We start from the raw sequence: 57077 nt of genomic DNA, 5'->3' as shown, positions 1-57077 counted from the left end.
ACGCCGGCGGGCCGCAGATCCCGCAGCAGCGCGCGGTCGCGGTCATCGAGGACGCTGGTCGGCCGCAGGCCAAGGAAGAAATGGTCACCGACCGTTGAAAGCAGGGAATCGTTCATCCGCCGGGCCGCCACAGTGGTTTGGTTGATTGAGATGGAGCTGGACGCAACGCGAATACTCAGCCCCTGCGCGAGCAGTCGAACCGCCCGCTTCGTCATCTCAATATTCCAAATTTCCTCAACGGAATCAATATTCAAATCAAACGTCACGGGCAGCTGCGCCGGCAAGGTCAGCGTTGATCGCCATGCCGGCGCGATATTCTCACGCCACAGCCAGCACCGGCTGCTTCGGCTGCCGTCCAATCATCAGCGACAGCACGGCAGCAATGATGCCGGTGACGCCCGCGATCATGAAGGCCTGCAGATAGTCGCCCTGCGACGAGCGCATGAAGCCGGCGAAGAAGGCGGCGCAGGCCGCCCCTAACTGATGGCCGGCGACCACCCAGCCGAAGATCAGCGGCGCATTCTTGTCGCCGAACGCCTCGTTGGCGATGCGCACGGTCGGGGGCACGGTTGCGATCCAGTCGAGGCCGTAGAACACCGCGAACACCGACAGGCTGACAAAGGAGAAATCCGAGTAGGGCAGGTAGATCAGCGACAGCCCGCGCAGGCCGTAATAGAAGAACAGCAGCTTGCGCGGATCGAAGCGGTCGGTGAGCCAGCCCGACAGCGTGGTGCCGAACAGGTCGAAGAACCCCATCAGCGCCAGCAGGCTCGCGGCCTGAACCTCGAAGATGCCGTGATCGCCGCAGAACGCGATCAGATGGGTGCCGACGAGGCCGTTGGTGGTGAAGCCGCAGATGAAGAAGGTCGCGAACAGGAACCAGAAGGTCGGCACCTTGGCGGCGCGTACGAGGTTGCTGATCGCGGCGACGAACGGGTTGCCCTGCGCCGGGCTTGCGGGCTGGTCCTCATGCGGGCTGCCATAGGAGCGCAGGCCGATCGCGGCCGGCCGTTCCGGCACCAGAACATACACCAGCGGAATCAGCGCCGCGCAGCATGCGGCGACCGTCAGCACCACCGGCTGCCAGCCGTCCCATTCGACCAGCGCTGCGAGGCCCGGCATGAAGATGAGCGTGCCGGTCGCCGTGCTCGCGGTCAAAAGTCCCATGACCAGGCCGCGATTGGTGGTGAACCAGCGGTTGACGATGGTGGCGCCGAGCACGTTGGCGACCGCGCCCGAGCCGATGCCGGACAGCAGTCCCCAGGTCAGGAACAATTGCCACGGCGCCGTCATGAAATAGCTCAGAGCCGTCGAGGCCGACATCAGCGCCAGCGCGCCCAGCACCGTGCGGCGGATGCCGAAGCGCTGCATCACGGCCGCGGCGAACGGACCCGCGAGGCCATAGAGGAAGATGCCGATTGCGGCCGACGACGAGACCACGCTGACGTCCCAGCCAAAGGCCTTCTGCAGCGGCAGCATCAGCACGCCGGGCGTGGCGCGCAGGCCGGCGGAGGCCAGCAGCGCCAGGAAGATCACGGCAACGACCACGAAGGCGTAGTTTGGGCCGAACGGCCTTTTGGAGATGGCGGAGGATTGAACGGAAGCTGGGGGCATGTTACTTACCGGTACGTATTGCGATGCGGTACTAATACGTACCGGTCAGTAACATTGTCAAGCCCAAACCCACACCCCAAGCTCATGTCGAAGGTCGGACGAAGCCAGATGCCGAAGAAAGCCGAAAAGCCCGTAGCGGCACCCCTCCGCGCCGCCGACCGGATTCGCGCCTCCGCCAGCGAGCTGTTCTACCGCGAGGGCATCCGCGCCGTCGGCGTCGACGAGGTGGTGGACCGGGCCGGCGTCACCAAGCCGAGCCTCTATCGCAGCTTCGCCTCCAAGGACGATCTCGCCGCCGCCTATTTGCGCGACTACGATCTGAGCTTCTGGGAGAATTTTGAACGCCCCGACGGCAAGACCTACAGCAACGCCCGCGATCATGTGCTCGCCTATATCAGCCAGCTCTCGTCGCGCGCCGTCGCCAAAGGCTATCGCGGCTGCGGGCTGAGCAACGCCGCAGTGGAATATCCCTCGCGCGACAATCCCGCGCGCAAGGTTGCCGAAGCGCACAAGAAGGTCTTCCGCAAACGCCTGCGCGAGCTCGCAGCCCACATGGGCGCGCGCCAGCCGAACGTGCTTGGCGATGCGCTCTTGCTGCTGATCGAAGGCATCTATGTCACCGGCCAGCAATCGGAAGACGGCCCGGCGCAGTCGGCGCTTGCGGCGGCGAAGCTGGTGATCGATGCGAGCGTGAAGACGGGGTGAGGTGGCGGTCGCTGCCTACGAAACCACGCGCCCGCAGCTCAGCCGGATAGAGCATCGGACGACGAATCCAAAGGTCGGACGTTCGAATCGTGCAGGGCGCGCCACTCATCATCAGGCATTCACGCGCTCTTCGGCCGAAACGCGACGATAGATCCGGTTGGCTCTTCCTGGTGGATCGCCGCCTCGACGGCCTTCGCAAGCGCGGCCTGGTCGAAGGGCTTTGATAGACGCGGCAGGCTGGATCGCGTGTCGCTGGGAAGGTCCACGTATCCCGAGCTGAGGAGGATGACCGTCCCGGGGCGCTCCGCAGCGACCGCGCTTGCAAGCTGCAGTCCGGTCATGCCCGGCATGGCATAGTCGGTCACGACCAGGTCGATAGTACGCGTGCGGCGGAGCAAATCCAGCGCCTCCTCGCCCGAGCGCGCCGCGAGCACCGTGTGCCCGAGATCCTCCAGCATCACGGCCGTGTTCTCGAGCACCAGGAGGTCGTCGTCGACGACCAGCACGGCGAGCTGCCGGCTGGCCCGAGGCACGGGTGCCGGAGCCTCCGCGCGCAAGTCCGGCACCGCCATCTCTTCGGCTATCGGCAGCCAGATGTCGGCTGTCGTGCCCTCGCCAGGACGGCTCTTCAAGACGAGCCTGCCGCCAGACTGCTCGGCAAGGCCGTGGACCATTGACAGACCGAGCCCGGTGCCTTTGCCGACGCCCTTGGTCGTGAAGAACGGCTCCTGAGCGTGCTTGAGAGTCTCATCGTCCATGCCGCAGCCCGTGTCGCTCACGGAGAGCGCAACATAGCCGCGCGTCGCAAGGCCGCCATCGTCCCGCTCCTCGCGAGCGGCAATGGTGATCAGGCCACCGTCCGGCATCGCATCACGCGCGTTGACCGCCAGGTTGAGGACAGCCAGCTCGAGCTGGTTCGCGTCGACCTTTACCTTCGGCAGGTCCATCGGGAACAGCGTCTCGACACGAATTCCGGCCTCGAATTTCAACAGCGACGCCATGCCGTGCACGAGGTCGCGGACATCGACGACCGCCGGCCTGAGATCCTGCTTACGCGCGAAAGCAAGCATGCGCTGGGTCAGGGAGGCGCCCCGCTGCGCGCCTTGCATCGCGTTGTCCACCAGGCGCTGGATCTTCGGATCGCCCGACGGCAGGCGCTTCTTCAAAAGCTCGAGGCTGCCGAGAACGGCCGCGAGCAGGTTGTTGAAATCGTGGGCCACGCCGCCGGTCAGCTGGCCGATGGTCTCCATCTTCTGCGACATCATCAAGGCTTCGCGCGCTCGATCCAGTGCTTCCTGCGCCCGCCTCCTTTCGCTGACGTCGCGCACGATATTGGCAAAGCCGGCGATTGCGCCGCTTTCGTTCCGCACCGCGACGATCGTTGCCTCCGCCCAGAAGCGGCTGCTGTCCTTGCGCACACGCCAGCCTTCGATTGCGGACTTCCCCTCCCGCTCGGCTTCAACGAGCGCGCGTGCGGGCGCCCCGGTCGCACAGTCGTCCTCGGTATGAAAGATCGTGTAGCTCGTTCCGACGATGTCATCGCGATAGCCCATCAGCCGGCGCGCGCCGAGATTCCAGTTGCCGACGCGCCCATCCGGATCGAGCATGAAGATCGCATGGTCGGCGATACCCTCCACGAGCAGCCGAAAGCGTTCTTCGCTGCGCCTCAGTACGTCGGCCTCGCGTTGGGCGCGCTCCGCGGATGCCCTGTCATAGACGGCGGCGGCGATCCCGATGCTCAGGATCACAATGGTGATGCCGGCGAGCAGGAACCCGAGCGGCGCCTGACCGACGCCGAGATGTCCTGCCTGCCCTGCCATCGGGATCATCGGCAGGAACATGGCGCCTTCCATCGCGGCGTAGTGCATGCCGGAGATCGCAAGGCCCATCACCAATCCCGCGAACAGCCGTTGGACTGCGCTGGTGTTGCGAAAGGCGAGCCAGAGCGCCACGACCGAGGCGCTGATCGCGATCACGATCGAGAGCACGACCCACAGGAGATCGTATGCCATCAAGGCCGCCATTCGCATTGCGGCCATGCCGGTATAATGCATACCGGCGATACCAAGGCCCATCGCGAAGCCCGATGCGAGAAGTGCCTGCGGGCGTCGTCCGACAACGGCGAAGGCGGCAGCGGCGACGACAATAGGAATGACAAGCGAGAGGAGGGTCAGGAATGGATCGTATGAGACCTCTATTCCGGGCAGGTTGAAGGCCAGCATGCCGACAAAATGCATCGACCAGATGCCGCCGCCCATGGCAATCGCGGCGGCTACGAGCCAGGATCGGCGAGCCGACCCCGAAGCAGCTCGCATCCGGGTCGCCAGGTCCAGCGCGGTATAGGAAGCGAGGGCCGCGATCAAAATCGAAAGCGCGACCAGAACGGGATCGTGAAAAGTCGTATGGTGATGCATTTCGGCTGACGCTAGCCGAACTTGCATTCGCGTTCGCGGTCCCGCAAATTGTCCTCCCCCGACGACGCCGAAATCATCCTCGGCACCAGGATCGTTCCCGCCAGACATGACCGCGCCGATGATGGCTGCGATATCCGCACGCTTCGTCAGTCGAGAATCAGTTGAGAAGACTACCGGCCGGCAGCCTGCACCGTAAAGATGGAACAAGTCGGCTGGTTCCCGCACGAGGTGCATGACGGGCGGCCACCCGTCACACGCGGAATGACAGTGCCACGGCAAGCCGGGAACTTGCGCTCAGTCTGCCTGATCTGACCAAGGCAATGCGTCGCGCGCCTCACCGCCACCCAAGCGCGGGAGCGACATGCGTCAAGATCGCCTCGATCGCATGCGCGCAATAGTCGACCCCGAGCTGGTTCGGGATCGTCAGCAGCAGCGTATCGGCCTCGGCAATGGCTTCGTCCTGCCGCAACTGCTCGATCAGCACGTCGGGTTCGGCGGCATAAGAGCGGCCGAAGATCGCGCGCGTCCGCGGATCGATGAAGCCGATCTGGTCCTCGCCGCCGCGCTCGCCGCCGAAATAGGTGCGGTCGCGATCGTCCATCAGCGCAAAAATGCTGCGGCTGACGGAGACGCGCGGCTCGCGGCTGTGGCCGGCTTCCTTCCACGCCGCGCGATAGCTGCGGATCTGCGCGGCCTGCTGCACGTGAAACGGCTCGCCGGTTTCATCGTTCTTGAGCGTCGAGCTCTGCAGATTCATGCCGAGCTTCGCGGCCCACACTGCCGTGGCGTTCGAGCCCGCGCCCCACCAGATCCGTTCGCGCAGGCCTTCCGAATGCGGCTCGAGCCGCAGCAATCCCGGCGGATTGGGAAACATCGGCTGCGGATTGGGTTTTGCAAAACCCTCGCCGCGCAGGATATCGAGAAAGACCTCCGCGTGGCGCCGGCCCATGTCGGCGTCGCTCGCGCCCTCGGCCGGCTGGTAGCCGAAATAGCGCCAGCCGTCGATCACCTGCTCGGGCGAGCCGCGGCTGATGCCGAGCTGAAGCCGTCCGCCGGCGATGAGATCGGCGGAGCCCGCATCCTCCACCATGTAGAGCGGGTTCTCGTAGCGCATGTCGATCACGGCCGTGCCGATCTCGATCTTGCTCGTCCTCGCGCCGACGGCGGCGAGCAGCGGAAACGGCGAGGCGAGCTGCCGCGCGAAATGATGCACGCGGTAATACGCGCCGTCCAGGCCGAGCTGTTCGGCCGCCACCGCAAGCTCGATGGATTGAAGCAGCGTGTCCGCTGCCGAGCGCGTCTGCGATTGGGGCGAGGGTGTCCAGTGTCCGAAGGACAGGAAGCCGAGTTTTTTCATGGGCGTCATTTAACGATGACAGGGACGGCGTCAACCGCCGGCGCGGGCGGTGGGGTATGCGATGGGCCGGTGCAACCGCCGCATTCCAGTCCGGAAGGATGGCGATGCCGAGATGCTGAATCGTCGCCTCCAGCATCGCATCGGCATCGTCGACCTTACGCCGCTGGTGTTCTTTTCCAGCGGGTATCATCCCGGGCCGGGGGGTGCCGATGGAGCGGTGAGGGCAGGGCTATCGCATATAGGAGAGCCTCCCCTGCGGCCATCCTTCGAGACGCCCGCCGTTGGCGGGCCCTCAGGATGAGGACCCGTATGCGGTAGCAGTTTCAACGGGCACCGATGCCGCTTAGCCTCATCCTGAGGAGACCGCGAAGCGGTCGTCTCGAAGGACGAGGCGCGCACTCAGGTCGTGCAAAATGCCATATGCGATTGCCCTGTCGGTGATGCCTGCACGCCTCAGGCGTAGGCCACCCAGCCGCGGAACGTGAAGCCGGTATAGAACAGCGTCGGGTCGGAGAAGCCGGCATTGCGCAAGATCATCTCGTCCTGCTCTGGCGCAAGAATGCTCAACTGCCCGTCAACTGCCTTTCGGGCGGCGGCCGCCTTCTCGGGTTCGACTCCGGATGCGGCGAGAAAGGCGGAATATCGCGAAAGCCACAGCGGCCGCTCATTGTCGTCGCCGGGGATGCTGAAATGGGCCGCGACGAATGGCGCGCCAGGCTTGAGGCGGCGGCGGATTTCGGACGCTATTCGCAGCCGTTCGCCGACATCGACGAAATGCAGGGTCAGCAGGCAAGTCGCGCCATCGAACGGCCCAGCTGGCGCATCGTCGATATAGCCTTGATGCAGATGCGCGCGCGACGCGAGCGGGCCCAGCGTCTGCTTCGCGAGATCCAGCATCGCAGCGGACGGGTCCACGCCATCAAAGGTCCAGCGCGGCTGCGCTTGCGCAAAAGCATTCAGCTCCAGGCCGCCGCCAGCACCAAGAACGAGCATCCGCGCATCTTTATGCGCACGCTCGGCCAGAAGGATCGCCGCCATGGACAGCATGGAATTGTATCCGGGAACGAACCGCGGCGGTCCTTCCGTATATTTCGCCACCATTTGCGGATCGGAGAACGCGTTTTGAATGTCGGTCATGACGTTGTCCTGCTGCATTGAGTTCATCACGCGTGATGCGCGCTCATGCTGTGAAGCTTTCGGGACCCGAGACGCTTGCGCAGGTCGTCGCTCAGCATGGCCAGTGTCACCTCGCCAAAACGCGACAGCAGCAGCGCCTCTGCATCGTCAAATGCCTGATCGAGGGCGGCATTGACGGCCTGCTCGATGAGGCAGCCGGGCGCCTCCGTCCGGTTGCCCATGGCGAGAAGCGAGGGACTGCCGAGCGCGATGTAGACATCGCGCAGCGTCACCTTCGAAAACTCGCAAGCGAGCGTCCAGCCGCCGCCGTGGCCCTTCTCGGAGCGGACATAACCGAGGTCCCGCAGCCCCGCCATGATGCGGCGGATCACCACCGGATTGGTGTCCATGGCCTTCGCCAGCGTCTCGGACGTGAAGGGGCCAGGCTGCTGCGCCATGTGCAGCAGGACGTGGAGTACGCCGGATAGACGGCTGTCGCATTTCATGTAACTTTGTATGTTACATGATGGAGGCGAGGTCAAGCGATTGCGGTGCCTGTACGTGGGTCACTAGATCTCGGCGGCGGTCGCGTCGCGCATACGCGGATTGATCGACAGTGCGAGAGCTTGCTAAGGCCGATGATGTCATCGAATAGCACGCCCCACTCGTTGCGGCGTGTTTGTCCGCCTCTGGCGCATCGCCGCATAGCCGCGGCCGGCTTCCAGGTCTCAACAAAGCCGCGACTCGGTCAGATTAAAGCGGCCTGCGCGGAGAACCGCGATGGGACGGAAGCCACTCTCGGTCAGGAGCCGATAATATTCCCTTTCGGTCCGTTCCCGTCCACCTGGACCGCGTAGCATGTTTAAATCGCTCATCGCGCACGACCTGCCCGCGTCATCGGTACCGGGCAATTCGGGCATCGCACGTTCGACTAATAGCAGTCTGCCTTTTTGGGGAAGCGCTTTGCGGCAGTTTCCCAAAATGATGCGGCTGCGCTCATCATCCCAGTCGTGAATAATGCTTTTCAAGATGATCGCATCGGCCACTGCAGGCACCGCGTGAAAGAAATCGCCTGCAACAAAGTCGACGCGGTCGGAGATTCCGAGGTGCCCGAAGTGCTGGTTGGCGGCGTCGGCGCACCTCGGTAGATCGAAAACCGTTCCTCTGATGGTTGAATATGCCCTCGCCACCGCGCCCATGAGTTGCCCGGAGCCGCCTCCGACATCCATCAAGTGGGAGATCGTGCCAAGGTCGTAGGCCTGCAGTAGATCGTGCGTGACCAGCCGTGTCAGGTCCGTCATGGCTTCATTGAATACCCGCACATGCTCTGGCGAGCGCGCCATCAGGTCGAAATTGTCGTCGACGTCCTGAAGTTGGGAAGCCGTCTTGCCCGACATGATCGAATCCAGAAGACCATCCCACCTCCTGGTCAGCATGGAGCCTTCAAAAATGACCCAGTTCTTGAATGATCGTCCCGCAGCACCGTCGAGTCCCGCCCCCAGCTCGGTTAGCAAGTAGCGGCCTTCACCGACGCGAGAGCAGATGCCGACGGTCGAGAGAGCGACGAGCAAGCGGGCAAGTGCGTCCCGATCCGTGTGGGTTCGGCTCGCAAGTTCGTCGACCGTTCGCGGTCCGTCGCGCAGCAACTCGGCGAGCCCCAGCCGGGCAGCGACATAGATCACTGCCGTCACGCGGTGCGATTGAACAAGATCCAACAACTTTTCGCGGGGATCGGTGGTCATGTGCCGCTCTAGCCTTCGATCGGGAATCCTGACGCCTTGACGATCGGTCCCCAGCGTTCGAACTCGGCGCGCTGGATATGTTCAAGTTCGTCCGATGTCGTTCCTGTTGGCTCGCACCCCATGGCATGAATCTTTGCGCGCATTTCGGGATCGCTCCCGATTGCAATGATCTCCTTTCCCAGGCGCTCAACGAACTGACGCGAGGAATGGGCAGGCGCATAGAATGCGAACCACCCGGCCGCGTCGATATCGATCCCGCTCTGCTTCAGAGTTGCGGTCTGGGGCAGGAAGGAAGATCGCGCAGCGGCTGCGGTGGCGATGATGCGTATGCCACCGCCCCCATGTTGCTCCAGGAGTTCGGAAAGAAACGCCATATACATCGGGACCCGGCCGGCCAGCACATCCGGGAGGGCAGCAGGCGTACCCCTATAGGGCGTGTGGCGCAGGTTTAGGCCTGTGATCCGGCCAAACTCGCCGCAGATGAAATGAGGTGCTGTACCTGCTCCCGGCGAGCCGTACACAGCCTGTTCGGGATTGGCCTTCATCCAGTCGATGAGTTCGTGCACCGAATGGATGGGCAGCTTCCCGCTGACCGCCAGAGCCAGATCGACCGTCATCACCTGCGAAAGTGGCACAAAGTCGCGCTCTGCATCATATCCCAGGCTCCTGAAGAGATGCGGCTGAAGCGTGAATTGCGAAGCGGAAGCAAACAGCACTGCCTCCTCTCCCGGTGCTGCATTCTTGACCGCCTGAGCGCCGATACGCCCGCCAGCGCCAGCAAGGTTCTCCACAATCGCCACCTTGCCGAGCCTGGTCTGAAGCTGCTCGGCAAACAGCCGCGCGATCGAATCTCCCGACCCACCAGGCGCGAATGGAAACACGATCTTCAGCGGCTGGTCGGCAGCAATAACGGGTAGCGGAAGAGCCAGAGCCGAAAACCCGGCCAGTATGGCGCGACGCGAGTAAAGCTGCATGGCGTTCTCCATGTGCTTGGGACAGCAATGCGATAATCCGGCCGGCTTTCCATCTCGCTATTCTGAAGCAACAACGCTATAACCCGAAATTGCATTTTCCTATCGGGCTATAACGTGAGGTGAATGCCCATGCAGTGGCACGACCGCATCGGCCGACGCCTACGCCTCAAGGATCTGCATACGCTGCAGACCGTCGCAGAGGTCGGCAGCATGGCCAAGGCGTCTCGCCGTCTCGGGTTGTCGCAGCCGGCGATCTCCAAAGCTATCACCGATATGGAGCATTCCGTCGGAGCTGCGCTGCTGGATCGCACTTCGCGCGGAGTTGAACTCACTGAGTGCGGTCGCCTTCTTGTCGATCGCACGCGCGTCGTTTTCGACGAAATAAAGCTAGGTGTTACCGACATTGTGCAAAGGTCAGATCCGGCGCAAGGGCTCGTTGCGATCGGTACGACCGAGCCGGTCACCGCCATCGTTACAGAAATTATCGGACATCTCGTCCGCAGATATCCAGGCATCAGGTATCATATCACGATAGGTGATCGGGATGCGCTGGAGCATGCTCTGCGTCAGAGAATGCTTGATCTGGCCATAACGCGCTGGGCGCCGTTGCCGGTCGCCGATGATTTGTCCGCGGAGGTGCTGTTTAGATCCTCCCTTGCGGTGATGGCGGAGCGACGGCATCCGCTCCTGCGATCGAGGAAGAAGTTGAAGCTCGCAGAACTTATGCAAGAGCAGTGGACGCTCTCGCCGCCCGATTCTTTTTTGGGGCGTACCGGCGTCGAGCTATTTCGGCGACATAACCTGCCGCTTCCGCCAACGACCGTCACCACGATTTCAATCTACATGCGGTTGAATCTGTTGGCGAGCAGCCGGTTTATAACCCTATTGCCCATGCAGATACTCAGAATGCGATCGAGTAGCGCATGGCTGCGCGCGCTGAACGTCGATCTTGGCGATACTTCCGCCCCGATAGCCTCAATCACCTTGAAGGGACGACGGGCCGGAAGTGCTGTCAAATTATTCCAAGAGGCCAGCCGGGAGGTCTGTAAGGCGCTGGTTGGAGTGAGCTGATTGGTCCGAGCGGCCTGTTCATAAGCGGACCTGATGAGTTTATGAGTACGCGTTTATGAGTAGGCGCCCTCGTAGGCAGATGCCTGTCGAGCTGTCGCGTGAGGGAGCGCTTGCCACACGCGCCGATCATGCCATCTTGCGCCTGTTTTGCCCGACGGGTCAAGCGCTTTTCTGTTTTTCGGAAATATCGCGCTCAAACAACAAGCTCAGACGCTATGACGGCTCATCCCGATCGCGTTGCGCTTTAAGCCTTTGATTTCGCTATCCCGGGCTACTGTGCATGGGGTTGTTTTCGACTTTTGCAGGGGTGCAAGTCACAACGAGCCTGCTCGCGTCCCCGCTACTTCATCACCCGCAGCCCCTTTGTCGTGAACCGCTGCGTCTTGTCACCCGGACGCACCGGCCGCCTCGTGCCGGCGGCCTTGCCGGTGCCCGGAGGCTGGTGCGCAGGCACGAGCTGGTGGGGCTGCGAGCCGATCAGGTCGGCGCGGCCCATCTCCTTCAGCGCCTCGCGCAGCACCGGCCAGTTGTCGGGGTCGTGGTAGCGCAGGAAGGCCTTGTGCAGGCGGCGCTGGCGTAGGCCCTTGATCGCCTCGACCTTGTCGCTGCCGCCGTGGCGCACGCCGCGCAGCGGATTGACGCCGGTGTGATACATCGCCGTCGCCGTCGCCATCGACGAGGGCAGGAAGGTCTGCACCTGGTCGGCGCGATAGCGGTTCTTCTTGAGCCAGAGCGCGAGGTTCATCATGTCCTCGTCGGTCGTGCCCGGATGCGCCGCGATGAAATAGGGGATCAGGTAATATTTCTTGCCGGCCTGCTCGGCCGCCGCGTCGAACATCCGCTTGAACTTGTCGTAGGCGCCGATGCCCGGCTTCATCATCTTGTCGAGCGGGCCGCGCTCGGTATGTTCGGGCGCGATCTTCAGGTAGCCGCCGACGTGATGGGTGACGAGCTCCTTGATGTATTCGGGGCTCTCGACCGCGAGGTCGTAGCGCACGCCCGAGGCGACCATCACCTTCTTGATGCTCTTGGTCTCGCGCACCTTGCGATAGAGCCGGATCAGGTCGTCGTGCGACGTGTTGAGGTTCGGGCAGATCTCGGGGAAGACGCAGGACGGCCGCCGGCACGCCGCCTCGACCTTCGGATCCTTGCACGCCATCCGGTACATGTTGGCGGTGGGGCCGCCGATGTCGGAGATCACGCCGGTGAAGCCCGGCGTCTTGTCGCGGATCTTCTCGATCTCGCGCAGGATAGAACCCTCGGAGCGGTTCTGGATGATGCGGCCCTCGTGCTCGGTGATCGAGCAGAAGGTGCAGCCGCCGAAGCAGCCGCGCATGATCGTCACCGAGAACTTGATCATGTCCCAGGCGGGGATCTTGGCTTCGCCATAGGAGGGATGCGGCGCGCGCGCATAGGGCAGGTCGTAGACCGCGTCCATCTCCTCTGAGGTCAGCGGGATCGGCGGCGGATTGAGCCAGAGGTCGCGGTCGCCGTGGCGCTGCACCAGCGGCCGCGCATTGCCGGGATTGCTCTCACGATGCAGTACGCGTGAGGCGCGCGCATAGGCTTCCTTGTCCTGCTCGACCTGCTCCAGCGCCGGCAGCCGGATCACGGTCGCGCCCTTCTGGCGCGTGGCACCCTCGTCGGCGGAATCGAGATCGTCGGCGTGCAGCTCGGCATAGTCTTCGGGCACGCGACGGAACAGCGCGACGCCCCTGATGTCGTCGAGCTCGCGCGGTGCTTCGCCGGCAGCAAGCCGCTGCGCCACCTCGACGACGGCGCGCTCGGCATTGCCGTAGAGCAGCAGGTCGGCCTTGGCGTCGGCCAGCACCGAGCGGCGCACCTTGTCCGACCAGTAATCGTAGTGCGCGATCCGGCGCAGCGAGGCCTCGATGCCGCCGAGCACGACCGGCACGTCCTTGAACGCCTCGCGGCAGCGCTGGGCGTAGACGATGGTGCAGCGGTCCGGCCGCCTGCCGCCTTCGCCGCCGGCCGTATAGGCATCGTCGCTGCGGATGCGGCGGTCCGCGGTGTAGCGGTTCACCATGGAATCCATGTTGCCGCCGGTGACGCCGAAGAACACCTTTGGCTTGCCGAGTGCCTTGAACGGCTCGGCCGATTGCCAGTCCGGCTGCGCGATGATGCCGACGCGAAAGCCTTGCGCCTCCAGCAGCCGGCCGATGATGGCCATGCCAAAGCTCGGATGGTCGACATAGGCATCGCCCGTCACCAGCACGATGTCGCAGGCATCCCAGCCGAGCGCATCCATCTCGGCGCGGCTCATGGGGAGGAACGGCGCCGGCTTGCGCGGGCGCGCCTGCGCCATCAGGGGCTTTTCGGCGGTGATGGTTTGGATGTCCATGGCGCACAGGCATAGGGCTCCAGGGCCGCGAATACAACCGACGGGCACGTGAAAGGTTAAGGTTCCGGGAACCATCTGCCTTCGCGAACATTGTGATGGGGTTTGCGGCGAGCCCGGCTCGCGCGCGCTCGGTCCAGGATCCCGGATGACCACGATATTCGCCTCGGGCGGTGGGGGAGCTGTGAATACAGTCATAGAGAATTTGCTGTCGCGGAAGCAGAAGCTTGTGGAACAGCTCGAGCAGGCGCAGTCGGTCGAGGACCGCGACAAGATTGAGCACCAGCTCGAACAGATCAACACCGCGCTGGATTTTCTGGACAGACCGGAATCGGGAGACGCGCGGTAGGACCGCTCAGTCCACCTTCAGCGCTTTTGCATAGACCACGCCAGAATTGGTGATGTGCGTCGTCATCGCCGCTTCGAAAGAGGCGTGCTCGCCGCGTGCGAACAGGTCGAGCAGCTTGCGATGCTCGTCGAAGGAGGAGCGGGTGCGCACGTCGATCGGCGAGGTCAGGTTGGTGCGGAGCGCGGCGACGCGGCTAGATGCGAGCTGGTAGGATTCGGCGAGGTACCGGTTGCCGCAATGCGCGAACAGGCCCTCGTGAAAGCTGGCGTCGGCGCGGCCATAGGCGATGTTGTCCTTGGCCTCGACCGCCGGCTCCATCGCCGCGATCGCATCGCTCATGGTCGCGATCGCACCATCGCGGTCGTGGCGAAAGGCGAGCTCGGCGGCCCTGGGTTCGAGCGCGATGCGGAAAGTGCAGAGTGCGGCAATGTCCGCCGCGCTCGGCGTGAACACAAAACTGCCGACCTGCGGCCGGATCACCACGAGCCCCTGCGCCTGCAGCTGGCCCATCGCCTCGCGCACCGGCGTGCGGCTGACGCCGAAGGAATTTGCCACCATCTCCTCGGAGATGGCGGCACCGAGCGCAAACTCGCCGTCGATGATCGCCTGCCGCAGCCGCAGCATCACCCGCTGCGACAGCGATTTCGGCGCATCGAGCTTCAGCGCGCGCATGGATGCTCTCAGATGACCTTGCCGGGGTTGAGCAGATGATCGGGATCGAGCGCGGCCTTCAACGTCCGCATCAAGGCGATCTCGCCCTCGCTGCGGGCATGCCCAAGCCACTTCTTCTTGAGCGTGCCGATGCCGTGCTCGGCGGAGACGCTGCCGCTCATGTCGCGCACGAGACCATAGATGATCGTGTCCATCTCTTCCTTGGGCTGCTGCTCGACCGGAAGGCCCGCGACCCAGGAGACGAGGTGCAGATTGCCGTCGCCGATATGACCGTAATAGACGCTCTCGCAGCCTTTGATGCCGGTGGCCAAGGCCGCCTTGCAGCGCGTGGCGAACTCGTCCATCCGCGCCACCGCAAGGCCGATGTCGTAGGAGATGTGCGGACCCAGCACCTGGCCGAATTCGGCGCAGATGTCGCGCACGCGCCAGAACGCCTGCGTCTGCGCCAGCGATTGCGCCACGGCGGCATCGACGAGCAGCCCGCGCTCCATCAGCTCTTCGAGCCAGGCCTGGAAGCGTGGCGCATCGACGCTCTCGTCGGTGCCCTGCGCTTCGACCAGCACATAGAGACCCTGGCCGGCGGCGACCGGCGGCTTGACGTCGGCGCGCGTCGTGATCACGTCCCAATAGTCCGGCCACATCACCTCGAACGCCGACAGCAGCGGGCCGAGCCCGCTGCGTGCGGCATCGAGCAGCGCGATCACCGCGGCATAGTCCTTCAATGCGCAGAGCGCGGCCATCGTCGAGCGCGGTTTTGGAAACAGCCGCAGCACAACGCGGGTGATGATCCCGAGCGTGCCTTCCGAGCCGATGAAGAGATGCTTCAGATCGTAGCCGGCATTGTTCTTCATCAGCTTGTTGAGGCTGGTGATGATGGTGCCGTCGGGCAGTACCACCTCGAGACCGAGCACCAGCTCGCGCGTCATGCCGTAGCGGATCACGCGGTTGCCGCCGGCATTGGTCGCGAGATTGCCGCCGATCGCACAGGAGCCGCGCGAGCCGAGATCGAGCGGAAAGAAGAAGCCGGCCTCGTCGGCTGCCTTCTGGATCGTCTCCAGCGGCGTGCCCGATTTCACCGTCATCGTCATCGAGGCGCGATCGATCTCCTCGATGCCGGTCATGCGCTCCAGCGAGATCGCGACCCAGCCCGCTTCGGGTGCGGCGCCGCGGCAGAGCCCGGTCAAGCCGCCCTGCGGCACGAAGGGCAGGCGTGCCTGCCGGCAGGTCATGATCGCATCGGCAACGCCCTGCGCATCGAGCGGCCGGATCACTGCGAGCGGCGTCTGCGGCAGGCTCGCGCTCCAGTCGTTGCAATTGCGCGCGGGCACGTCGCTTCCGGTCAGCACGGCTGCGGCACCGAGCTTGTTACGCAACGCGGCGAGCGATGGCTCGGGATATCCCGCGGGGGTCACCATGTTCATGCGAGACCTCCTCTGGATTTGGCTGCGCCTCACGCGCGCCGCGACGGCGGAAAGGATTTGCGCCTATCTTGTATGTAAGGTACAAGATAAAAAGTAAAGCAAAAACAAGGCTCGGTAGGCTCTCTGAGATCATTGGAGATCAGGGGCTTATTCGGGAGCCGCAACAATGGGTGGTGCTATGACGGAGGCAATTCGCGGGTTCTGGGTGGCGTCGGCGACGCCGCTCGCGACGGACGGCAGCGTGGACTCCGCCAAGCTTGCCGCCCATGCCAAAAAACTCTTCGGCAAGGGCGTCGACGGCGTCGTGCTGTTCGGCACCACCGGCGAGGGCACCTCGTTCAATGTTGCCGAACGCATAGCGACCATCGAAGCCGTGCTCAAGGCCGGCGTGCCGGCGGAACGCATCGGCATCGGCGGCGGCTTCCCCGCCATCGGCGACAGCATCGCGCTGACGCGCGCCGTGCTCGGACTTGGTCTGCGCCACGTGCTGTATCTGCCGCCTTACTTCGATCGCAGCGTCACGCCCGAAGGCATCGAGGATGCGTTCGCGGCGATCTTCGATGGTGTCGCCGACGATCGCCTGCGTGCCTATCTCTATCATATTCCGCAGGTCTCAGGCGTCGCGATCCCGACGACGGTCGCGGCGAATTTGCGCAAGCGTTACGGCAAGGTGGTCGCCGGCTTGAAGGACTCCAGCGGCGACTTCAAGCAGTTCCAGGCATTCCGCGCTGCTGCGCCGGAGCTCGCCATCACGGTCGGCAACGAAACCGACATCGCGCGTGCGATCGCCGGCGGCGGCGCCGGCACCATCTGCGGCATGGCCAACATCGCGCCGGAGCTGGTGAAGGCGATGTTCGACGGCAAGAATGTCGAAGCCCGCATGCAGGCCGCGGTCGATATCGTGGTGAAATCGCCATCCTTCCTCACGACGCTGAAGGCCATTCTCGCCGCACAGACCGGCGACGCCGGCTGGTTGCGCGTGCGTCCGCCGCTGCGTGCGCTGTCGGACGGCGCCGCGCTCAAGGCGAAGCTGGACGAACTGACCAGCCCCGCGCTCACGTAGCTGCAAAAACCGCACGGCCGATCCATAACATCCGCAGCTTGTGGTCACGCCGCCACGCGGCGCTTGGTTTGTACATGCGCCCTTGTTGCTGCTTGCGGAGCGACGCCGATCAGGCTGTCCGGGTCGCACGCCGCATCATAAGCGCGCCGGCGGGCGCTGTTTCGCCATCGCTCACGACTTTGCAGACGTAGATGTTTTGCTCGCGGCTCCAGTCGCAACGCTCGAGCTCGCCGTTTGGCCCTGAAACATAGATTGGCGAGCTGGGGAGCGCCGCCTTGGCCGTCAGACTCTGGCGGCGGCTCGCTACTTTCTTTGCTTTTTTGACCTTTCGCGCCGTCGTTGCCTTTTTTCCCCGTCCTTGCCTTCTTTGCACGCTTTTTGGCCTTTGCCATTGCCTGTTCCTCGATGGTGCGACGTCATTGATGTCCGATTGCTATCGGCCTTTCAGATTGGTTGAGACCGCAAGCCCGACCTGCTTAGCGAAGTGCGCTTCGAGTGCTGGCAGCGCCAATTTCTGACCGCCGTTGGGCCCGAACGTAATCGTCAGATCATGCGTGCGATCGCGACTTGCCGAGAGGAGTGCTCCATTCTGGTTGATCGTCGCCTGGACGAGCGTCCAGGCTGGCGTCAGGTCGCCCGCGGTCGATATGACGAATTTGACCTCGTGAGAAATCGCATTTCGCTCGAGCGGCCCACCGGGATCGCTGGGGGGCGAGATGTCCTGCGTCGCGACCGGTCCGACCTGCGCCTGTAGCCACTCCCTGAGCTTCAGATCACTTCGAACCAAAGGAGAGGGCGAGTTGCCCATCTGCACGCCGGTCTGGCAATACTTGCGATAGTAGAGGTCATGGATGGTATAGAAAAAGTTCAGCGTGTCGGTCCTAGTCGTGTCGGCCGAGACTGTCGCTCCTCCAGCAAGCGTGAATATCGAATTTGCGGGTGTGGGCGGCAGCCAGACCGCGTTTGGATTGAGGGACGACTTTTCTTCGATGGTCAGCGTGAGGCTGACCTGGACGCCCCAGGTCTCCAGCCACTCCGCATATCGCTTTCCGTGATTCAAACGGGCGAGTTCAAGATCGCGATTGATTACAAACTTGACGGCATTCGCAATTTCGCAGTGCACGCTGGTGACAATCGACTGGACCATGAGCTGTCCGTCGATCGGCGCAGCTGGAAATTCCTGCAAATCGGGCACTCTCAAGCCGCACCCGCCAAGAAATGCGCCAAGCAAAACCGCGGCTGTGACCCGGATGCCCATGGTCCGATCCCCCCGTTGAAGCGCTCTCCGGAAAACTCGCGCGATCCGGATGAGCTCCGCAACCAAAGGTAGCTGTGCCGTTGCCGAAAGTTCCTGCGCTGTTGCGCCCAAGCAACGTCTCGATCGATGTGACGGCTTGGGGCGCATCGCGATGCCAGGATGGCTTGCATCTTGTGGCCGCGCGTTTCGCCCAGTCGCGGTAACCGGCGACCGACGCCGGCGTGGTTGGGCGGCAAGCCGATTCGCGGGCGAGTTCGCCATCGCCTGAGATCGCACGAGGGCGCGACACGTTGTCGCGAATTCGCGATCTGCGTGTCGTGCGCCCTGCGATGGCAAGCGATGATTGCCGCACGGCGAGCAACAAAGCTTAGAACGCTTCAACACTAGAGCGATTCAAGTCGCTGCCAGGTTCTCTTCATTCGCCGCGGCTGGTAGATGCGCCAACTTCAATGCTGTGACTTGGAAGTGAATCGAAAGTGCGTGCTCCTGTGGATGGCCCTCGCGTCAGTGGTCATCGAAATCGCGCCGGCAACAGCCGCGCCAGCCTTCTCATCGGAACGGCCGTGCTGCTCGCCGGATATCCCTTCGACATCACCAATGCGCAGGCGCAAACGGCGCTGCCGCCGGTGAATGTGGATGCACCGACGCAGCGGCCGAAGCAGGCACGCGCTTCGGAGCAGTCGCAACGACGCACACAGGCAGTCGCGCGCCGTAGCCCGACCGCCGGTCCGCCCGCGGCGCCGACGCCGTCCGAACGTGCGGCGACTGAAGCCGCCGCGCAACAAGCCGCAAAGCTCGGCTATCGCGCGATGCCGAGCGCGAGCACGCTGCGCTCGGGCGCATCACCGCTCGACACCTCCCAATCCGTCAACGTCGTGCCCGCGCAGGTCATCAAGGACCAGCTGCCGCGCAATATCGACGATGCGCTGGTCAACATCAGCGGCATCACCCAGACCAACACGCTTGCCGGTACCCAGGACGCGGTGATCCGCCGCGGCTTCGGCGATAATCGCGACGGTTCGATCATGCGCAACGGCATGCCGCTGGTGCAGGGCCGCAGCCTGAACGCCGCAGTCGACAGCGTGGAGGTGCTGAAGGGACCGGCCTCGCTGCTCTACGGCATCATGGATCCCGGCGGTATCGTCAACACGATCAGCAAGCGCCCAGAGCTCTATCAGCACGGTTCGGTCACGCTGCTCGGCTCGACCTACGCGAACAACCGCAACGGCGCCGACGGCACACTCGACGTCACCGGTCCGATCGGCGATGGCGGTCTCGCCTATCGCTTCATCGGCTATGGTGTTAGCGAGGACTACTGGCGCAATTTCGGCCGCCATCGGGAAATGCTCGTGAACCCGTCGCTCGCCTGGTACGGCGAGACCACGACGGTTCAGCTCACCTATGAGCACCGCGAATTCATCTATCCGTTCGACCGCGGCACCGCCTTCGTGAAAGGCGCCCCGCTGGCGATCCCCGCGACGCGCCGGCTCGACGAACCCTTCAACAACATGTGGGGCACGTCCGACCTGGTGCAGGCCTCGGTCGAGCAGAGGCTCGACGACAATTGGAAGGTCACGGCGGCTTACAGCTACAACACCGAGACCTACAGCGCCAACCAGCTCCGCATCACCAATGTCGACGCCACGACCGGCGTCGAGAAACGCAGCAACGACGGCACCCAGAACTCGCTGAGCAACGCCAGCTATGGCACCTCCTATCTGCAGGGTGACGTCTGGGTGGGCGGCTTCCGCAACGAGATCCTGTTCGGCGGTGAGGCGCTGTATCGCACGATCGATCGCCGCGACCTGATCCGCCAGGCGACGGCGAACTTCAATTTCTACAACCCCGTCTACGGGCTGGTCACGCCGGGTACGACCGTTTCTGCAATCGACAGCGAGCAGACCGACAAGCTCGGAACCCGCGGCTTCTTCGCGCAGGACACGTTCCACCTGACCAACTGGCTGTCCGTGGTCGGCGGCGTGCGCTGGATGGAATACGAGCAGCTCGCGGGAAAAGGTCGGCCTGTCTTCATCACGAATACCAATTTGTCGGGCGATAAGGTGCTGCCGCTCGGCGGCGTCATCTTCAAGCTGAATGATCAGCTTTCGTATTACGTGAGCTATACCCAGTCGCTGAAGCCGACTTCGGTCATTGCGCAGTTCGCGGGTACGACCGTCGGTTTCGTGGTCACCGGCAATTTCGCGCCCGAGGAAGGCACACAGTGGGAAACCGGCTTCAAATTCGACGTCAACAAGCGGCTGTCGGGTACCCTGGCGTTCTACGACATCCAGAAGAAGAACGTGCTGGTCAGGGACGATCTCGGCAACGGGACGGTTTCGGCGCGAACGTCCGGCGCGGCCCGGTCGCGCGGAGTCGAGTTGGACGTGACCGGCAAGCTGACTGACGATTGGAGCATGATCGGAAGTTACGGCTATACCGATGCGCGCTTGATCAACGATCCCGATGTCGGCAACGCCAAGCTGTTCAACGCCGCGATGAACACGGCCTCGCTCTACCTCGTCTATGATTTCGGCGACCGGCTGCCCGGACGTCTGCGGCTCGGCGGCGGCGCGCACTATGTCGGCGACCGGCCGGGCGACTCCGCCAACACGTTCGTTCTGTCGGCCTACACCGTCGCAGACGTCTTTGCGACCTACGACACGAAGATCGACAAGCTGCCGGTGACCTATCAGTTCAACGTCAAGAACCTGTTCGACAAGGTCTACTATACGTCCACCACCGGAAGCGCCTTAGCCGTCGCGATCGGCGATGCGCGGCGGTTCTCGCTGTCGGCCACGGTGAAGTTCTAGCGATGGGGATGCAGCGCAAAGCCATCGCGGTCCTGATCGCGTCGGCGTCTGCCTGCCTTGTGGCCACAGGTGCGAGTCGCGCCGAGGAGATCACGCTGTATTCGACCAGGGAGACTGCCCTGGTTGCGCCTGTTGCCGCGGCCTTCAGGGAAACGAGCGGCATCAACGTCAAAATCGTCTTCGTCGAGGACAGTCTCGTCAAGCGCCTGGCGTCGGAAGGCGAGGCATCGCCCGCCGACATCCTGCTGACAATCGGACTGGATAAGACCACCCAGCTTGCTACAGGCGATCGGACACAGGCTTTCACGTCGCCGCGTCTCGAACAGGCCGTTCCGGCCAACCTTCGCGGGGGCAGTTCGCAGTGGATCGCGCTTGCGATCCGCCCGCGCGTCGTGATGGCGCGCAACGACAGTGGAATCACGGCGATCGACTATGAAGACCTCGCGCGTTCGCAGTGGCGCGGAAAGCTCTGCGTGCGTTCGCTGCTGCATCAGAACAATGTCGCGCTTGTTGCCGCCTATCTCGCTCACCATGGTGAAGCGGCGACCGAGGCCTGGCTCGCCGGTCTGAAGGCCAATCTCGCCCACAAGCCGGATGGCAAGGACAACGACGTGATCCGCGAGATCGCGCAAGGGACGTGCGAGATCGGTATCGGCAACACCGTGGCATTGGCGCAATTGCGTGACGGACGGGAAGGGGCCGACTGGCGCGCCTGGGCGATGGTGGTCAAGGCGGTTCCGACCGCTTTCAACGGCGGCGGTACGCATGTGAACCTCACCGGTGCGGCCATCGCGAAACATGCGCCGCACGTCGCCGGCGCGCAGAAATTCCTGGAGTTCCTGGTCACGTCGCCGGCGCAGTGGATGTTTGCGGCCGCGGAGCTTGAATATCCCGTGCTGGCCAATGCCAAGCGCGCGCCCATCGTTGCCGAAATGGGCTCGTTCACCGCCGATGCGCTGCCGATCGACGAGATCGGCCGGACCCAGCAAGCCGCCATCGCGCTCATCAAGAAGGCGGGCTTCGATGAGTAGGCTCGGGCACAGGATCAAGGCGGCGCTGCTTCAGGTCCATTCCATTGCCGGCCTTGTGCTCGCGCTGCTGTTGTCCCTGATCGCGCTGACTGGCGTGATCATGAGCTTCGAGGACGAGATCGTCGACCATCTGAACGCCGGCATCATGCGGGTCGTGCCACCGACTGCGCCGGCGCTGCTGCCGGATGAGCTGGCGGCGCGGCTGAAGGTAGCGCCGGATGCCGGCAAGGTCGCGGCCATCATGCTGTCGAGCGATCCGTCGGCGGCCGTGCATGTTCGCTTTGCCCGCGACGAGCAGGGCGCGCGGCCGTCCTCGTTCTATGTCGATCCCTATGACGGCAGCGTGCTTGGCGTTCCGCGCGGCGAGGAGTTCTTCGCAACGGTGCGCAGGCTGCATCGCTGGCTACTCATCCCCGGCGATGCCAAGGGCTGGGGTCGTCAGATTACCGGCGTTACCGCGCTGGGCCTGATCGTGATGCTGATCTCCGGGCTCGTGCTGCGCTGGCCGCGCCGGGCAAGCAGCGTGAAGACGTGGCTGAAGCCGAATCTCGGGCTCAGTGGCCGCGGCTTGCATCGCTCCTTGCATGCCGTCATCGGCACTTGGGTCCTGCCAGTCTATCTCGTGATGACCTTGACCGGGCTCTGGTACTCGTTTGACTGGTACAAGGACGGCGCGGTCTGGCTGCTGTCGCGTCCGCATGCGGCGGCGGCGAAGATGCAGCCGAAGCAATCGCGTCCACCCGGCCGTTCCGAACCGGCTCAGCCGGTCGGGTTCGATCGGGCCTGGACGACGTTCCGGCGCGAGGAGGGTGGCCGCTTTTCCAGAGCGCAGCTGACGCTCCCGGCCGGCGTGGGCACGGTGATGCGGATCCGGTCGTGGCCGAAGGACTCCACGCTCGAGTCCATGCGCGATGAGTTCCGCATAGATGCCGTCACCGGCCAGGTTGTCTCGGCGGAGCGCTATGCCGACAAGTGGCTTGGCGAGAAGGCGATCGCGAGCGTGCTCGACATCCACCGCGGCGCGGTCCTGGGCTGGCCCGGCAAGCTTGCGTTCATGATCGCCGCGGCGCTGATGCCGATGTTCGCAGTTACGGGTGTCCTGCTGTACCTCTCGCGTCGCAAGCTGCGGCGCCCTGCGCAGCAGCCGCTCGGGCGGCTGGTTCCGGGCGAGTGAGTTGCTGCCGCAAAGGCTAGCCAACGTCTCGACAATGGTTCAAAAGCCGATGGCCTGTCCTCGCCCAGGGTTCACGTCATGAAGCTTTCGACCGTCACCCCCGCCGATATCCGCCGCGCGCTATTGTTGCGCGAGGAGATCGCGCTGCTCGATCTCAGGTATGAGGCGGCCTTCGCCACCGGCCATCCGCTGTTCGCGGCCAACATGGCCGCGGACCGGATCGCAATCGAGGCCGCGGTTCGGCTGCCGCGCAAGGACACGCCGGTCGTGCTCTTTGATGACGGCGAGGGTCTGGTCGCTGTAGGCGCCGAACGCCTCGCGGCACTCGGCTACAGCAATGTCCGTGCGCTCGATGGCGGGCTGAAAGCCTGGCGCGCGGCGGGCTATGAGGTGTTCGAAGACGTCAATTCCTATTCAAAGGCGTTCGGCGAGCTGGTCGAGGCGCGCCGCCACACGCCGTCGTTCAGCGCTGACGAAGTGGCAAAACTGATCGCGGACAAGGCCAACATCGCCATCCTCGACGTCCGCCGCTTCGACGAATATGCGACCATGAACATTCCGGGCTCGGTCAGCGTGCCTGGTGCCGAGCTGGTGCTGCGGGCCGGGCAGGCCGCGCCCGATCCTGACACCACCATCATCGTCAATTGCGCCGGCCGCACCCGCTCGATCATCGGCACCCAGTCGCTGATCAATGCCGGCGTGCCCAACAAGGTGCGGGCGCTGCGCAACGGCACGATCGGCTGGACGCTGGCGCAGCACACGCTCGCTCATGGTGCTGACCGGCGTGGCGCGATCGGGCCCTTCGAGGGCGGCCCGGCCAAGGCCCGCGACGTCGCCTATCGCGCCGGCGTCCGCCATATCGGCGCGAACGAGATGTCGGCGCTGGTCGCTGAGACCAGCCGCACGCTCTATCGCTTCGACGTGCGCGACGCGGAGGAGTATGCAGCCGGTCATCTCCCGGGCTTCCGCCACTATCCGGGCGGCCAGCTCGTGCAGGAGACCGACATGGCCGCGCCGGTGCGCGGCGCGCGCATCCTCCTGGCCGACGACAGGGGCGTACGCGCCGACATGACGGCATCCTGGCTCGCGCAGATGGGGTGGGAGGTCTATGTGCTCGAAGGCGGCTATGCCGGCACGCTCGAGGTCGGTCCTCCGCTGGGCCCGCCGAAGCCCGACCCCGCGCATCGCTACCGCCGCCCCTATGAGGGAACCGGCATCGCCGAGCGCGCGATGCAGGCCTATCTCGACTGGGAATACGGCCTCGTCGACCAGCTCCGCCGTGACGGCACGCACGGGTTTTACGTGATCTGATACTGTTATCCGTCACCCTGAGGTGTGCGCTCTGCGGCGCGATCGCGCCGCTGAGCAAGCCTCGAAGGATGACGGGACTGGTATACCGAGCATATCTGCCGCCGCGCCATCTTCTCCCAATATCGAAAGCCTATTGTGCTGCGCGCTGTCCGCGGTCTATGAGCTGCGGCAAAACCGCTACTTACGGAGATTCCATGCCAGCCCCAGGCCAAAGCCCTGAGCGGAGCGCGAAGGCGCTGCTGCTTGAAGGTGTCAATGACAGCGCCGTGGATCTGTTCAAGAGCGCGGGCTTCACGAATGTCGAGCGCCTGACCAAGGCATTGGACGGCGAGGCGCTGCGCCGGGCGCTCAAGGGTGTCTCGCTGCTCGGCATCCGCTCCCGCACCCAGATCACCGACGAGGTGCTGGAAGCCGCCGACGGGCTGCTCGCAATCGGCTGCTTCAGCGTCGGCACCAACCAGGTCGATCTGCCGGCAGCGCGCAAGCGCGGCATTCCCGTGTTCAACGCACCGTTCTCCAACACGCGCAGCGTCGCCGAGCTCGTCATCGGCGAGATCGTGATGCTGCTGCGGCAGATCTTTCCGCGCTCGGTGTCGGCGCATGAGGGCGGCTGGGAAAAATCGGCGGCCGGCAGCCGCGAGGTGCGGGGACGTACGCTCGGCATCATCGGCTACGGCAATATCGGCTCGCAGCTCTCGACGCTCGCGGAAGCCATGGGCATGCGGGTGATCTATTACGATCGCACCGACAAGCTCCGCCACGGCAACACCGAGCCGGTCGAGAAGCTGGAAGAGCTGCTGGCGCAGAGCGACGTGGTCAGCCTGCACGTGCCGGAGACGCCGGAGACAGCCGGCATGATCGGCGAGAAGGAACTGCGGGCGATGAAGCCGGGCTCGTTCCTGATCAACAACAGCCGCGGCACGGTGGTCGATCTCGACGCGCTCGCAGGCGCGCTGCGTGACGGCCACATCGCCGGTGCCGCCATCGACGTGTTCCCGGTTGAGCCGTCCTCGAACGCGGAACGCTTCAAGAGCCCCGTGCAGGGCCTCGGCAATGTCATCCTCACGCCGCATGTCGGCGGCTCGACCGAAGAGGCGCAGGAGCGCATCGGCGGCGAGGTGGCACGCAAGCTGGTCGACTATTTCATCACGGGATCGACCATGGGGGCGGTGAACTTCCCGGAGGTGCAGCTGCATTTGCGTCCCTCCGGCGTGCGTTTCAGCCACGTCCATCGCAACGTGCCGGGCATGCTGCGCCGGCTGAACGAGGTTTTCCTCCAGCGCGACATCAACATCGCTGCGCAATATCTGGAGACGGCCGGCGACCTCGGCTATGTCGTGCTGGACGCCGATCTCGGCGGCGAGGAATCAGGCGCGCTGCTGGCGCAAATCCGTGCGCTCGAAGGCACGATCGGCGCACGGCTGGTATTCGAGCATTAGGCGGCGAGCGGCCTACGTTCCAGTTGCATCTTGCGGCCACTGCTCTCTACACTGCTCTCATCTTCGGCGTGTTACAAATCGCGTCGAATTTGAGCTTCAGTTGCGTGAGTGTCCGCCATGGAACGGGACGCCGTACTGATTGATCTCGCGCTTCAGGGCGGCGGTTCGCACGGCGCCTTCTCCTGGGGCGTACTCGACCGCCTGCTGGAGGAAAAGTGGCTCAGCATCGCCGCGATCTCCGGAACCTCCGCAGGCGCGATGAACGCGGCGGTGCTGGCGGATGGCTGGACGGCGGGCGGCGCCGAGGGCGCGCGTGATGCCTTAGAACAATATTGGCGCCGTGTCGCGAAGGCCGCGGCCTTCAGCCCGCTGCAGCGTTCGCCGCTCGATCGGCTGATGGGGCGCTGGACGCTCGATACCTCGCCCTTCTACATCCTCACCGACCTGATGTCGCGGGTGCTGTCGCCCTACGATCTCAATCCGACCGGCTACAATCCGTTGCGTGCGGTGCTGGCCGAGAGCATCGATTTCGAGCGGCTGGCGCGCTCGCCGATCCAGCTCTTCGTCACTGCAACGCGGGTGCGCACCGGTCGCGGCCGCATCTTCCGCAACGCCGAGATCACGGCAGATGTGCTGCTGGCCTCGGCCTGCCTGCCGACCATGTTCCGTGCGATCGAGATCGATGGCGAGCCCTACTGGGATGGCGGCTATGCCGGCAACCCGACCATCACGCCGCTGGTGCGCGAGAGCGACGCGCACGACACTATTCTCGTTCAGATCAATCCGACGGAGCGGCTGGAGCAGCCGCGGACCGCCGCGGAGATCCTCAACCGTGTCAACGAAATCTCCTTCAACTCACCGCTGATGAAGGAGCTGCGGATGATCGCGCTGCTGCGCCAGGCGGCGGATCCCGGCAGCGGCGAGGGCGCGCGCTGGGCGAAAATGCGGACGCATCGGATCAAGAGCGACATGCTGGCGAAGTTCGGCGCATCGTCCAAGCTCAATGCGGAATGGGAGTTCGTCTCGATGCTGCGTGCCGAGGGGCGCATCGCCGCGGATGTGTTCCTGGCCGAACACGGTGCGGATATCGGCCGGCAATCGACCGCCGATCTCGATGTGCTTCTGGCGGAGTGCTGAGGCATGGGGCTTCTTGGCCTCTTCGTCGGGCTGGGCCTGCTCGTGCTGTTTGCCTTTCGCGGCTGGAGCGTGCTGCTGCTTGCGCCGCTCGCAGCGCTCGTTGCTGCACTGTTCGGCGGCGAGCCGCTGCTTGCGAACCTCACTCAGGTCTTCATGGTGAACGCGGCGGGATTTCTCGCGCAGTTTTTCCCGATCTTCCTGCTCGGCGCCCTCTTCGGCAAGCTGATGGATGACAGCGGCGCGGTCACGTCGGTCGCCGCCTTCATGGCGAAACGTCTTGGCGAGCGGCGCGTGATCCTGGCGGTGGTGCTGGCCGGTGCGCTGGTTACCTATGGCGGTGTCAGCCTGTTCGTCGCGTTCTTCGTCATCGTGCCGATGGCTCGTTCGCTGTTTCGTGCCGCCGCGATTCCGCGCCGGCTGATTCCGGCCGCTATCGTGTTGGGGACGTCGACCTTCACCATGTCGGCCTTGCCGGGCACGCCGTCGATCCAGAATGCGATCCCGATGCCGTTCTTCGGCACGACGCCCTTCGCCGCGCCGGGCCTGGGCATCGTCGCCTCCCTCATCATGCTCGGCACGGGATTGTGGTGGCTGCATCGCGCCGAAGCCAAGGCTCGCCGCGTCGGAGAAGGCTATGGCGATGACGTCGAGGATGTGACCGAGCGAGCCGCCGCCGACGAGCTCGTCCGCGAGCGTGCGACGACGGCACGGGAGTTCGATCCGGCGGAAATGCAGCATGGCCATCGCAGCGGCGAGCCGTCGCCGGCCCTGAGTGCCGTCCTGCCGCTGGTCGTCGTCGTGGTCGTCAATCTCGTGATGTCGCTCGTGGTGCTGCCGCGGCTCGACGTCTCTTATCTCGCCGAGCAGCGTTTTGGCGGAACGTCGCTTGCCGCTGTTGCGGGCGTGTGGTCGGTCGCGGTCGCGCTGGCAGCGGCGATCGTCACGACCATCGCGCTGAACTGGGCGCGGCTGCCGGCATTGCGGCAAACCATGGACGCCGGGGCCAATGCGTCGGTGCTGCCGGCGTTCAGTGTCGCGAGCCTCGTCGGATTTGGCGCGGTTATCGCCTCGCTGCCAGCATTCGCGCTGGTGCGCGAATGGGTGCTCGCGATCGAAGGCGGTCCGCTGGTCTCGCTCGCGGTCGCGACCAATATCCTGGCAGCGCTGACCGGCTCGGCGTCGGGCGGCCTGACGATCGCGCTCGACGCGCTAGGCCAGACCTATGTCGATCTCGCCGCGCGCACCGGCATCGACCTCGCGCTGATGCATCGTGTTGCAGTGATCGGTTCGGGGACGCTGGACATCCTGCCGCACAATGGTGCGGTGGTCAGCCTGCTCGCGATCTGCGGCCTGACCCATCGCGACAGCTATCTGGACATTGTGATGGTGGGCATCGTGACGTCGCTGCTGGCGCTGGTGGCTGTGATTGCGCTGGGCAGCGCCCTTGGATCGTTCTGAAGCGATTGACGCAGGCACCAAGGTTGCGTTGAATGCGGCCAACTGTCGGACGCAAAAACCGAGAAAGCCGGGTGGAAACGATGACGTTAACAAGGGCAAGGCCGTGTGCATGGCTGGTGGGGATTGCGGCAGCGCTGAGCGCGACCGGCGCGTTCGCGGCGACACTGGCCGAGGATGCGGATACCGTCTGTAAAGGTCTCGCCGGCGGCACCGACGCCGTCAAGATCGATACCGCGACGTTGCAGACACCGTCTCAGCTCGCCATCGCCGAGCGCGGACCGACGCCGTCGGGACGCATCACGCCGGCCAGTCCCGCCTTTTGCAAGGTGCTCGGCCATATCGACCCGGTCGATCCCAAGGCGCCGCCAATCAAGTTCCAGGTCAACCTCCCGGTCGAATGGAACGGGCGCTCGGTGCAATATGGCGGCGGTGGCTTCAACGGCGTGCTGATCACCGGTCTCGGTTTACCGCCGGCCTATCCCTTCGACAAGCCGTCGCCGCTCGCGCGCGGCTTCGTCACCTACGGCACCGACTCCGGTCATGAGTCCAGACCGGGCGAGCCGCCGCAGCTGTTCGCGCTCAACGACGAGGCGTTCGAAAATTTCGCCCACCGCGCTTACAAGAAGGTGCGCGACGCCGCTGTTACGCTGATGCAGCGCGCTTACGGCAAGAAGCCGGACAAGATGTACTTCATGGGCTCGTCCGAAGGCGGCCGCGAGGGCCTGACGATGGCGCAGCGTTATCCCGACGATTTCGACGGGATCTTCGCGCGCGTGCCCGTCATCAACTGGGTTGGACTGCAGCATGCGGGCACCCGTTCCGGCATCGTCACCATGGGCGAGGGCTGGATCAATCCGGCGCAGGTCAAGCTCGTGGGCGATGCCGTGCGAGCGGCCTGCGACAAGGCCGACGGATCCGAAGATGCGCTGGTGCAGGACCCCGTGGGCTGCAAGGCAGCCTTCCAGGTCGAGACGTTGCGCTGCGCCGAAGGCAAGAGCGGCGATCAGTGCCTCACCGACGCGCAGATCAAGGCGGTCGACACGCTGCACGCCACCTACAAATTCCCGTTCACGCTCGCCAATGGTCTCGACGATTATCCAGGCTGGGGCGTGTCGGGTGAGGATACGCCGGCGATCGGACCGACCGGCGGCTGGATGGCGTGGTGGCTCGGCGCCGCGCCGCCGGCGCAGCCGCCCGCGCCCAACAACGGCATCGCCTGGATCTATGGTGCCGGCGGCATTCAATACGTGTTCGCGCGCGATCCCAAGCTCGACGTCACCACCTACAAGGTGGAGGACCACAAGGCGCGGCTGCTCGAGGTGTCGAGCCTGATGGATTCGACCAATCCCGATCTCAGCCGCTTCCGTGCCCGCGGCGGCCGGCTGATCATGCTCGAGCATATGGCGGACTACGCGCAGAGCCCCTATGCCGGCATCCGCTATTTCGAGAGCGTCGAGCGCAAGCTCGGCAAATCGGAGACCGCCGAGTTCGCACGGCTCTACACCGCGCCCGGTGTCGACCATGTCGGCTCCGGCGCGCCCGCCAATGTCGACATGCTGAGCGCGCTGGTCGATTGGGTCGAGAAGGGCACGGCGCCCGGCGATCTCGAAGTCACCGAGCAGAAGGTCGAGGCGCCGTTATTTGCGGTCACACGCGCGATGCCGCTGTGCCGCTGGCCGGCCTGGCCGCACTACAAGTCCGGCCCCGTGACGGAGGCGGCGAGCTTCACCTGCGCGCCTTAGGGACAATGCGTGCTGAGCGCGATGGCGGTGGAATCACCCCGCCGCCATCGCCTGTGCGCCGCCAAGCAATTGCGCATTGAGCCGACCGCCGGAGAACAGCATGTCGTCGAGCGCCTCGTCGATATCGGCTGACGTTACCGAGTTGCCGCCATCGCGCGCCAGGCTCGCCTGGGCCAGCCGTCGCATTAATTCCTTGATGAATGCGCAACTCGTGCCCTCGCTGCGGCGTGCCGCCTCCGTGATGACCGCATCGTCGAGCGGCAGCCCCTTGCCGTAGAGCCGGACCAGCTTGCCGCGGCCCTGCTCGTCAGGGAGCGGCACTTCGATCGCCTGATCGATCCGGCCCGGGCGGCCGGCGAGCGCGCCTTCGAGGTCCTCTGGCCGGTTGGTGGTCAGGACGAACAGGATGTCTGCATCCTCCTTCAGTCCGTCCATCTCGTTGAGCAGCTTGTTCAGCATCGATTCTTCACACGGCTCCATGTCGTCGCGATCGCGGGCAATGAGATCGACGTCCTCGATCACCACCATCGATGGCTGCAGCAGGCGCGCCAGGCTCATATAGGCGCCGAGCAAGCCGATCTGCTCCGCGGTGATGATCAGCGTCGTATGACCGGGCAAATGCGTCGCGAGATAGCGGATCGTGTGGGTTTTGCCGGTGCCCGGTGGGCCATACAGCAGGATGCCCTTCCGGGTGGACTGGCCAAGCCGGCGCAATTGATCGCGCGTGCCGACGAAAGTCAGCACGTTGCGATCGAGTAGCCGCAGGGTCTGCTCGGGCAGGATCACATCGTTGCGCGCGACCTCTGGCAATCGGTGCACGGTGATGCCGCGCGAGCGACCGCGATAGTCGGAGTCGGCATCGAGCGAGAGGATCTTGCCGCGATAGGTTCGTGCGGCCTGCACGGCCTCTTCCAGCTCGCTGAAGCACTGCTGGACCAGGGCTGCGCCTGCGGTGCCTGACGGCACCAGGATCTCGATCCGAATTCCCGGCTCGCGGCTGTATTCGCGGTGTGCGCAGAGCAACACCGCATAACGGAGACCGTCCTGCTGGCACAGCCACAGTCCGTTATCCAGACACTTGACCGGGCTCTTCTCGCCGACGTCGACGTCGGAATATTGCAGCGGGGCGATCGCGACCGCATAGCGGCCGCTCTTGAGAAGGCGCGAAATCGACAGCGTTTCGTAGCGCTGCTCCTCGTTCAGCCCGAACAACCGGATGGCTTTGCCGAAGAGCCGGTCGATCGCGGCCTGGACATCGACCCGCATGTGGCCGGGAAATTGGCGGATCGTGGTCACGAGTTTGCTGCGCGCAGTGCCGGCAAAGTGCCAGTCAAGGACGTCGCAAGCAAACTCGAAATTCTCTTCCTGTCCGCTTGCGGGCTCATCCGCTGCACGCAAGCATTCGCTGCAAAGCGAGATTGTGCGATTGCCGATCCGAACGTCCGTCTGTCCCTCGGGCTTGCCGCAGAGTTCGCAAGGAGTCTTGATCGCCTCGAGCGTGACCTGCAGTTTGTGGCCGGCCAGTGTGATGGATTTTTGCGCGGACTTGAGAAGAGCCTCGGCGACGGGTTGCGGGTAAGGGCCGCAAACTCCCTTTTCCTTCTGTTCGATCTGGGTGATTAGCGCAGCCGCTTCACGCTCCGATTTGCCGAAAACCTGACGGAGCAGATCCATCACGAATTGGTCCGGCGTGTCCTCGTCACTATGAATGACGAGTTGGGTCGGCTGGGTTTTGCCACGCATACTATTCATCACCAAAGGCCTCCGGAACAATCTATGATTGAACGGAACGAATAGGGAACACAAAAAGAAGCGGCCGTCAAGCGTGACGGCCGCGGCAAATTGCAATCGACGGGCGAACCCTTAATGGGCACCGCCCCCGCCGGTCGCCTTCACCCGCCGCGTCAGCAGCACTGCGATTGCGGCCAGCACCAGCACCACGCCGATCACCGCAAAGGTGTCGGAGAAGCCCATCACCAGCGCCTGGCGTTTCACGGTCTTGCCGAGCGCGATGATGGCCTGCTCGCGTGCGGCGTTGGGGTCGGGCACGCCGTGCGCCATGAAGTAATCGGTCGTCTGGGCGATGCGGGCGCGGACCTCCTCACGGCCGAGCGTGACGGAATGGCCGATGATGTTGGAGTGGAACTGCTCGCGCTTGGTGACGATGGTGGCGAGCACGGCTGTGCCGATGGCGCCGCCGAGATTGCGCATCATGTTGGAGATGCCGGAGGCGGCGGGCGCATCCTGCGGCGCGACGCTGCCGAGGCTGAGCGCAGACAGCGGCGCCAAGGTGAGGGCCTGGCCCACGGCGCGCACGACGTTGGGGATGAAGAACTGATCGCCTGAGTAATCGAGCGACATCGTGATGTTCATGAAGGAGCTGGCGGCGAACAGCAGCAGGCCGACCGCTGCGATGTAGCGGGTGTCGAACCGCTGCATCAGCTTCGGCACCAGTGGAATCAGCAGCAGCTGCGGCAGGCCGGTCCAGGCCAGCACGTTGCCGATCTGCTCGGCATTGTAGCCCTGCACCTGGCCGAGATAGGCCGGCAGCAGATAGACCGAGCCGAACAGCGCGAAGCCGAGGAACACCGCGGCGATGGTGCCGACGCCAAAATTCCACTGTGTCAACAGACGCAGGCGGAGCAGCGGCTTCTCGACCACGAGCTCGATATAAATAAACAGCGACAGGCTGACGGCGGCGATGACGGCGAGCCGCACGATGAAGGGCGAACCGAACCAGTCGTCCTTGTTGCCCTCCTCGAGCACGGCCTGCAGCGAAGCCAGGCCGACTGCCATGGTAGCGATGCCGAACCAGTCGCCCTCGCGCAGCAGGGCGAGATTCATGGGCTGGCGCTCCAGGGTCGCGAACAGGATCGCCACCATGACCGCAGTGGGCAGCACGTTGACGAAGAAGATGGTCTGCCAGCCGTAATTTTCTGTGAGATAGCCGCCGATGGTCGGGCCGATCGCAGGCGCAAAGGTCACCGCGAGCGAGAACATGGCAAGGCCGATCGGCTGCTGGCCCTTCGGCAGCTTGGTGAAGACCAGCGTGAAGGCCATGGGGATCAGCACGCCGCCGAAGAAACCCTGAAAACCGCGCATCGCGATCATAGAGGTCAGGTCATGGGCAAACGCACATGCGACCGAGAAGGCCGCAAACAGCGTCGCGAAGCCCAGCATGACGTTCCGGAACGAGAACACCCGCGACAGATAGTCGGTCAGCGGGATCACGATGATCTCGCCGATCAGGTACGACGTCGAGATCCAGGATCCGTTGTCGACGCCGGTGCCGATGCCGCCCTCGATGTTGAGCAGCGAGGCGTTGGTGATCTGGATGTTCAGGATCGCCATGAAGGCGCCGATCATCGCCGCGAAGACGGCGATCCAGACCGTAGCGCTGGCGCGGTTCGGATCGACGGCGACGCGCTCAGGCGTCGCGGGCGATGTTGCGGGCGTCGAGATTGAGAGGCTGTTTGACATGGCACGACCCTCCGGAAACAAGCTTCGCTTTAGATGTTGCTTGGAGCGTCGTTGCCGCTTGCGCGGCCGGCGCTGAACGGGTTGCGATCGTCGGAATCACGGACATGCCGGGCCGCAGCTCGATGGCAGGCTGCGTTTCGGCATCCAGCCCGATCTTCACCGGAATGCGCTGCACGATCTTGGTGAAATTGCCGGTGGCGTTGTCCGGCGGCAGCAGGGCGAACTCCTGGCCGCTGGCCGGCGCGATGGAATCGACGTGACCGTGCACCACCTGGCCCGGGAAGGTGTCGACCTCGATCTCGACCTGCTGTCCGGGACGGACATGGGTAAGCTGGGTCTCCTTGAAATTGGCAACCACATAGGCGCCTTCGGCAGGCACGATCGACATCAGCTGCGTGCCGGCCTGCACGAACTGGCCGACGCGGAGCGTTCGGTTGCCGATGACGCCGTCGATCGGCGAGACGATCGTGGTGTAACCGAGATTGAGCTCGGCCTGATGCTGAAGCGCGGCGGCGCGGGCTGCGGCCGCGTTGGCTTGCGCGATCTCGGCCTTCAGGAGCTCGACCTGCTTGAGGGCGGAAGCGAGATTGGCAGTGTCGCGCTGGATCGCTGCGTCGGCGCCGGCGTTGCGCGACTGCGCCTGCTGCGCGTTTTGCACGCTGCCGTAGCCTGTCGCGGCGAGATCCGTGTAGCGCTTGTTCTCCTGCTGCGCGAAGGTCTTTGCAGCAGTATCGACATCGATGGTCGCCTTGGCTGCGGCGATCACCGCATCCTGAACCTCGAGCTGCGCCTGTTTGCTTTTCACCGTTGCATTCGCGGCGGCGACATCGGCCTTGGCCTGGTCGAGCGCGACGCGGAAGTCGCGGTCGTCGATCCGGGCCAGTACCTGGCCTGCCTTCACATGCTCGTTATCGCCCGCCAGAACGCGATCGAGATAGCCGCTGACTTTCGGCGCGATCGTGGTGTTGTCGGCTTTCACATAGGCGTCATCGGTGGAGACGAGGAAGCGCCCGACGGTCCAATAGTCGTAGCCGTACTGGCTGGCGCCCGCGAGGGCAGCGACCGCCACACCTGCGAGCAAGAGCTTGCGAAAACTGAGCTTTTGGCGGCGGACCGGGGGCGGCACGGCGGGCAGGATGCTCTCTGGCAGAAGGGTTGGAACAACGGTGGATTCGGTCTTGGACGGGGTGGTGTGCACGGTCATGGCCGGCTCCCTCAATTAGGAAACTTGACGATTTCCAAAATAGAACTAGCTTTGGGATAGTCAATGGAATGACAGGCATCATTTAAAAACATGGCTCAGGCGAAATCGAAAACTGAGAGCCGTCCGCGCGGACGACCGCCAGTGCGTAGCGACGACGAGACGAAGCGGATCGTCTTCGAAGCCGCACGGCACGCCTTTGCCGTCGACGGCTATGCCGCGACCAGTACCGAAGAGCTGGCGCGGAGTGCGGGGATCTCCACCAAAACGCTCTATCGCCTATTTCCGGGCAAGGCCGCGCTGTTCGAGGCGATGTGCGCGGACCGGCTGGAGCGGCTGCTGTCCGCTGTCGATCTCCAGGCAAACGGAGACGTCGATATCGACACGGGCCTGCGTGCCGCGCTCCTTGCCTGCGCCGATCTCGCGCTCGATCCGGAGGTCGTGGCGTTGCAGCGCATGGTGCTGCAGGAATCCGCCGCGTTCCCCGATCTTGCCGCGAACTTCTACAAGAACGGTATTGCCCGGACCGCCATCGCGCTCGCACGCTGGCTTCGTGTCCAGGTCAAGAAAAAGCTCATCGCGATCGACGACGTCGACGAGGCCGCCGGCATGCTGATCGGCATGGTCGCCTCGGCGCCGCAGCGCGCGGCGATCTATGGCGGCCTGCCCTTGCCGGCGCGCAAGGATATCGAGCGGCGCGTGCGAACCTGCGCGGCCATTTTCCTCGACGGTAGTCGCGTAAAAGCGACCTAGCGGCTTCCTTTTGACAATCCAATCCCGACCGGCTATATATTTCGCATGCGAAATAAAGTAGCCGCGGCGAAACACCATCGGCTGATCTACCTCCTCAGCGTCGCACAACGTCGCCTGCAGCGCTGGATGGCGGCGCAGCCCGCGAGCGAAGTGACGCCGGCGCAGGCGGGGCTGTTGTTCATTCTCGGCAAGCAGGACGGTGTTCTGATGGGCGAGGCAGGTGCTGCGCTTGATCTCGGTCCGGCCGGCATTTCCGGCCTTGTCGATCGCACTGCGACGGCGAGGTTGGTCGAGCGTCGCGCCGATCGCGAAGACGGTCGGGCTTGGCGGGTCTGGCTGACGCCGAAGGGGCGGACCACGCTGGCGCAAGCAAAAGCGTCGACCGCGGAGATCAATGCGAGACTGACGGAAGGATTTACGAGCGCGGAGATCGACATCGTCGCGCGCTGGCTGACGAGCATTCAGGACAAGTTTCCAAGGGATCCGACAAGGGACCCGACAAGAGACCCCACAAGAGATCCAGAGGACTAGGAGAAGAGACAAATGACCGAGCATGTGCGAGTTGAGAACAACGGCGGAATTCTCACGCTCACCCTGGCGCGCCCCGACAAGAAGAACGCGCTGACGGATGCGATGTACGGCAAGCTCGCCGACACCATCGAATCCGCCGAGTTCGATCCGTCCGTGCGCGTGCTGCTGATCCGCGGCGAGGGTGACATGTTTACCGCCGGCAATGATGTCGGCGAGTTTGCGGCCGTCGCGTCAGGCAAGTCCGAAGGCAGCCGCAATGTCGGCCGCTTCATCCAGTCGCTGGCGCGCTGCACCCGTCCGCTGGTCGCAGCCGTGCAGGGCCGCGCCGTCGGCGTCGGTACCACAATGCTCCTGCATTGCGACCTCGTCGTGCTCGCCGAAAACACCCAATTGTCGACGCCCTTCGTCAGCCTCGCGCTGGTCCCGGAGGCCGCATCGAGCCTGTTGATGCCGGCGCGTATCGGATACGCCCGCGCCTATGAGATGTTTGCGCTCGGCGAGACCGTGCCGGCCAGGGCCGCGCTGGAATGGGGTCTCGCCAACCGCGTGGTGCCGCTCGACAAGCTCGACGCCGAAGCGCTTGCGCTCGCCCAGCGTCTTGCCCGACAGCCGGCCGGTGCACTCACGGCGACCAAGAAGCTGATGCGGAATGGCGAGATGCTGGTCGCGCAAATGCAGGCGGAGGGCGAGCAGTTTGCGCAGCGCCTGCGCACGGCGGAGGCGCGCGAGGCGTTCACCGCGTTTGCCGAGCGCCGTCCACCGGATTTCACGAAGATTTCGTGACGCCGGGCCTGCTTAAAAGGTTTGGCAAATCGGGAACTCCCGGCATTTGACTACAACCTTAACGGAACGTTGGCATTCGCGGTGCAAGGTGGCCACTCTTGAAGTGGTGGCTCCGCGACTCATGGCAATGTTTAAGAAATCGGTAAGTTCGCTTCTCCTGGTGCTGATGGCCTTGCTGGCAGCCGGTGCGCTCGCCAGCACGGCGATCCAGATGGTCGGGGCCTTCGGCCGCTACAGCGACAGTCTCGCGACCGCGCGGCTCGCCGCCGCCGACAAGGCGATCTTCCACGGCGTATTGTCACTGCGCAACAATCGCGGCGACGCCCAAAGCGCGCTGCTCGGCGACGACGATCCACGCAGCAAGCTCGGTGAGGCCGAGAAGGCGGAGCAGGGCGGCTATGACGGTATCGGCGCGGCGCTCGCCACGGTCGATTTCGCGCACCGCGACGAGCTCGCCAGCACGCTGAAGCAGCGCTGGGGTGAGGCCGCACCGCAATTCCAGCTGTTCTACGACGAGGCCAAGCGCCCGCGCGCCGAGCGCAAGATCGAGCGCACCAACTCGTGGTACGACGCCGTCACCAAGGTCATCGACACGGCGAACCTCGCCTCCACCGCCGTGTCGAACCGCGCCTGGATGAACGATCCCTTCATTGCCCGCATGATCCAGGTCCGCCGCCTCGCCTGGCAGGTGCGCGACCGCTATGGAATCCACTGTTCGTCACTTCGCTCCAACGTCAACAGCAGCAAGCCGCTCGACGACGCCCAGAAGCGGTCGCTGGCGCAATGGGACGGTACCATCGCCTCCGGCTGGTCCGGCATGGCCGAGTTGCTGGCCGCGCCCGACGTGACAGCGGAACTGGTGACGGCAGCTACGGACGCGAAGGTCAAGACAGACGGTGTCCTCAAGCAGATCGGCGATCTCACCAAGAACTTCGACGGCAGCGGCAAGCCGGCGATGCCCGCTTCGGAATGGAATACGCTCTGCCAATCGCCGTTCCCGCTGATCGTTGCGGTCGCGACCACGGCGCTCGACCAGTCGATCGCGCGCGCCGAGACGGTGCAAGCGAAGGCGCTGACCAATCTCGTGATCCAGTCGCTCGCGTTCCTGATCGCGCTCGCCGTGACGCTCGCCGGCGTTTACGTCGTGCGCAATCGCCTGATGCGTCCGGTGCGCGCCATTCTCGACGCCATCGCCAGGATCGGTGCCCGCGACTACGCGACGCCCGTCCCGCAATCGCGTTATCCCGACGAGTTCGGCACGATGGCGGCCGCGCTCGAAAGCCTGCGCGAGAGCGCGGCGACCGCGGAACGTCTGGGCCGGGAACGCGAATCGCAGCAGGCGCTGCAGCTCGCCCGTTCCGGTACCGTGGACGACGCGTGCCGCAGTTTCGACGCCACCGTGCAGGCAGTGATCCACAGCGTCGCCGCGTCGGCCAAGGAGCTCGATGCCACCGCGACCGATGTGCGTACGCTGGTGTCGGAATCGAGCAGCCAGACGGCTGCAGTCTCCTCCGCCGCCGAGCAGGCCACCAACAATCTCGAGAGCATTGCGGCTGCGACCGAGGAGCTCTCGGCTTCTGTCGGCGAAATCTCCGCGCAGGTGCAGTCCAGCGCGCGCGATGCGCGCGAAGCGGTGTCGCAGGTGGAGCAGACCAATGCCACGGTCGAGATCCTCGACCAGACCGCGGGCCGCATCAGCGAAGTCGTGAAGATGATCCACGCCATCGCCGGCCAGACCAATCTGCTCGCCTTGAATGCCACCATCGAGGCGGCCCGCGCCGGCGAAGCCGGCCGCGGCTTTGCGGTGGTCGCCGGCGAGGTCAAGAGCCTCGCGGCGCAAACCGCGACCGCGACCGAGGAAATCTCGCGTCAGGTCGAGGAGATCCAGGGCGCGACCGGGCAGGCGGTCGCCGCCATCCGCTCGATCGGCGGTGCCATCAGCGGCATCGACGAGAAGATGACCGCGATTGCCGCCGCCGTCGAACAGCAGCGTGCGGCCACCACCGAAATCTCGCGCAACTTCCAGCATGCCGCCCAAGGCACCCGTGAGGTCACCGATACCATCGGCAGCGTCGCCAAGCTCAACCAGGAGACCGGCAACGCCGGCACGGTGCTGTTCCAGTCCGTGACCAAGATGTCGGCCGACGCCGACCGTCTCCGCGTCGCGGTCGAGGGCTTCCTTGGCGCGGTAAAGACCGCTTAAGATTTCATTCCCTGTTCCAACGGCGCGGATCGGCATTGCAGCCGATCCGCTCGCCGGGTACATCTGTCGCGCCGCACGAGCGCGGCGACAGCTGTAAGAGAATGGCTGTAAGAGAGTAGCTGTAAGAGAGTAGCTGTAAGAGAATTTTGGGGATGGAGAGTTAGATGCCGGTTACGCCACAGCACAAAGCCCAGCGCCCCTATCGCGGCGTGTTCCCGGTCGCGCCCACCATCTTCGATGAACGCGGCGAGCTCGATCTCGAGGGCCAGCGCCGCTGCATCGATTTCATGATCGATGCCGGTTCGCACGGAATCTGCATTCTCGCCAATTTCTCCGAGCAATTCGTGCTGACCGACGCCGAGCGCGAGACCGTGATGCATGCGGTGCTGGAGCATGTCGCGGGCCGCGTGCCCGTGATCGTCACCACCACCCATTTCAGCTCGGCCGTCTGCGCGGCGCGCAGCCAGCAGGCCGAGGCCGCCGGTGCCGCGATGGTGATGGTGATGCCGCCTTATCACGGCGCGACCTTTCGCGTCCCGGAGAAAGGCGTCGTGGAATTCTTCAGGGTGCTTTCGGGTGCGATCAACATCCCGATCATGATCCAGGACGCGCCGGTGGCGGGCACGCCGCTGGCGGTCGAGCTGCTGGCGCGGCTGGCGCGCGACTTCGCCAACATTCGCTATTTCAAGATCGAGGTCGCAGGCGCGGCGTCAAAGCTCCGCAGCCTGATCGAGGCGGGCGGCAAGGAGATCGAGGGTCCCTGGGACGGTGAGGAGGCGATCACGCTGCTCGCCGACCTCGATGCGGGCGCGACCGGCGCCATGACCGGCGGCGGCTATCCCGACGGCATCCGCCAGATCATCGATCCCTATTTCGCAGGCGATCGAGAGAAGGCGAAGGCCGCCTATGAACGCTGGCTGCCGCTGATCAACTACGAGAACCGCCAATGCGGCCTGATCGCCTGCAAGGCCATGATGCAGGCCGGCGGCGTGATCAAGTCGGACGCGGTGCGGCATCCCCTCCAGCCGCTGCATCCGGCGACGCGGGCGGGATTGCTGGAATTGGCCAAGGAGCGCGACGCGCTGGCATTGCGGTGGGGGAAGTAGCCTCCGCCGTCGTCCCGGACAAGCGCGCCCCAAGCGCGCGCAGATCCGGGACCCATAACAACAGGGAGAACTTTGGCGAAGACTCGGAGTTATCATCTGGCTGAAGGCGTCGAATTGGCGCGGTTCGGGCGGTTTCCCGCGGCCCGGCGATGACCTATTGTACGCTCGCCAACCAGGCCCGCGGAGCATCTCAAGACATCGCGTAACAGCTCTTCATTATGCCGCTATCCCGAGCCAGGTTGGAGCGAGCCGACGAAACAGGGAGGTAGTGCCATGACGATGAGGCCGGACCCCACCTTTCACGCATCGCCCAAGCTTGCGATGGAAGCACCTGCGGAGAACTTCGCCTACACGTTGCTGCTCAGTCCAGATTTCTCAAAACCGGACGCTCTCGCGGTCATCGACGTCAAGCCGGGATCGCCGACCTACAGCCGCATCGTCCACACCGTGACGATGCCCAACAAGGGCGATGAATTTCATCACTTCGGCTGGAATGCCTGCTCCTCCGCATTGTCGCCGCTAGCCGGACACGCCTTCATCGAGCGGCGCTATCTCATCATCCCAGGGCTGCGTTCGTCGCGAATCTATATCATCGATACCAAGCCCGATCCGACCAAAGCCAAAATCCACAAGATCATCGAGCCCGAGGAAGTCTTCAAAAAGACCGGCTATTCGCGGCCGCATACCATCCATTGCGGGCCGGACGGCGTCTATGTGAGCACGCTGGGCGGCGGCGGCAAAGACGGCACCAACGGGCCTCCAGGCGTCTTCATCATGGATTGCGAGACGTTCGAGGTCCTTGGGCGATGGGAGATCGACCGCGGTCCGCAGACGCTGCATTATGATTTCTGGTGGAACCTGCCGCGCGATTACATGGTGACGAGCGAATGGGCGTTGCCGCCGCAGTTCGAGAACGGGATCGTCCCGGAAGATCTGCTGGCGAACAAATATGGTCATCGACTCCACTTCTGGGATCTCCGCGCCCGTCGCAACGTGCAGACCATCGACCTCGGCGCCAATCATCAGATGGCGCTGGAGGTGCGGCCCGCGCACGATCCGGTTCGCGAATACGGCTTCGTAGGCGTTGTGGTCGACACCACGAATCTCGAAGCATCGATCTGGACCTGGTGGCGCGAAGGCGACAAATTCCATGCGGAGAAGACGGCGACGATCCCGCCCGAGCCCGCGCCAAAGGAGCAGCTCCCGCCGCTGCTCCAGGGCTTTGGCGCCGTGCCGCCGCTGGTGACCGACATTGACCTGTCGATGGATGATCGTTTTCTATATGTCTCGTGCTGGGGCACGGGTGAAATGCGCCAGTACGATGTGAGTGATCCGCGAAAGCCGAAGCTTGCGGGCTCGGTTCACGTCGGTGGCATCGCGCGCCGCACCCCGCATCCGAACGGCAAGGCATTTGCGGCCGGCCCGCAGATGGTTGAGATCAGCCGCGACGGCCGGCGCGTGTACTGGACCAATTCGCTCTATTCCACCTGGGATGACCAGTTCTATCCGGACGGCGTTCCGGGTGTGGAGGTCATGGCCAATGTCGGTCGCAACGGCGGCCTCGAGCTTGACAAGGACTACTTCGTCAGCTTCCCCGACGGGTATCGTGCGCACCAGATCAGGCTGGAGGGCGGCGATTGTTCGACGGACTCCTTTTGCTATCCGTCGGCCTAGATTGGGGGCACGCGAGCCCGGCGCTCGGCTGGCTTTGGCTCGCTCTTGTCGCGAGCGGTCTCTATCACGGGGTCAATCCGGGAATGGGATGGCCGCTCGCCGTGTCGACCGGACTCATGGACAAGACCCCGCGCGCGCTCTTCCGTGCGTTGTGGGCCCTGGCGGCCGGACATCTCCTGGCGACACTTCTCGTGCTGCTGCCGTTCGCGTTCCTGCTCGTGCTGGCCGAGTGGCAGCGTTCGATCCAACTCGGCGCGAGCCTTCTCGTCATCGGCTTCGGCGCCTATCGGCTGATCGAGCGGCGCCATCCGCGCGCGCTGGCACGAATCCCGCCAACCCAATTGGCGCTCTGGTCATTTGCCGTTGCCATTGCTCACGGCGCCGCCTTGATGCTCGTACCGATCTATCTCGGGCTCTGCCGGGCCTTCGAGCTCGATGCAGGCCATGAGGCCGCCGGCGCGCTGATGAAGGCAAGTCTCGGGATGGCGGTGCTGGTGTCCCTGGTGCACGTTGCCGCCATGATCAGCGCCGGCGGATGTCTGGCGTGGCTGGTCTACCGCTATCTGGGATTGAGGTTCGTCTCGCGAAGCTGGTTCAATCTGGATGCAATCTGGGCGAGCAGCCTCGTTCTGGTTGGCGTCGTGGCGCTCGCCTTCAATCTTGCGAGCTGGCGCTGAAGCCTACCGCGTCAAAGCCCACTCGCCGATGATCCGGAAGCGCGCCTTCGCATCGTCCTGCTTGAACAGCGCAATGCGGTCGATCTCGAGTGTACCGAGACCAAGCTCCGCAAATCTCGCCCGCAGCATCTCCAGAATCGGCCCGCGCCGCTCCGCGTCCAGCCGCCCCGTCAGCGTCATGTGGAAGCGGAATTCTTCCATCACGTAGGGATAGCCCCAGCGGTCGAGATACTCGCGCTGGCGCGCGCTGAGCTTTTCGGGTTTTCGCCGCGCGCGGTCTTCCGCCGTCAGGGGCCGACGAAATGAATCGAAATCGCGAACGCAGTCGGCCGCGAGTTGCAGGAGCGCGTCGACCGGCTCAGCCGGAATGACGGCGATGAAGCCGCTGATGGTATCGACCACCGGCTGGATCACCGGCATCGGCCGCGCCTTCGCGGCGAATGTCGCGCAGGCAGCCTTGAGCTCGGCCTCTGTCTTGCCTGATACCAGCGCCATCGGCGCCTTCAGCGTGCCGTGAAAGCCGTATTTGCGGGGATCGGCGGTAATGTCGTGCCAGTCCGGCACGGCATGCAGGGTGCCTTGCGGAAACGAAAGCTCGTCGCTCGTATAGGCATCATAGCCAAGCAACTCGGCGCCGAATCGAGAGAGCGCATTGTCGGCGCCGGCGGAAAAATAGATCGCGTAGCGGGAAAAACCTGTCATTGCCGGAGCATAACCAATTTATGCCGCGACGACAGTCTCGCGCGGCGTCACCACCGGGCCGAGCAGCCGCGTCGCATCGGTGAGATGAACGAGCCGGCCTACGGCGATCACCGCGACCAGCCGCGGCCGCAGCAGCGCGCTATCGTCGACCAGCAGGATGTCGGCGCGATGGCCCGCGGCGAGCGTGCCGCGATCGGTCAGGCCCGTGGCTTGCGCCGGTGCCGACGAGATCAGCTTCCAGGCCTCCGTCAGCGGCAGCACGCCGTCTGAAGCCAGCCGGAATGCGGCGAGCAGCGGCGCCGGATAGTAATAGTCGGATGCTAGCACCGAGCAGAGCCCCTTCGCGATCATGTCCGAGGCCTTGGTCCAGCCAGTGTGGCTGCCGCCGCGCACCACGTTCGGCGCGCCGTAGACGATGGCGTCGCCATGATCTGCGGCCTCGCGCGCCGTCTCCTCGTTGATCGGAAATTCGGCGAGCGTCACGCCGAGGCTGCGAAAGCCCCTGCGCATCGCCGGGGTCGCATCGTCGTGCGAGAGCATCCGCACCTCGGCGCTGCGTGCCGCCGCAGCGAGCCGGGTGATCGAAGCCGGAACATCGGCAGCGCGCGAGACAATATGCGCAACGAGCTTGTCGAACGCCTCGTTCGACAGGCCGGTGCGCTCTACCATGCGGTTGCGCTTGCGCGGATTGGAGATGTCGGCGACGACCCCGTCCATGTGGTCGTTGAAGGCGAACAGGTCGACGCGACCCTCGGCGAGCCACTGGCCGATCTCGGCCTCGGCATCGAGATTGTAGGTCTCATGCCGCAGGTGGAAGCGGGTGTCGGCAGCGAACTGCGGGCGCTGTCGCTCGATCGACTCGAGCAGACGCCTTGCATTGTCGCCGCTGCGCAGGCCCGGCTCCCACGACCAGGTCGTGGCGTGGAACACCGTGGTTATGCCGTTGCCGATGGCCTGGCGATCGGTGTCGGCCAGCGCGACGTCGATCGGGAAATCGACGCCGGCGCGCGGCATCATCTGCCGCTCGAAAGCGTCGCCGTGCAGATCGACGATACCGGGCAGCACCAGCAGCTTGCGCGCATCGATCGCCAGCCGCGCGCGGCCGCGAGATGCATCGATCTGCGCGATGTCGGATCCCGATACTGCAAGGGAGGTTTCGGCGAGCTCGGAGCCGATCAGGGTCCGGCCACCCTCGATGAAAATGTCTGTCACGCGACCGCGCTTCGTTTGCTGGAAGAGGAGCTTGCCCCTGCTTCGTATGTCGTCAGGAAATCTTCAATCGCGAGCTTGCGGAAATCGGGCAGCGCTTCACGCAATTTGTCGTGATCCCAGTCCCACCATGCCAGTTTTGCAAGCCGTCCGGCAACCTCTTCGGAGAACCGCCGCCGCACGATCCGCGCCGGATTGCCGGCCACGATGGTATAGGCCGGCACGTCCTTGGTGACGATGGCGCCGGCCGCGATCACCGCGCCGGTGCCGATATTGCGGCCGGGCAGCACGACCGCGCCATGGCCGATCCAAACGTCATGGCCGATATGGACGTGATGCTGGCGCCGCCAGTCGAAGAAATCGGTGTCGTCGCTCTCGCCCGGGAAGTACGCGCTGGAGCGGTAGGTGAAGTGCGCCTGCGTGGCGCGATGCATCGGATGATTGCCCGGATTGATCCGCGTCATCGCCGCGATCGAGCAGAATTTTCCGATGGTTGCGTAGGTGATCTGCGCGTCGTTGACGACGTAGGAATAGTCGCCCATCGCCACTTCATGCAGGATCGTGCGCGCCCCCACCTCGGTATAGGCGCCGAGCCGGGTCTCATGCAGCTGCGCCGAAGGATCGATAGTCGGTTGGACCGAAAGCACCTTGGCCATGCTGCATCCGAGAATTCGAGGGCGGGCGCTCGTCATCAAGCGGCTTGATGACAAGACAATGACGATGCGATGACAGGGGATGAGGTGTGTAGCAACGCCGCACCGCACCGCGCGTGTCACACAAGTGTCAAGCGTCGGCGATAGCGGTGGGTCCCAGCTACTCTGGAGCCCTGCATGCTGGTGGTTGAAGGTCTGACGTGCCGCTTCGGCGCAAAAGCCGCGGTGGACGACGCCTCGTTTCAAATCTCGCCCGGCGGCTTCGTCGGTGTGATCGGGCGCTCCGGCGCCGGCAAGTCGACCTTGCTGCGGACCATCAATCGGCTCGCGACGCCCACGCAGGGGCGTATCGTGTTCGACAGCCTCGACGTCACCGCGCTGCGCGGCAAGGAGCTGCGGCAGTGGCGGGCGCGCTCGGCGATGATTTTTCAGCAGTTTAACCTGGTCGGCCGGCTCGACGTGCTGACCAATGTGCTGATGGGCCGTCTCGCAAAGATGCCGGCCTGGCGCTCGTTGTCGCAGACCTGGCCGGAGCAGGACAAGGCGCTGGCGATGTCGGCGCTGGAGCAGTTCGACATCGCTTCGCTCGCCGCGCAGCGCGCCGACCAGCTCTCCGGGGGCCAGCAGCAGCGCGTGGCGATTGCCCGTGCACTGGTGCAGCAGCCCGACATCATCCTCGCCGACGAGCCGATCGCCTCGCTCGATCCGCGCAACACCAAGATCGTCATGGATGCGCTGCTGCGCATCAACAAGCATTTCGGCATCACGGTGCTCTGCAATCTGCATTCGCTCGATCTGGCGCGCAGCTATTGCGACCGCCTGATCGGCATGGCTCAGGGGCGCGTGGTGTTCGACGGCGCGCCGGCTGATTTGACCGATCACGTTGCCCGCGAGCTCTACGATCTCGAGGCCGCCGATGTCATGGGCGGCACACCTGCGCCGGCGCCCGAGGGCGTCCCGGCACTCGGAACGGCGGCCGCCGCCTGAGCCGCACTTGCGTCCGTCATTGCCAGTTTTTGCGTCAACAGAACCCAACCGATGATAGAGGGTACCATGATCACTCGCAGACTCGTTCTTGCCGGCGCCGCCGCGCTCGCGTTCACGACTTCAGCCTCCGCAGAGGACTGGAAGGCCAAATATCCCGAACTGACCTTCGCGGTCATTCCGGCGGAGAACGCCTCGGGCGTGACGGAGCGCTGGGCGCCGTTCATGAGCTATCTCTCCAAGGAACTGGGCGTGAAGGTCACGCTGCGCATCGCCAACGACTATGCCGCCGTTATCGAAGGCCAGCGCGCCGGCAACATCCACATCGCGAGCTACGGCTCGGCCTCGTTCGCACGCGCCCGCCTGACCGGCGTCAAGACCGACGCCTTCGCCAACGACATCAACTCCGACGGCTCGACCGGCTATTACTCGGTGTTCTTCGTCAAGACGACCAGCCCCTACAAGAAGGTTGACGACCTCAAGGGCAAGAACCTGGGCCTCGTCGACCCGAACTCGACCTCCGGCAACAACGTGCCGCGCTTCGAGCTCGACAAGATGGGCATCCCCGACGCCGACACTTATTTCAGCAAGGTCGTCTTCACCGGCAGCCATGAGAACGCGATCCTGGCGCTGGCGCAGGGCACGGTGGATGTCGCCGCCAACCAGTGGACCAGCGACGACGATTCGACGCTGGCGCAGATGCTGACCAAGGGCATGCTGAAGAATGCCGACGGTTCGCCGATGAAGAAGGACGATTTCCGCATCATCCACAAATCTGCGCCGATCATCAACGGCCCCTATGCTTATAACTCCGACCTGCCGGAAGAGGCCAAGGCGGCGATCGCCAAGGCGTTCTTCGACGCGCCGGTCAAGGACAAGGCAGCCTTCGATCGTCTCCAGGACGGCCAGAAGAAGGGTTTTCATCCCGCCACCACCAAGGACTGGGATGGCACGATCGAGCTGATCAAGTTCGTCGATGCACTGCGTAAGAAGAAGGCGTCCTGAGTTTCGGGGCGATGCACTGGAGCCGGGTCGATGGACCCGGCTCATTCTCTTTTGACGGACCAGTCTCTATCCGATGACCGTCGCCGTTTCGATCCTCCCCGAGCAGCAGCTTGCTGCGCTGAACGCAGCCTATAACAAGGCGGTCTTGCGCAAGCGGCTCCGTCTCCTGTTGGGAGCCGCGATTTTTGCCGCGGCGCTGCTTCTCGCTGCGATCGGCGCAGAAGTGAATCTGCGGACCCTGTTCACTTACTTCGGCAACTTCCTCAGCTATTTCGATCGCATCCTCACGCTCGATAGCGGCCAGCGGGTCTGGACCGATGTCGGCGAATGGCTGTGGGGCTGGCGCAAATGGCTGAAGATGCTGGGTGAGACGCTGCTGATCAGCTATGTCGGCACATTGATCGGCGCCATCTTCGCTTTTGCCCTGAACTTCTTTGCGGCCGAAAACACCTCGCCCCGGCCATGGCTTCGCTTCGTGGTGCGGCGCCTGCTCGAGTTCGCCCGCACCGTCCCGGGCATCGTGTTCGCGCTGATCTTCGTCATCGCCTTCGGCCTCGGGCCGATGGCGGGCGTGCTTGCGATCGCGATTCACTCTACCGGCGCTTTGGGAAAACTGTTTTCGGAAATCGTCGAGAACGCCGACATGAAGCCGGTCGAGGGTATCCGCTCGACTGGTGCGAGCTGGCTATCCTGCATGCGCTTTGCGATTCTGCCGCAGGTGACCGCTGGCTATGCCAGCTACGCGCTGCTGCGTTTCGAGGTCAACGTCCGCGAAGCGTCCGTCATGGGCTTTGTCGGCGCCGGCGGTATCGGGCAGGAGCTCGTCGTCGCCATCCGCAAGTTCTATTATTCGGACGTCAGCGCGATCCTGCTGCTCATCATCGTCACGGTCTTCATCATCGACATCTCGACCGGCTGGTTGCGCGGCCGCCTCTTCGGCAAGGAGGCGCGGACGTGACAGGGCCGCAGGAGGTCGACACCGCGCAGATCCGCGCGCGCTACCCTGATGTGTTCGAGCGTCCGGCCGCGGCACGGCTTGCGACGCCGGCCATGATCGTCGCGGCGCTCGGCATCTTCGTTTATGGCCTGATTGATCTCGATTTCTCGCCGTCGCGGCTCTTCAGCGGCCTCAGCCAGCTCGGCTGGATCAGCATGATGATGATCCCGCCCGATCCCGGCTCGTCGCTTCCGATCTATCTGAAGGCGATGGGCGAGACGTTGTCGATCGCGTTGCTCGGCACCACACTGGCCGCGCTGCTCGCGCTTCCGGTCAGCTTATTTGCTGCACGCAATGTCGTGCCGTCGATCATCCTGCGCTTTCCCGTGCGCCGTTTCCTCGATTCGATCCGAGGCGTCGACACGCTGATCTGGGCGCTGGTATGGATCAACGTGGTCGGGCTCGGCCCGTTCGCCGGCGTGCTGGCGATCGCCGTGTCGGATTTCGGTGCGTTCGGCAAACTGTTCTCCGAGGCGATCGAAGGCGCCGATCAGAAGCAGGTCGAGGGCATCCGCGCCTCCGGCGGCAGCGCGCTGCACGAGATCCGCTTCGGCCTGTTGCCGCAGGTGCTGCCCGTGATCGCGGGCCAGGTGCTCTATTTCATCGAATCCAACACCCGCTCGGCAACCATCATCGGCATCGTCGGCGCCGGCGGCATCGGCCTCCAGCTCGCCGAGCAGATCCGTGTGCTGGAATGGCAGAAGGTGTCGTTCCTGATCCTGATGATTCTGGTCGCGGTCGCCGCGATCGATTTCGTTTCCAGCAAGCTGCGGTTTGCGATCATTGGGCGAAGGGCTGTGGCCTGATCGCCGATCTCGTAGGGTGGGCAAAGCGAAGCGTGCCCACCAACTTTAAATCTTGGAAAGATGGTGGGCACGGCGCAAGTGCGCCTTTGCCCACCCTACGAGTTCGGATCTGGGGCGAGGGAGAAGAGTTACGGCTCCACCAAGAACTCCACCCGCTCCGCCGCAAACCGCGAGTGCTTGGTCACCAGCGGCTTGCCCTCGAGGTCGAGGTCGGTGGCATCGACCACCAGGATCGGCCGGCCCAGCGGGAGATCAAGCCGCGCGGCGTCGGTGGCGTCGACGATGCCGGCGGTGATCCGGGTCGCGCCGCGGCGATAATCGCGGATCCCGTAGTGCTCGAGCATCTTCGTCATCGAGCGTGTCGCGGCAAACACCGTGCCCGCGCCCGGAAACAGTTCCGCAGACAGCCAGGTGGTGGAGACGCAGATCGGCGCGCGATCGGCGAGGCGGATGGCCTCGATTCGGACCAGCGGTGCGCCGGTCTTCAATCCCAGCTCCCGCGCCAACTCGCGGGTTGCGACATCTTCCGACGTCTCGATCATCCGGCCATGCGGCTCGCGGCCGCCGGCGCCGACGATCTCGGAGAACCGCGTGCGCGAGCGCAGCGGATAAGCGAGCTTCTGCGCTTCGACATAGGTTCCGCTGCCGCGCTCGGCGCGCACGATGCCGCGCTCTGCAAGCGCCGCCAGCGCGCGCCGCACGGTGTGGCGATTGACGCGGTAGGTTTCGGCGATCTCCATCTCGCCCGGCAACTTGTCGCCTGCGGCAAAACGGCCGTCGGCGATGCCGCGCTCGATGCCGTCGGCAACGAGGCGCCATAGCGCGACGCCCGAAGAGGCGGTGTCCTGCATGCTCATGTCGGTGGCCAGCCTAGCTCGAAAATCACACCTTTGTCACGAAACAGTCATGGCGCTCTCGTATCAAGTTGTCTAGTATCATAGACAACTTGGATTCGACAAGTTCTGTAGAAGAGATCGGTGGATTCGGTGACCCAGCACAACACCCAGCAAGCCCAGCGCCAGGCCGCCATGGCCGTGCTGGCGCACGCGGAGGCGGGCGAGATCGCCGCCCGTCTCCGCACGATCCCCTTGCCTGGCCATCAGGATTTGCGGGCGCCCGAAAACGGCCTGGTGATGTTGCGCGGCCGGGTCGGCGGCGACGGCGCGCCGTTCAACCTCGGCGAGGCGACGGTATCGCGCGCCGCGGTGCGGCTTGCGAGCGGTGAGGTCGGCTTCGGCTACACGCTCGGGCGGGACGGTGAGAAGGCGCGGCTGATCGCTCTGTGCGATGCGCTGGTGCAGTCCCGGGATTTTGGTGCAGCCGTCGAGCGCGACGTTATCGCGCCGTTGCGCGAGCAGCTTATGGTCAGGCGCAAGCAGGCGGCGGAAGAGACCGCTGCGACGAAGGTTGATTTCTACACCATGGTGCGCGGTGAGGGGTGAGGCCATGACCACGATTGCGGAACTGCCGCCCGGTTTCGTCGACAAGGTGTTGTCGGCGCAATCGACCTTTCGTTCGGTCATGGATGCGATGGCGCGGCCGGGTTCGGTCCAGCGCATCGTGCCGATGGCGGGAACGCCTGATACGATGATGCGCGGCACCGCCGCGATTGCGCTGACGCTGTTTGACCACGACACGCCGCTCTGGCTTGATGCGCGGATGTCGGAAAGCTCCGACGTCCTGAAATGGCTCAAGTTCCACACCGGCGCGCCCGTGGTGCCGGACTCCTCGATCGCGGCCTTTGCGCTGATCGGTGACGGCGGTGCGCTGCCCTCGCTCGAGCGTTTTGCGCTCGGCACCAACGAATATCCGGATCGTTCGACCACACTGATCATTCAGGTCGACAGCCTGGACGCAGGCCGCAGCTTCGAGCTGCGTGGCCCCGGCATCGACGGTGTCGCAACGCTCCTGGCTTCGATCAAGCCGTTCGACCTGTTTGAACGCGTGCGTTTCAACGAGACGCTGTTTCCGCGCGGCATCGACGTGGTTCTGGTCGCCGATGATGCCGTGGTGGCGATCCCGCGCAGCACGCGTGTCATGAGCAAAGGAGGCTGACGCATGTATGTCGCAGTCAAAGGCGGCGAACGCGCCATCGAGAACGCCCATCGCCTGCTCGCCAATGCGCGGCGCGGCGACCAAAGCGTCGCGGAAGTCTCGCTTGACCAGATCTCGGAACAGCTTGGGTTGGCCGTCGACCGCGTCATGAGCGAAGGTTCGCTCTATGACCGCGAGCTCGCAGCGCTGGCGATCAAGCAGGCCCGCGGCGACCTGATCGAGGCGATCTTCCTGGTTCGCGCCTTCCGCGCCACCTTGCCGCGCTTCGGTGCGAGCGAGCCGGTCGACACCGGCGCCATGCGGGTGCAGCGGCGGGTATCCTCGACCTTCAAGGACATTCCGGGCGGCCAGATCCTCGGGCCCACCTTCGACTACACCCATCGCCTGCTCGATCCGTCGCTGGCCCAAGGCTTTGTGCCGGAAGCGCCGGCTGTTGGCGAAGCCTCGACCGCGCCGACGCCGCGCGTGACTGACATTCTGGGTCGCGACGGACTGATCGAGACCTCGCCGCAGACCGAAGATGGCGCCAGCGTCGGCGACCTCACCCGCGAGCCGCTGAACTTTCCCGCGGACCGTGACTTGCGCCTGCAGAATCTCGCACGCGGCGACGAAGGCTTTCTGCTGGCGATGGGCTACTCCACCCAGCGTGGCTACGGCCGCAACCATCCCTTCGCCGGCGAGATCCGCTTCGGCGAGGTCGAGGTGGAGTTCGCTGCCGAAGACGTCGGCTTTGCTGTGCCGCTGGGCTCGATCGAGCTGACCGAGTGCCAGATGGTCAACCAGTTCAAGGGCTCGGCAACGGAAGCGCCGTGCTTCACACGCGGCTACGGCCTCGCCTTCGGCCAAAGCGAGCGCAAGACCATGTCGATGGCGCTGGTCGACCGCGCGCTGCGTGCCCGCGAACTCGGTGAAGAGGTCGGAGCCCCGGCGCAAGATGAAGAATTCGTGTTGTCGCATTCGGACAACGTCCAGGCGACCGGCTTCGTCGAGCATTTGAAGCTGCCGCATTATGTCGACTTCCAGTCCGAGCTCGGCCTGCTGCGCAAGCTGCGCAAGGAATTTGCCGAAGCCTCTGCCGAGGCCAATGCGCCCGATGCCATGAAGGAGGCCGCGGAATGAACGCGCCCGCCTACAATTTCGCCTATCTCGACGAGCAGACCAAGCGGATGATCCGCCGCGCGATCCTCAAGGCGATCGCGATCCCCGGCTATCAGGTGCCGTTCGCCAGCCGCGAGATGCCGATGCCTTATGGCTGGGGCACCGGCGGCGTGCAGGTGACCGCCGCGATCCTGGGACCGCAGGACGTGCTGAAGGTGATCGACCAGGGCTCCGACGACACCACCAACGCGATCTCGATCCGCAAATTCTTCGCCAAGACTGCCGGCGTCGCCACGACGACGTCGACGGACGAGGCGACCGTGATCCAAACCCGTCACCGTATCCCGGAGACGTCGCTGCACGAAAACCAGGTGCTGGTCTATCAGGTGCCGATCCCGGAGCCGCTGCGCTTCCTCGAGCCGCGCGAGACCGAGACGCGGCGCATGCACGCGCTCGCCGAATACGGCCTGATGCATGTGAAGCTCTACGAGGACATCGCCCGTTTCGGCCATATCGCGACGGCCTACGCCTATCCGGTCAAGGTGAATGCGCGCTATGTGATGGATCCGTCGCCGACGCCGAAATTCGACAATCCCAAGATGGACAATTGCCCGGCGCTGCAACTGTTCGGTGCCGGCCGCGAGAAGCGCATCTATGCGATCCCGCCTTATACCCAGGTGGTGTCGCTCGACTTCGAGGATCATCCGTTCGAGCCGTATCGTTTCAACGCGCCCTGCGCGCTGTGCGCGGCCGAGAATTCCTATCTCGACGAGATCGTCACCGACGACAAGGGCAGCCGCATGTTTGTCTGCTCCGACACCGACTATTGCGAGGGACGTCAGGCCGCCGGCCATCACGGTGCCCTAAGTGCTGCGCCCTACAAGGACAAGGCGCAGGAGGCCTCCAATGGCTGAGCAGGATCTGCTCGAAACCGATCAGCCGCTGCTGGTTGCGGAGAGCCTCAGCAAATCCTACGGCCGCATCGCCGCGTGCCGTGACGTATCGTTCTCGCTCTATCCCGGCGAGGTGCTGGCGATCGTCGGCGAATCCGGCTCCGGCAAGTCGACGCTGTTGCAACTGCTGTCGGGCCAGCTCGCGGCGAGCGGCGGGCAGGTGTCGTACCGGATGCGCGACGGCGTCACCCGCGATCTCGCCGCGCTTGGCGAGGCCGAGCGGCGCCTGCTGTTCCGCACCGATTGGGGCTTTGTGCATCAGGATCCGGCGCAGGGCCTGCGCATGGCGGTCTCCGCCGGTGCCAATGTCGGTGAGCGGCTGATGGCGGTGGGCTGGAACCATTACGGCCGCATTCGCGAGTCCGCCTCCGACTGGCTGACGCGGGTCGAGATCGACGTCGCGCGTATCGATGATGCGCCGCGCACCTATTCGGGCGGTATGCGCCAGCGCCTCCAGATCGCGCGTAACCTCGTCACCGGTCCGCGGCTGGTATTCATGGACGAGCCGACCGGCGGGCTTGATGTTTCAGTCCAGGCCCGCCTGCTCGATCTCCTGCGCAATCTCGTCGCCGAACTGCATCTCGCCGTCGTCATCGTCACCCACGATCTCGCGGTCGCACGCCTTCTGTCGCATCGCGTGATGGTGATGAAGGGCGGCCGCGTCATCGAGACCGGCCTCACCGATCAGGTGCTGGACGATCCGCGTGAGCCCTACACCCAGCTCCTCGTCTCCTCGATTTTGCCGCCATAAGCCTTCCAACAAGAGTCTTCCGATGACCGCCATGATCGACATCGCCGACGCCAACAAGACCTTCACGATGCACCTACAGGGCGGCATCGAACTGCCTGTCGTGCGCGGCGTGACCTTCCACGTCGATCCCGGTGAGTGCGTCGTGCTGTCCGGTCCGTCCGGTGCCGGCAAATCCTCCATCCTGAAGATGATCTTCGGCAATTACCGTTGCGATTCCGGCCGCATCGGCATCCGCCATCGCGGCGAGGTGATTGATCTCGCCACCGCCGAGCCGCGGCAGGTCCTCAACGTCCGCCGCGCGACCATCGGCTATGTCAGCCAGTTCCTGCGTGCGGTGCCGCGGGTCGCCACCATCGACGTGGTCGCCGAGCCCTTGATCGTCAACGGCATGACGCGCGCTGATGCGCAAGCGCGCGCCGGCGAGCTGCTGCATCGTCTCAACATCCCTGAAAGGCTCTGGCAGCTTCCGCCCGCAACCTTCTCCGGTGGCGAACAGCAGCGCGTCAACATCGCACGCGGCTTCATCTCGGAGCTGCCGATCCTGCTGCTGGACGAGCCGACCGCCTCGCTCGATGCCGCCAACCGCGCCGTCGTCGTCGAGCTGGTTGCCGAGAAGAAGCGCCAGGGCGTCGCCATGGTCGCGATTGTGCATGACGACGAAATCCGCCATCTGATTGCCGACCGCATCATCGACGTCACCGGCTTTGCCGCCGCGGCCTGAAGGAAGAGGGACATGAACGCCAAGCCGAAGGAACTCGTGATCGCCAACGCCAGGATCGTGCTGGCGGACCGGGTGATCGAACAGGGCTGGCTTGCTCTTTCGGACGGACGCATTGCCGAGATCGGCGAGGGCAGGGCCCCTGCCGGTGCGGAGGATGCCGGCGGCGATCTGATCATGCCTGGCCTGATCGAGCTCCACACCGACCATCTCGAAGCCCATTACGTGCCGCGCCCAAAAGTGTTCTGGAATCCGGTCGCGGCCGTCGTCTCCTATGACGGCCAGCTCGCGACGTCAGGCATCACCACGGTGTTCGATTCGCTCCGCGTCTGGCGCGAGGACGGCGCCGAGGAGGTCGATGGTCGTGCCGGCGTGCTTGCCGCCGCAATCACGACCGCGCGTGATTCGAGCCTGCTGCGCGCCGACCACTTCCTGCATCTGCGCTGCGAAATCCCGATGCCGAGCGTGGTCGAGGAAGCCAGGGAGCTGGTCGATCGTCCTGACGTCAAGCTGATGTCGCTGATGGACCACACGCCCGGCCAGCGCCAGTTCCGCGACGAGGTCAAGCTGCGCGACTATTATCGCGGCAAGGGCGGCGGCAAGACCGATGCCGAGCTCGACGAGCTGTTCGCAAAGCGCTTCGAGTATCAGAAGACCTATGCCGCGACCAACATGCGCGAGATCGTAGCGCTGGCGCACGCGTACAAGATTCCGTTGGCGAGCCATGACGACACCACCGAGGAGAACGTCGCCGACGCCGTGCGCGACGGTGTCGCGGTGGCGGAGTTTCCGACCACGATCGAGGCCGCGCGCGGCCTGCATGAGGCCGGCATCGACATCCTGATGGGGGCGCCCAACGTCGTGCGCGGCGGCTCGCATTCGGGCAACATCGCCGCGGTGGATCTCGCCCGCGAAGGGCTGCTCGACATCCTGTCGTCGGACTATATTCCCTCCAGCCTGCTGATGGGCGCGTTGCAACTGCCTGAGCATGCGCCGTCGATCGGCCTGCCGGCGGCCATTCGCACGGTGACCAAGGCGCCCGCCGACGCCGTCGGCCTCACCGATCGCGGCGAGATCGCAATCGGCAAGCGCGCCGATCTGATCCGCGTCCATGTCGCGGGCAGCGTTCCCGTGGTTCGCAGCGTCTGGCGCGAAGGCGGCCGTGTCGCATGAGCGAGACCGGCACGACGGCGAAGGACGCGGCGGGCGCGATTGGACCGGGGCGGTTGGTGCTCGTGGTCGGCCCGAGCGGCGCCGGCAAGGACACGCTGCTGCGGCTGGCGCAGGCGGCCTGCGTTGACGATCACGACATCGTCTTCCCGCGCCGCATCGTGACACGCGAGTCCTCCGCCGACGAGGATAACATGGCGATGAGTCCCGACGAATTTCGCGGTGCCCGCGAGCACGGCGATTTCGCCGTGCATTGGGACGCGCATGGGCATTCCTACGCCCTGCCGCTGGAGATCAACGACGACATCCGCGCGGGGCGCGCCGTCGTCGCCAACGTCTCGCGCACGGTCATTGGCACGCTGCGCCAGGTCTATGCCAACGTCGTCGTGGTCGCGATCACGGCGCCGCCGGACGTGCTGGCGCAGCGCCTTGCCGCCCGGGCACGGCACAGCGACGGCAATCTCGCCGAGCGGCTTGCGCGCGGCGTCGACGAGGCCTCCGCCAATGCCGATGTCACTATTCTCAACGCCGGCAGCGCCGACTATCACGGCCGCCAGCTCGTGCGCGTCATCAGGAATGAGTGCTGGCGCGAGTAATCGTCGGCTGAACAGGAGAGAGTGGAATGACGGTGATCAGGACGGTCGAGGAACTCGAAGCCATCTACGGCGCCACCAATGATGCCTCGACCGTGAAAGTCGCCGACCACGTCACCCCGCTTTATCGCATCTTCATCGAGAAGGCGCCGTTCGCCGCACTCGCCACCATCGGGCCCGAGGGCATCGACTGCTCGCCGCGCGGTGATCTTCCGGGCTTCGTCCGCATCCATGATCCCAGGACGCTGATGCTGCCGGATCGCCGCGGCAACAACCGGGTCGATTCCCTGCGCAACATCGTGCGCGATCCCCGGGTGTCGCTGATGTTCCTGATCCCGGGCTCCGGCAACGCGGTCCGCGCCAACGGCCGCGCGCATCTCTCGATCGATCCGGACTTGCTCGTTTCGTTCAAGGTCGAGGGCAAGGCGCCGCGCAGCGTCGTGGTGATGAACGTGGAAGAGATCTACTTCCAGTGCGCCCGCGCCATCGTTCGCTCCGACCTCTGGAATCCCGACAAGCGCATCGACCCGAAGACGCTGCCGACGCCGGGGCAGATCCTCGCCGAGATGAGCCAGAACGAGATCGGCGGAGCCGAGTATGATCGCATCTGGCCGGAGCGCGCCGCCGCGACAATGTGGTGAGTGCTTTCTTCCCCTCTCCCCCTGTGGGCTATGGGATGCCCGAAAGTGATTCCCCGGAGTTTATGGATGTGATTCAAGGCCTTTCGACCTGTCTGGGACGGAGGGCCTGCGATGTCT

52 protein-coding genes (1 of these 52 running past the window's edge) are annotated in these 57077 nt (G+C 64.5%); 32 read left to right on the top strand and 20 right to left on the bottom strand.

Annotated elements, in window-relative coordinates; genetic code table 11:
* Positions 1-116 carry the beginning of a glycoside hydrolase family 3 N-terminal domain-containing protein gene (locus ABID59_RS16710; protein ID WP_354084101.1) on the bottom strand. 982 nt of this gene lie to the left of the window's left edge, so the window shows 116 of its 1098 coding nt (coding positions 1-116); its start codon is at positions 114-116; the stop codon falls past the left edge of the window.
* Positions 117-318: 202 nt separating this feature from the next.
* Positions 319-1614, bottom strand: a complete 1296-nt coding sequence (locus ABID59_RS16705) for an MFS transporter (protein ID WP_354084100.1) — start codon at positions 1612-1614, stop codon at positions 319-321.
* A 108-nt stretch (positions 1615-1722) separates the two neighbouring features.
* Here ABID59_RS16705 and ABID59_RS16700 point away from each other — a divergent pair, with 108 nt between their 5' ends.
* The gene (locus tag ABID59_RS16700) at positions 1723-2319 is read left to right on the top strand and encodes a TetR/AcrR family transcriptional regulator (protein WP_354084099.1); all 597 of its coding nucleotides are present in this window, start codon (positions 1723-1725) and stop codon (positions 2317-2319) included.
* 119 nt (positions 2320-2438) lie between these two features.
* Here the strand turns inward: ABID59_RS16700 and ABID59_RS16695 are convergent, their stop codons facing one another.
* The 6 genes from ABID59_RS16695 to ABID59_RS16670 form a co-directional block, all read right to left on the bottom strand.
* Positions 2439-4733: an MHYT domain-containing protein gene (locus ABID59_RS16695; protein WP_354084310.1), complete on the bottom strand. Its 2295-nt coding sequence runs from the start codon at positions 4731-4733 to the stop codon at positions 2439-2441.
* Positions 4734-5067: 334 nt separating this feature from the next.
* Positions 5068-6090, bottom strand: coding sequence for an LLM class flavin-dependent oxidoreductase (locus tag ABID59_RS16690; RefSeq protein WP_354084098.1), 1023 nt, complete (start codon positions 6088-6090; stop codon positions 5068-5070).
* Between the two features lie 453 nt (positions 6091-6543).
* Complete coding sequence (locus ABID59_RS16685; RefSeq protein ID WP_502916803.1) at positions 6544-7245, bottom strand: class I SAM-dependent methyltransferase; 702 nt, start codon at positions 7243-7245, stop codon at positions 6544-6546.
* A gap of 8 nt (positions 7246-7253) precedes the next feature.
* Entirely contained in the window at positions 7254-7712 is a 459-nt protein-coding gene (locus ABID59_RS16680; protein ID WP_354084096.1) for an Rrf2 family transcriptional regulator, read from the bottom strand.
* Between the two features lie 222 nt (positions 7713-7934).
* Positions 7935-8948 carry a methyltransferase gene (locus tag ABID59_RS16675; protein ID WP_148749831.1) on the bottom strand — a complete coding sequence of 338 codons (1014 nt, stop codon included), beginning with the start codon at positions 8946-8948 and terminating at the stop codon, positions 7935-7937.
* An 8-nt stretch (positions 8949-8956) separates the two neighbouring features.
* A complete protein-coding gene (locus tag ABID59_RS16670; RefSeq protein ID WP_187434687.1) occupies positions 8957-9922 on the bottom strand; it encodes a Bug family tripartite tricarboxylate transporter substrate binding protein in 966 nt (321 codons plus the stop codon).
* 129 nt (positions 9923-10051) lie between these two features.
* On the opposite strand from ABID59_RS16670, the gene ABID59_RS16665 reads away from it, so the two are divergent.
* Positions 10052-10993 carry a LysR family transcriptional regulator gene (locus ABID59_RS16665; RefSeq protein WP_187434688.1) on the top strand — a complete coding sequence of 314 codons (942 nt, stop codon included), beginning with the start codon at positions 10052-10054 and terminating at the stop codon, positions 10991-10993.
* 340 nt (positions 10994-11333) lie between these two features.
* Here ABID59_RS16665 and ABID59_RS16660 read toward each other — a convergent pair whose 3' ends face one another.
* The gene (locus ABID59_RS16660) at positions 11334-13355 is read right to left on the bottom strand and encodes a YgiQ family radical SAM protein (RefSeq protein ID WP_354084095.1); all 2022 of its coding nucleotides are present in this window, start codon (positions 13353-13355) and stop codon (positions 11334-11336) included.
* A gap of 145 nt (positions 13356-13500) precedes the next feature.
* Between ABID59_RS16660 and ABID59_RS16655 the strand changes: the two genes are divergently transcribed.
* A complete protein-coding gene (locus ABID59_RS16655) occupies positions 13501-13701 on the top strand; it encodes a hypothetical protein (RefSeq protein WP_148749835.1) in 201 nt (66 codons plus the stop codon).
* A gap of 6 nt (positions 13702-13707) precedes the next feature.
* Here ABID59_RS16655 and ABID59_RS16650 read toward each other — a convergent pair whose 3' ends face one another.
* Both ABID59_RS16650 and ABID59_RS16645 read right to left on the bottom strand, forming a co-directional pair.
* Positions 13708-14373, bottom strand: a complete 666-nt coding sequence (locus tag ABID59_RS16650; RefSeq protein ID WP_354084094.1) for a GntR family transcriptional regulator — start codon at positions 14371-14373, stop codon at positions 13708-13710.
* A gap of 8 nt (positions 14374-14381) precedes the next feature.
* A complete protein-coding gene (locus ABID59_RS16645; protein ID WP_354084093.1) occupies positions 14382-15794 on the bottom strand; it encodes an FAD-binding oxidoreductase in 1413 nt (470 codons plus the stop codon).
* A gap of 178 nt (positions 15795-15972) precedes the next feature.
* On the opposite strand from ABID59_RS16645, the gene ABID59_RS16640 reads away from it, so the two are divergent.
* A complete protein-coding gene (locus ABID59_RS16640; RefSeq protein ID WP_354084092.1) occupies positions 15973-16857 on the top strand; it encodes a dihydrodipicolinate synthase family protein in 885 nt (294 codons plus the stop codon).
* 44 nt (positions 16858-16901) lie between these two features.
* Here the strand turns inward: ABID59_RS16640 and ABID59_RS16635 are convergent, their stop codons facing one another.
* On the bottom strand, positions 16902-17249 hold the full coding sequence (locus ABID59_RS16635) for a hypothetical protein (RefSeq protein WP_354084091.1): 348 nt from the start codon (positions 17247-17249) through the stop codon (positions 16902-16904).
* Positions 17250-17290: 41 nt separating this feature from the next.
* A complete protein-coding gene (locus ABID59_RS16630) occupies positions 17291-18115 on the bottom strand; it encodes a hypothetical protein (protein WP_354084090.1) in 825 nt (274 codons plus the stop codon).
* A gap of 476 nt (positions 18116-18591) precedes the next feature.
* Between ABID59_RS16630 and ABID59_RS16625 the strand changes: the two genes are divergently transcribed.
* The 8 genes from ABID59_RS16625 to ABID59_RS16590 all read left to right on the top strand — a co-directional run bounded on the left by ABID59_RS16625 (position 18592) and on the right by ABID59_RS16590 (position 30217).
* Positions 18592-20925: a TonB-dependent siderophore receptor gene (locus ABID59_RS16625; protein ID WP_354084089.1), complete on the top strand. Its 2334-nt coding sequence runs from the start codon at positions 18592-18594 to the stop codon at positions 20923-20925.
* A gap of 8 nt (positions 20926-20933) precedes the next feature.
* Entirely contained in the window at positions 20934-21956 is a 1023-nt protein-coding gene (locus tag ABID59_RS16620; RefSeq protein ID WP_354084088.1) for an extracellular solute-binding protein, read from the top strand.
* Positions 21949-23130 (top strand): PepSY-associated TM helix domain-containing protein, encoded by a 1182-nt coding sequence (locus tag ABID59_RS16615; RefSeq protein ID WP_354084087.1) that lies wholly within the window; start codon positions 21949-21951, stop codon positions 23128-23130. The genes ABID59_RS16620 and ABID59_RS16615 overlap by 8 nt, the downstream gene beginning before the upstream one ends.
* Before the next feature lie 78 nt (positions 23131-23208).
* Positions 23209-24441, top strand: coding sequence for a rhodanese-like domain-containing protein (locus tag ABID59_RS16610; protein WP_354084086.1), 1233 nt, complete (start codon positions 23209-23211; stop codon positions 24439-24441).
* A 194-nt stretch (positions 24442-24635) separates the two neighbouring features.
* Complete coding sequence (gene serA, locus ABID59_RS16605) at positions 24636-25880, top strand: phosphoglycerate dehydrogenase (protein ID WP_354084085.1); 1245 nt, start codon at positions 24636-24638, stop codon at positions 25878-25880.
* Between the two features lie 117 nt (positions 25881-25997).
* Positions 25998-27017 carry a patatin-like phospholipase family protein gene (locus ABID59_RS16600; protein WP_354084084.1) on the top strand — a complete coding sequence of 340 codons (1020 nt, stop codon included), beginning with the start codon at positions 25998-26000 and terminating at the stop codon, positions 27015-27017.
* Between the two features lie 3 nt (positions 27018-27020).
* A complete protein-coding gene (locus ABID59_RS16595) occupies positions 27021-28475 on the top strand; it encodes a GntP family permease (RefSeq protein ID WP_354084083.1) in 1455 nt (484 codons plus the stop codon).
* 80 nt (positions 28476-28555) lie between these two features.
* Positions 28556-30217, top strand: a complete 1662-nt coding sequence (locus tag ABID59_RS16590) for a tannase/feruloyl esterase family alpha/beta hydrolase (RefSeq protein WP_354084082.1) — start codon at positions 28556-28558, stop codon at positions 30215-30217.
* A gap of 33 nt (positions 30218-30250) precedes the next feature.
* Here the strand turns inward: ABID59_RS16590 and ABID59_RS16585 are convergent, their stop codons facing one another.
* From ABID59_RS16585 to ABID59_RS16575, 3 genes are all read right to left on the bottom strand, one after another.
* Positions 30251-31969 carry an ATP-dependent Clp protease adaptor ClpS gene (locus ABID59_RS16585; protein WP_354084081.1) on the bottom strand — a complete coding sequence of 573 codons (1719 nt, stop codon included), beginning with the start codon at positions 31967-31969 and terminating at the stop codon, positions 30251-30253.
* 111 nt (positions 31970-32080) lie between these two features.
* Positions 32081-33697 carry an MDR family MFS transporter gene (locus ABID59_RS16580; RefSeq protein WP_354084080.1) on the bottom strand — a complete coding sequence of 539 codons (1617 nt, stop codon included), beginning with the start codon at positions 33695-33697 and terminating at the stop codon, positions 32081-32083.
* A complete protein-coding gene (locus tag ABID59_RS16575; RefSeq protein WP_354084079.1) occupies positions 33645-34901 on the bottom strand; it encodes an HlyD family secretion protein in 1257 nt (418 codons plus the stop codon). Before ABID59_RS16575 ends, ABID59_RS16580 begins: the two co-directional genes overlap by 53 nt.
* Positions 34902-35042: 141 nt before the next feature.
* Here ABID59_RS16575 and ABID59_RS16570 point away from each other — a divergent pair, with 141 nt between their 5' ends.
* The 7 genes from ABID59_RS16570 (at position 35043) to ABID59_RS16540 (ending at position 42625) form a co-directional block, all read left to right on the top strand.
* Entirely contained in the window at positions 35043-35651 is a 609-nt protein-coding gene (locus ABID59_RS16570; protein ID WP_354035816.1) for a TetR/AcrR family transcriptional regulator, read from the top strand.
* Positions 35652-35696: 45 nt separating this feature from the next.
* A complete protein-coding gene (locus tag ABID59_RS16565) occupies positions 35697-36182 on the top strand; it encodes a MarR family winged helix-turn-helix transcriptional regulator (RefSeq protein ID WP_354035817.1) in 486 nt (161 codons plus the stop codon).
* A 12-nt stretch (positions 36183-36194) separates the two neighbouring features.
* Positions 36195-36965 carry an enoyl-CoA hydratase gene (locus ABID59_RS16560; protein WP_354084078.1) on the top strand — a complete coding sequence of 257 codons (771 nt, stop codon included), beginning with the start codon at positions 36195-36197 and terminating at the stop codon, positions 36963-36965.
* A 121-nt stretch (positions 36966-37086) separates the two neighbouring features.
* Positions 37087-39168 (top strand): methyl-accepting chemotaxis protein, encoded by a 2082-nt coding sequence (locus ABID59_RS16555; RefSeq protein ID WP_354084077.1) that lies wholly within the window; start codon positions 37087-37089, stop codon positions 39166-39168.
* 164 nt (positions 39169-39332) lie between these two features.
* Positions 39333-40274, top strand: a complete 942-nt coding sequence (locus ABID59_RS16550) for a dihydrodipicolinate synthase family protein (RefSeq protein ID WP_354084076.1) — start codon at positions 39333-39335, stop codon at positions 40272-40274.
* Positions 40275-40547: 273 nt separating this feature from the next.
* Positions 40548-41948, top strand: coding sequence for a selenium-binding protein SBP56-related protein (locus ABID59_RS16545; RefSeq protein ID WP_354084075.1), 1401 nt, complete (start codon positions 40548-40550; stop codon positions 41946-41948).
* An 83-nt stretch (positions 41949-42031) separates the two neighbouring features.
* Entirely contained in the window at positions 42032-42625 is a 594-nt protein-coding gene (locus ABID59_RS16540) for a hypothetical protein (RefSeq protein ID WP_354084309.1), read from the top strand.
* 3 nt (positions 42626-42628) lie between these two features.
* Here the strand turns inward: ABID59_RS16540 and ABID59_RS16535 are convergent, their stop codons facing one another.
* Genes ABID59_RS16535 through ABID59_RS16525 form a run of 3 tightly spaced genes read right to left on the bottom strand, consistent with a single transcriptional unit; the run spans position 42629 to position 45192 of the window.
* A complete protein-coding gene (locus ABID59_RS16535) occupies positions 42629-43327 on the bottom strand; it encodes a DUF1045 domain-containing protein (protein WP_148749857.1) in 699 nt (232 codons plus the stop codon).
* A gap of 18 nt (positions 43328-43345) precedes the next feature.
* Positions 43346-44539 carry an alpha-D-ribose 1-methylphosphonate 5-triphosphate diphosphatase gene (locus tag ABID59_RS16530; protein ID WP_354084074.1) on the bottom strand — a complete coding sequence of 398 codons (1194 nt, stop codon included), beginning with the start codon at positions 44537-44539 and terminating at the stop codon, positions 43346-43348.
* The gene (locus tag ABID59_RS16525) at positions 44536-45192 is read right to left on the bottom strand and encodes a transferase hexapeptide repeat family protein (RefSeq protein ID WP_148749859.1); all 657 of its coding nucleotides are present in this window, start codon (positions 45190-45192) and stop codon (positions 44536-44538) included. The genes ABID59_RS16530 and ABID59_RS16525 overlap by 4 nt, the downstream gene beginning before the upstream one ends.
* A gap of 174 nt (positions 45193-45366) precedes the next feature.
* Between ABID59_RS16525 and phnC the strand changes: the two genes are divergently transcribed.
* The 4 genes from phnC (at position 45367) to phnE (ABID59_RS16505) (ending at position 48981) form a co-directional block, all read left to right on the top strand.
* Positions 45367-46176 (top strand): phosphonate ABC transporter ATP-binding protein, encoded by an 810-nt coding sequence (gene phnC / locus ABID59_RS16520; RefSeq protein ID WP_354035827.1) that lies wholly within the window; start codon positions 45367-45369, stop codon positions 46174-46176.
* 66 nt (positions 46177-46242) lie between these two features.
* A complete protein-coding gene (phnD, locus tag ABID59_RS16515) occupies positions 46243-47178 on the top strand; it encodes a phosphonate ABC transporter substrate-binding protein (protein ID WP_354084073.1) in 936 nt (311 codons plus the stop codon).
* 73 nt (positions 47179-47251) lie between these two features.
* A complete protein-coding gene (gene phnE, locus ABID59_RS16510) occupies positions 47252-48136 on the top strand; it encodes a phosphonate ABC transporter, permease protein PhnE (RefSeq protein ID WP_354084072.1) in 885 nt (294 codons plus the stop codon).
* Positions 48133-48981, top strand: coding sequence for a phosphonate ABC transporter, permease protein PhnE (gene phnE, locus ABID59_RS16505; RefSeq protein ID WP_354084071.1), 849 nt, complete (start codon positions 48133-48135; stop codon positions 48979-48981). The genes phnE (ABID59_RS16510) and phnE (ABID59_RS16505) overlap by 4 nt, the downstream gene beginning before the upstream one ends.
* A 128-nt stretch (positions 48982-49109) precedes the next feature.
* On the opposite strand, the gene phnF is transcribed toward phnE (ABID59_RS16505), so the two are convergent.
* Complete coding sequence (gene phnF, locus ABID59_RS16500; RefSeq protein ID WP_354084070.1) at positions 49110-49838, bottom strand: phosphonate metabolism transcriptional regulator PhnF; 729 nt, start codon at positions 49836-49838, stop codon at positions 49110-49112.
* A 120-nt stretch (positions 49839-49958) separates the two neighbouring features.
* On the opposite strand from phnF, the gene phnG reads away from it, so the two are divergent.
* The 9 genes from phnG to ABID59_RS16455 are packed head-to-tail and all read left to right on the top strand — an operon-like array spanning position 49959 to position 56960.
* Positions 49959-50423 carry a phosphonate C-P lyase system protein PhnG gene (gene phnG / locus ABID59_RS16495; RefSeq protein ID WP_354084069.1) on the top strand — a complete coding sequence of 155 codons (465 nt, stop codon included), beginning with the start codon at positions 49959-49961 and terminating at the stop codon, positions 50421-50423.
* Between the two features lie 4 nt (positions 50424-50427).
* A complete protein-coding gene (gene phnH / locus ABID59_RS16490) occupies positions 50428-51036 on the top strand; it encodes a phosphonate C-P lyase system protein PhnH (RefSeq protein ID WP_354084068.1) in 609 nt (202 codons plus the stop codon).
* Between the two features lie 3 nt (positions 51037-51039).
* Positions 51040-52155: a carbon-phosphorus lyase complex subunit gene (locus ABID59_RS16485; RefSeq protein ID WP_354084067.1), complete on the top strand. Its 1116-nt coding sequence runs from the start codon at positions 51040-51042 to the stop codon at positions 52153-52155.
* A complete protein-coding gene (locus ABID59_RS16480) occupies positions 52152-53048 on the top strand; it encodes an alpha-D-ribose 1-methylphosphonate 5-phosphate C-P-lyase PhnJ (protein ID WP_354084066.1) in 897 nt (298 codons plus the stop codon). Before ABID59_RS16485 ends, ABID59_RS16480 begins: the two co-directional genes overlap by 4 nt.
* The gene (gene phnK, locus ABID59_RS16475; protein ID WP_354035839.1) at positions 53041-53838 is read left to right on the top strand and encodes a phosphonate C-P lyase system protein PhnK; all 798 of its coding nucleotides are present in this window, start codon (positions 53041-53043) and stop codon (positions 53836-53838) included. The genes ABID59_RS16480 and phnK overlap by 8 nt, the downstream gene beginning before the upstream one ends.
* A gap of 22 nt (positions 53839-53860) precedes the next feature.
* Positions 53861-54559, top strand: a complete 699-nt coding sequence (phnL, locus tag ABID59_RS16470; RefSeq protein ID WP_354084065.1) for a phosphonate C-P lyase system protein PhnL — start codon at positions 53861-53863, stop codon at positions 54557-54559.
* 12 nt (positions 54560-54571) lie between these two features.
* Positions 54572-55729, top strand: a complete 1158-nt coding sequence (locus tag ABID59_RS16465) for an alpha-D-ribose 1-methylphosphonate 5-triphosphate diphosphatase (RefSeq protein ID WP_354084064.1) — start codon at positions 54572-54574, stop codon at positions 55727-55729.
* Positions 55726-56322 (top strand): phosphonate metabolism protein/1,5-bisphosphokinase (PRPP-forming) PhnN, encoded by a 597-nt coding sequence (phnN, locus tag ABID59_RS16460; RefSeq protein WP_354084063.1) that lies wholly within the window; start codon positions 55726-55728, stop codon positions 56320-56322. Before ABID59_RS16465 ends, phnN begins: the two co-directional genes overlap by 4 nt.
* A gap of 26 nt (positions 56323-56348) precedes the next feature.
* Positions 56349-56960, top strand: a complete 612-nt coding sequence (locus ABID59_RS16455; protein ID WP_354084062.1) for a pyridoxamine 5'-phosphate oxidase family protein — start codon at positions 56349-56351, stop codon at positions 56958-56960.
* Positions 56961-57077: the final 117 nt, after the last annotated feature.

The organism is Bradyrhizobium sp. S3.3.6, assembly GCF_040546905.1.
Classification (GTDB): domain Bacteria; phylum Pseudomonadota; class Alphaproteobacteria; order Rhizobiales; family Xanthobacteraceae; genus Bradyrhizobium; species Bradyrhizobium cytisi.
This window is presented reverse-complemented; position numbering and strand designations above follow the sequence as displayed.

Bases quoted from the DNA above. Each gene is read 5' to 3' on its own strand.
- ABID59_RS16705 (WP_354084100.1), bottom strand. From the start codon at position 1,614: ATGCCCCCAGCTTCCGTTCAATCCTCCGCCATCTCCAAAAGGCCGTTC.
- ABID59_RS16700 (WP_354084099.1), top strand. From the start codon at position 1,723: ATGCCGAAGAAAGCCGAAAAGCCCGTAGCGGCACCCCTCCGCGCCGCC.
- ABID59_RS16695 (WP_354084310.1), bottom strand. From the start codon at position 4,733: ATGCATCACCATACGACTTTTCACGATCCCGTTCTGGTCGCGCTTTCG.
- ABID59_RS16690 (WP_354084098.1), bottom strand. From the start codon at position 6,090: ATGAAAAAACTCGGCTTCCTGTCCTTCGGACACTGGACACCCTCGCCC.
- ABID59_RS16685 (WP_502916803.1), bottom strand. From the start codon at position 7,245: ATGCAGCAGGACAACGTCATGACCGACATTCAAAACGCGTTCTCCGAT.
- ABID59_RS16680 (WP_354084096.1), bottom strand. From the start codon at position 7,712: ATGAAATGCGACAGCCGTCTATCCGGCGTACTCCACGTCCTGCTGCAC.
- ABID59_RS16675 (WP_148749831.1), bottom strand. From the start codon at position 8,948: ATGACCACCGATCCCCGCGAAAAGTTGTTGGATCTTGTTCAATCGCAC.
- ABID59_RS16670 (WP_187434687.1), bottom strand. From the start codon at position 9,922: ATGCAGCTTTACTCGCGTCGCGCCATACTGGCCGGGTTTTCGGCTCTG.
- ABID59_RS16665 (WP_187434688.1), top strand. From the start codon at position 10,052: ATGCAGTGGCACGACCGCATCGGCCGACGCCTACGCCTCAAGGATCTG.
- ABID59_RS16660 (WP_354084095.1), bottom strand. From the start codon at position 13,355: ATGGACATCCAAACCATCACCGCCGAAAAGCCCCTGATGGCGCAGGCG.
- ABID59_RS16655 (WP_148749835.1), top strand. From the start codon at position 13,501: ATGACCACGATATTCGCCTCGGGCGGTGGGGGAGCTGTGAATACAGTC.
- ABID59_RS16650 (WP_354084094.1), bottom strand. From the start codon at position 14,373: ATGCGCGCGCTGAAGCTCGATGCGCCGAAATCGCTGTCGCAGCGGGTG.
- ABID59_RS16645 (WP_354084093.1), bottom strand. From the start codon at position 15,794: ATGAACATGGTGACCCCCGCGGGATATCCCGAGCCATCGCTCGCCGCG.
- ABID59_RS16640 (WP_354084092.1), top strand. From the start codon at position 15,973: ATGACGGAGGCAATTCGCGGGTTCTGGGTGGCGTCGGCGACGCCGCTC.
- ABID59_RS16635 (WP_354084091.1), bottom strand. From the start codon at position 17,249: ATGGCAAAGGCCAAAAAGCGTGCAAAGAAGGCAAGGACGGGGAAAAAA.
- ABID59_RS16630 (WP_354084090.1), bottom strand. From the start codon at position 18,115: ATGGGCATCCGGGTCACAGCCGCGGTTTTGCTTGGCGCATTTCTTGGC.
- ABID59_RS16620 (WP_354084088.1), top strand. From the start codon at position 20,934: ATGCAGCGCAAAGCCATCGCGGTCCTGATCGCGTCGGCGTCTGCCTGC.
- ABID59_RS16615 (WP_354084087.1), top strand. From the start codon at position 21,949: ATGAGTAGGCTCGGGCACAGGATCAAGGCGGCGCTGCTTCAGGTCCAT.
- ABID59_RS16610 (WP_354084086.1), top strand. From the start codon at position 23,209: ATGAAGCTTTCGACCGTCACCCCCGCCGATATCCGCCGCGCGCTATTG.
- serA (WP_354084085.1), top strand. From the start codon at position 24,636: ATGCCAGCCCCAGGCCAAAGCCCTGAGCGGAGCGCGAAGGCGCTGCTG.
- ABID59_RS16600 (WP_354084084.1), top strand. From the start codon at position 25,998: ATGGAACGGGACGCCGTACTGATTGATCTCGCGCTTCAGGGCGGCGGT.
- ABID59_RS16595 (WP_354084083.1), top strand. From the start codon at position 27,021: ATGGGGCTTCTTGGCCTCTTCGTCGGGCTGGGCCTGCTCGTGCTGTTT.
- ABID59_RS16590 (WP_354084082.1), top strand. From the start codon at position 28,556: ATGACGTTAACAAGGGCAAGGCCGTGTGCATGGCTGGTGGGGATTGCG.
- ABID59_RS16585 (WP_354084081.1), bottom strand. From the start codon at position 31,969: ATGAATAGTATGCGTGGCAAAACCCAGCCGACCCAACTCGTCATTCAT.
- ABID59_RS16580 (WP_354084080.1), bottom strand. From the start codon at position 33,697: ATGTCAAACAGCCTCTCAATCTCGACGCCCGCAACATCGCCCGCGACG.
- ABID59_RS16575 (WP_354084079.1), bottom strand. From the start codon at position 34,901: ATGACCGTGCACACCACCCCGTCCAAGACCGAATCCACCGTTGTTCCA.
- ABID59_RS16565 (WP_354035817.1), top strand. From the start codon at position 35,697: ATGCGAAATAAAGTAGCCGCGGCGAAACACCATCGGCTGATCTACCTC.
- ABID59_RS16560 (WP_354084078.1), top strand. From the start codon at position 36,195: ATGACCGAGCATGTGCGAGTTGAGAACAACGGCGGAATTCTCACGCTC.
- ABID59_RS16555 (WP_354084077.1), top strand. From the start codon at position 37,087: ATGGCAATGTTTAAGAAATCGGTAAGTTCGCTTCTCCTGGTGCTGATG.
- ABID59_RS16550 (WP_354084076.1), top strand. From the start codon at position 39,333: ATGCCGGTTACGCCACAGCACAAAGCCCAGCGCCCCTATCGCGGCGTG.
- ABID59_RS16545 (WP_354084075.1), top strand. From the start codon at position 40,548: ATGACGATGAGGCCGGACCCCACCTTTCACGCATCGCCCAAGCTTGCG.
- ABID59_RS16540 (WP_354084309.1), top strand. From the start codon at position 42,032: ATGGGATGGCCGCTCGCCGTGTCGACCGGACTCATGGACAAGACCCCG.
- ABID59_RS16535 (WP_148749857.1), bottom strand. From the start codon at position 43,327: ATGACAGGTTTTTCCCGCTACGCGATCTATTTTTCCGCCGGCGCCGAC.
- ABID59_RS16525 (WP_148749859.1), bottom strand. From the start codon at position 45,192: ATGGCCAAGGTGCTTTCGGTCCAACCGACTATCGATCCTTCGGCGCAG.
- phnC (WP_354035827.1), top strand. From the start codon at position 45,367: ATGCTGGTGGTTGAAGGTCTGACGTGCCGCTTCGGCGCAAAAGCCGCG.
- phnD (WP_354084073.1), top strand. From the start codon at position 46,243: ATGATCACTCGCAGACTCGTTCTTGCCGGCGCCGCCGCGCTCGCGTTC.
- phnE (WP_354084072.1), top strand. From the start codon at position 47,252: ATGACCGTCGCCGTTTCGATCCTCCCCGAGCAGCAGCTTGCTGCGCTG.
- phnF (WP_354084070.1), bottom strand. From the start codon at position 49,838: ATGAGCATGCAGGACACCGCCTCTTCGGGCGTCGCGCTATGGCGCCTC.
- phnH (WP_354084068.1), top strand. From the start codon at position 50,428: ATGACCACGATTGCGGAACTGCCGCCCGGTTTCGTCGACAAGGTGTTG.
- ABID59_RS16485 (WP_354084067.1), top strand. From the start codon at position 51,040: ATGTATGTCGCAGTCAAAGGCGGCGAACGCGCCATCGAGAACGCCCAT.
- ABID59_RS16480 (WP_354084066.1), top strand. From the start codon at position 52,152: ATGAACGCGCCCGCCTACAATTTCGCCTATCTCGACGAGCAGACCAAG.
- phnK (WP_354035839.1), top strand. From the start codon at position 53,041: ATGGCTGAGCAGGATCTGCTCGAAACCGATCAGCCGCTGCTGGTTGCG.
- phnL (WP_354084065.1), top strand. From the start codon at position 53,861: ATGACCGCCATGATCGACATCGCCGACGCCAACAAGACCTTCACGATG.
- ABID59_RS16465 (WP_354084064.1), top strand. From the start codon at position 54,572: ATGAACGCCAAGCCGAAGGAACTCGTGATCGCCAACGCCAGGATCGTG.
- phnN (WP_354084063.1), top strand. From the start codon at position 55,726: ATGAGCGAGACCGGCACGACGGCGAAGGACGCGGCGGGCGCGATTGGA.
- ABID59_RS16455 (WP_354084062.1), top strand. From the start codon at position 56,349: ATGACGGTGATCAGGACGGTCGAGGAACTCGAAGCCATCTACGGCGCC.